The organism is Gynurincola endophyticus, from assembly GCF_003991195.1.
Lineage (GTDB): Bacteria > Bacteroidota > Bacteroidia > Chitinophagales > Chitinophagaceae > Gynurincola > Gynurincola endophyticus.
Genome location: NZ_RCWL01000007.1, coordinates 115,344 through 173,014, shown reverse-complemented (window position 1 = coordinate 173,014; position 57,671 = coordinate 115,344). Strand labels below are relative to the sequence as shown.

The 57,671-nt window shown below is 37.9% G+C and carries 51 protein-coding genes and 3 tRNA genes (1 of these 54 only partly in view); 24 read left to right on the top strand and 30 right to left on the bottom strand.

The features are described 5' to 3' along the window. Both porU2 and D9O48_RS13775 read right to left on the bottom strand, forming a co-directional pair. On the bottom strand, positions 1-2,190 hold the 5' end (the start) of the coding sequence (gene porU2 / locus D9O48_RS13780; protein ID WP_126973563.1) for a putative type IX secretion system sortase PorU2. 2,922 nt of this gene lie to the left of the window's left edge; the window shows 2,190 of its 5,112 coding nt (coding positions 1-2,190); the start codon lies at positions 2,188-2,190; its stop codon lies beyond the left edge, outside the window. Between the two features lie 5 nt (positions 2,191-2,195). Next, positions 2,196-3,296, bottom strand: a complete 1,101-nt coding sequence (locus D9O48_RS13775) for a putative type IX sorting system protein PorV2 (protein ID WP_126973562.1) — start codon at positions 3,294-3,296, stop codon at positions 2,196-2,198. A 154-nt stretch (positions 3,297-3,450) separates the two neighbouring features. Between D9O48_RS13775 and tyrS the strand changes: the two genes are divergently transcribed. From tyrS to D9O48_RS13725, 10 genes are all read left to right on the top strand, one after another. Next, the gene (gene tyrS / locus D9O48_RS13770) at positions 3,451-4,728 is read left to right on the top strand and encodes a tyrosine--tRNA ligase (protein WP_126973561.1); all 1,278 of its coding nucleotides are present in this window, start codon (positions 3,451-3,453) and stop codon (positions 4,726-4,728) included. Between the two features lie 132 nt (positions 4,729-4,860). Beyond that, positions 4,861-4,931: transfer RNA gene (locus D9O48_RS13765), tRNA-Gln, on the top strand. A gap of 55 nt (positions 4,932-4,986) precedes the next feature. Further along, a tRNA-Gln gene (locus D9O48_RS13760) sits at positions 4,987-5,057 on the top strand. A gap of 55 nt (positions 5,058-5,112) precedes the next feature. After that, positions 5,113-5,183 (top strand) — tRNA-Gln (locus D9O48_RS13755). A 302-nt stretch (positions 5,184-5,485) separates the two neighbouring features. After that, positions 5,486-6,169: a bacteriocin fulvocin C-related protein gene (locus D9O48_RS13750; RefSeq protein WP_126973560.1), complete on the top strand. Its 684-nt coding sequence runs from the start codon at positions 5,486-5,488 to the stop codon at positions 6,167-6,169. A gap of 36 nt (positions 6,170-6,205) precedes the next feature. Then, entirely contained in the window at positions 6,206-7,087 is an 882-nt protein-coding gene (locus D9O48_RS13745; RefSeq protein ID WP_126973559.1) for a TlpA family protein disulfide reductase, read from the top strand. Beyond that, positions 7,080-7,469, top strand: a complete 390-nt coding sequence (locus D9O48_RS13740) for a DUF1573 domain-containing protein (protein ID WP_126973558.1) — start codon at positions 7,080-7,082, stop codon at positions 7,467-7,469. Before D9O48_RS13745 ends, D9O48_RS13740 begins: the two co-directional genes overlap by 8 nt. Before the next feature lie 939 nt (positions 7,470-8,408). After that, complete coding sequence (locus D9O48_RS13735) at positions 8,409-8,975, top strand: RNA polymerase sigma factor (RefSeq protein WP_126973557.1); 567 nt, start codon at positions 8,409-8,411, stop codon at positions 8,973-8,975. Positions 8,976-9,036: 61 nt separating this feature from the next. Beyond that, positions 9,037-9,360: a hypothetical protein gene (locus tag D9O48_RS13730; protein WP_126973556.1), complete on the top strand. Its 324-nt coding sequence runs from the start codon at positions 9,037-9,039 to the stop codon at positions 9,358-9,360. A gap of 89 nt (positions 9,361-9,449) precedes the next feature. Then, entirely contained in the window at positions 9,450-9,935 is a 486-nt protein-coding gene (locus D9O48_RS13725) for a Spy/CpxP family protein refolding chaperone (RefSeq protein WP_148114548.1), read from the top strand. Here D9O48_RS13725 and D9O48_RS13720 read toward each other — a convergent pair. The 8 genes from D9O48_RS13720 to D9O48_RS13685 all read right to left on the bottom strand — a co-directional run bounded on the left by D9O48_RS13720 (position 9,932) and on the right by D9O48_RS13685 (position 18,553). Further along, positions 9,932-11,146: a glycosyltransferase gene (locus tag D9O48_RS13720; RefSeq protein ID WP_126973554.1), complete on the bottom strand. Its 1,215-nt coding sequence runs from the start codon at positions 11,144-11,146 to the stop codon at positions 9,932-9,934. The two genes, D9O48_RS13725 and D9O48_RS13720, sit on opposite strands and share 4 nt — an antisense overlap. Before the next feature lie 18 nt (positions 11,147-11,164). After that, a complete protein-coding gene (gene rfbD / locus D9O48_RS13715; RefSeq protein WP_199750579.1) occupies positions 11,165-12,046 on the bottom strand; it encodes a dTDP-4-dehydrorhamnose reductase in 882 nt (293 codons plus the stop codon). 9 nt (positions 12,047-12,055) lie between these two features. Beyond that, on the bottom strand, positions 12,056-12,634 hold the full coding sequence (rfbC, locus tag D9O48_RS13710; RefSeq protein WP_126973553.1) for a dTDP-4-dehydrorhamnose 3,5-epimerase: 579 nt from the start codon (positions 12,632-12,634) through the stop codon (positions 12,056-12,058). 10 nt (positions 12,635-12,644) lie between these two features. After that, on the bottom strand, positions 12,645-13,709 hold the full coding sequence (gene rfbB / locus D9O48_RS13705; RefSeq protein WP_233589247.1) for a dTDP-glucose 4,6-dehydratase: 1,065 nt from the start codon (positions 13,707-13,709) through the stop codon (positions 12,645-12,647). Continuing rightward, on the bottom strand, positions 13,709-14,986 hold the full coding sequence (locus tag D9O48_RS13700) for a nucleotide sugar dehydrogenase (RefSeq protein ID WP_126973552.1): 1,278 nt from the start codon (positions 14,984-14,986) through the stop codon (positions 13,709-13,711). Before D9O48_RS13700 ends, rfbB begins: the two co-directional genes overlap by 1 nt. Before the next feature lie 80 nt (positions 14,987-15,066). Then, positions 15,067-16,047 carry a UDP-glucuronic acid decarboxylase family protein gene (locus D9O48_RS13695; RefSeq protein ID WP_126973551.1) on the bottom strand — a complete coding sequence of 327 codons (981 nt, stop codon included), beginning with the start codon at positions 16,045-16,047 and terminating at the stop codon, positions 15,067-15,069. A 7-nt stretch (positions 16,048-16,054) separates the two neighbouring features. Continuing rightward, a complete protein-coding gene (locus D9O48_RS13690) occupies positions 16,055-17,377 on the bottom strand; it encodes a UDP-glucose dehydrogenase family protein (RefSeq protein ID WP_126973550.1) in 1,323 nt (440 codons plus the stop codon). 45 nt (positions 17,378-17,422) lie between these two features. Further along, positions 17,423-18,553, bottom strand: a complete 1,131-nt coding sequence (locus D9O48_RS13685) for a DegT/DnrJ/EryC1/StrS family aminotransferase (RefSeq protein WP_126973549.1) — start codon at positions 18,551-18,553, stop codon at positions 17,423-17,425. Between the two features lie 126 nt (positions 18,554-18,679). Here D9O48_RS13685 and D9O48_RS13680 point away from each other — a divergent pair, with 126 nt between their 5' ends. Then, positions 18,680-19,960, top strand: coding sequence for a 3-deoxy-D-manno-octulosonic acid transferase (locus D9O48_RS13680; protein WP_126973548.1), 1,281 nt, complete (start codon positions 18,680-18,682; stop codon positions 19,958-19,960). On the opposite strand, the gene D9O48_RS13675 is transcribed toward D9O48_RS13680, so the two are convergent. After that, entirely contained in the window at positions 19,917-20,654 is a 738-nt protein-coding gene (locus D9O48_RS13675; RefSeq protein ID WP_126973547.1) for a hypothetical protein, read from the bottom strand. The genes D9O48_RS13680 and D9O48_RS13675 overlap by 44 nt on opposite strands. A gap of 63 nt (positions 20,655-20,717) precedes the next feature. Here D9O48_RS13675 and D9O48_RS13670 point away from each other — a divergent pair, with 63 nt between their 5' ends. From D9O48_RS13670 to D9O48_RS13650, 5 genes are all read left to right on the top strand, one after another. Continuing rightward, the gene (locus D9O48_RS13670) at positions 20,718-21,287 is read left to right on the top strand and encodes a thymidine kinase (RefSeq protein ID WP_126973546.1); all 570 of its coding nucleotides are present in this window, start codon (positions 20,718-20,720) and stop codon (positions 21,285-21,287) included. Between the two features lie 3 nt (positions 21,288-21,290). Next, positions 21,291-21,941, top strand: a complete 651-nt coding sequence (locus D9O48_RS13665) for a heme exporter protein CcmB (protein WP_126973545.1) — start codon at positions 21,291-21,293, stop codon at positions 21,939-21,941. Between the two features lie 224 nt (positions 21,942-22,165). Next, the gene (gene ccsA, locus D9O48_RS13660; protein WP_126973544.1) at positions 22,166-22,846 is read left to right on the top strand and encodes a cytochrome c biogenesis protein; all 681 of its coding nucleotides are present in this window, start codon (positions 22,166-22,168) and stop codon (positions 22,844-22,846) included. Between the two features lie 9 nt (positions 22,847-22,855). After that, positions 22,856-23,059, top strand: coding sequence for a CcmD family protein (locus tag D9O48_RS13655; protein ID WP_126973543.1), 204 nt, complete (start codon positions 22,856-22,858; stop codon positions 23,057-23,059). Positions 23,060-23,226: 167 nt separating this feature from the next. Continuing rightward, on the top strand, positions 23,227-24,636 hold the full coding sequence (locus D9O48_RS13650) for a Glu/Leu/Phe/Val family dehydrogenase (RefSeq protein ID WP_126973542.1): 1,410 nt from the start codon (positions 23,227-23,229) through the stop codon (positions 24,634-24,636). 188 nt (positions 24,637-24,824) lie between these two features. Here D9O48_RS13650 and D9O48_RS13645 read toward each other — a convergent pair whose 3' ends face one another. Together D9O48_RS13645 and D9O48_RS13640 are read right to left on the bottom strand one after the other, a co-directional pair. Next, a complete protein-coding gene (locus D9O48_RS13645) occupies positions 24,825-25,250 on the bottom strand; it encodes a response regulator (RefSeq protein ID WP_126973541.1) in 426 nt (141 codons plus the stop codon). A 94-nt stretch (positions 25,251-25,344) separates the two neighbouring features. Further along, positions 25,345-25,779 carry a type I restriction enzyme HsdR N-terminal domain-containing protein gene (locus tag D9O48_RS13640; protein WP_126973540.1) on the bottom strand — a complete coding sequence of 145 codons (435 nt, stop codon included), beginning with the start codon at positions 25,777-25,779 and terminating at the stop codon, positions 25,345-25,347. A 61-nt stretch (positions 25,780-25,840) separates the two neighbouring features. Here D9O48_RS13640 and D9O48_RS13635 point away from each other — a divergent pair, with 61 nt between their 5' ends. The 3 genes from D9O48_RS13635 (at position 25,841) to D9O48_RS13625 (ending at position 29,410) form a co-directional block, all read left to right on the top strand. Beyond that, complete coding sequence (locus tag D9O48_RS13635) at positions 25,841-26,611, top strand: AMP nucleosidase (RefSeq protein WP_126973539.1); 771 nt, start codon at positions 25,841-25,843, stop codon at positions 26,609-26,611. A 270-nt stretch (positions 26,612-26,881) separates the two neighbouring features. Continuing rightward, positions 26,882-27,931, top strand: a complete 1,050-nt coding sequence (gene queA / locus D9O48_RS13630; RefSeq protein ID WP_126973538.1) for a tRNA preQ1(34) S-adenosylmethionine ribosyltransferase-isomerase QueA — start codon at positions 26,882-26,884, stop codon at positions 27,929-27,931. 357 nt (positions 27,932-28,288) lie between these two features. Continuing rightward, entirely contained in the window at positions 28,289-29,410 is a 1,122-nt protein-coding gene (locus tag D9O48_RS13625) for a glycosyltransferase (protein WP_126973537.1), read from the top strand. Here D9O48_RS13625 and D9O48_RS13620 read toward each other — a convergent pair whose 3' ends face one another. Further along, on the bottom strand, positions 29,411-29,875 hold the full coding sequence (locus tag D9O48_RS13620) for a hypothetical protein (RefSeq protein WP_126973536.1): 465 nt from the start codon (positions 29,873-29,875) through the stop codon (positions 29,411-29,413). A gap of 133 nt (positions 29,876-30,008) precedes the next feature. Here D9O48_RS13620 and D9O48_RS13615 point away from each other — a divergent pair, with 133 nt between their 5' ends. Beyond that, positions 30,009-30,914: an alpha/beta hydrolase gene (locus tag D9O48_RS13615; RefSeq protein ID WP_126973535.1), complete on the top strand. Its 906-nt coding sequence runs from the start codon at positions 30,009-30,011 to the stop codon at positions 30,912-30,914. Between the two features lie 2 nt (positions 30,915-30,916). Here D9O48_RS13615 and D9O48_RS13610 read toward each other — a convergent pair whose 3' ends face one another. From D9O48_RS13610 to D9O48_RS13590, 5 genes are all read right to left on the bottom strand, one after another. Continuing rightward, on the bottom strand, positions 30,917-32,176 hold the full coding sequence (locus D9O48_RS13610; RefSeq protein WP_158624898.1) for a carboxypeptidase-like regulatory domain-containing protein: 1,260 nt from the start codon (positions 32,174-32,176) through the stop codon (positions 30,917-30,919). Between the two features lie 396 nt (positions 32,177-32,572). Continuing rightward, complete coding sequence (locus tag D9O48_RS13605; protein ID WP_233589252.1) at positions 32,573-33,886, bottom strand: aspartate kinase; 1,314 nt, start codon at positions 33,884-33,886, stop codon at positions 32,573-32,575. A 114-nt stretch (positions 33,887-34,000) separates the two neighbouring features. Beyond that, positions 34,001-35,080 (bottom strand): Ldh family oxidoreductase, encoded by a 1,080-nt coding sequence (locus tag D9O48_RS13600; RefSeq protein ID WP_126973532.1) that lies wholly within the window; start codon positions 35,078-35,080, stop codon positions 34,001-34,003. 124 nt (positions 35,081-35,204) lie between these two features. Further along, entirely contained in the window at positions 35,205-36,068 is an 864-nt protein-coding gene (locus D9O48_RS13595) for a sugar phosphate isomerase/epimerase family protein (protein WP_126973531.1), read from the bottom strand. 362 nt (positions 36,069-36,430) lie between these two features. Beyond that, the gene (locus D9O48_RS13590; RefSeq protein WP_126973530.1) at positions 36,431-36,886 is read right to left on the bottom strand and encodes a single-stranded DNA-binding protein; all 456 of its coding nucleotides are present in this window, start codon (positions 36,884-36,886) and stop codon (positions 36,431-36,433) included. A 155-nt stretch (positions 36,887-37,041) separates the two neighbouring features. Between D9O48_RS13590 and mnmA the strand changes: the two genes are divergently transcribed. Continuing rightward, positions 37,042-38,154, top strand: coding sequence for a tRNA 2-thiouridine(34) synthase MnmA (mnmA, locus tag D9O48_RS13585; RefSeq protein ID WP_126973529.1), 1,113 nt, complete (start codon positions 37,042-37,044; stop codon positions 38,152-38,154). A 128-nt stretch (positions 38,155-38,282) separates the two neighbouring features. On the opposite strand, the gene D9O48_RS13580 is transcribed toward mnmA, so the two are convergent. The 5 genes from D9O48_RS13580 to D9O48_RS13560 form a co-directional block, all read right to left on the bottom strand. Then, positions 38,283-39,053 (bottom strand): LytR/AlgR family response regulator transcription factor, encoded by a 771-nt coding sequence (locus D9O48_RS13580; RefSeq protein WP_126973528.1) that lies wholly within the window; start codon positions 39,051-39,053, stop codon positions 38,283-38,285. 6 nt (positions 39,054-39,059) lie between these two features. Beyond that, a complete protein-coding gene (locus tag D9O48_RS13575; RefSeq protein ID WP_126973527.1) occupies positions 39,060-40,088 on the bottom strand; it encodes a sensor histidine kinase in 1,029 nt (342 codons plus the stop codon). 114 nt (positions 40,089-40,202) lie between these two features. After that, the gene (locus D9O48_RS13570; RefSeq protein WP_126973526.1) at positions 40,203-40,940 is read right to left on the bottom strand and encodes a hypothetical protein; all 738 of its coding nucleotides are present in this window, start codon (positions 40,938-40,940) and stop codon (positions 40,203-40,205) included. 485 nt (positions 40,941-41,425) lie between these two features. Continuing rightward, positions 41,426-42,508, bottom strand: a complete 1,083-nt coding sequence (locus D9O48_RS13565; protein WP_126973525.1) for a baeRF3 domain-containing protein — start codon at positions 42,506-42,508, stop codon at positions 41,426-41,428. 447 nt (positions 42,509-42,955) lie between these two features. Beyond that, complete coding sequence (locus D9O48_RS13560; RefSeq protein ID WP_126973524.1) at positions 42,956-44,407, bottom strand: glycosyltransferase; 1,452 nt, start codon at positions 44,405-44,407, stop codon at positions 42,956-42,958. Positions 44,408-45,078: 671 nt separating this feature from the next. Here D9O48_RS13560 and D9O48_RS13555 point away from each other — a divergent pair. The 3 genes from D9O48_RS13555 (at position 45,079) to D9O48_RS13545 (ending at position 48,208) form a co-directional block, all read left to right on the top strand. Beyond that, positions 45,079-46,320, top strand: a complete 1,242-nt coding sequence (locus tag D9O48_RS13555; RefSeq protein WP_126973523.1) for a DEAD/DEAH box helicase — start codon at positions 45,079-45,081, stop codon at positions 46,318-46,320. Between the two features lie 373 nt (positions 46,321-46,693). Beyond that, positions 46,694-47,143, top strand: coding sequence for a cold-shock protein (locus D9O48_RS13550; protein WP_126973522.1), 450 nt, complete (start codon positions 46,694-46,696; stop codon positions 47,141-47,143). 36 nt (positions 47,144-47,179) lie between these two features. Then, the gene (locus tag D9O48_RS13545; protein WP_126973521.1) at positions 47,180-48,208 is read left to right on the top strand and encodes a fatty acid desaturase; all 1,029 of its coding nucleotides are present in this window, start codon (positions 47,180-47,182) and stop codon (positions 48,206-48,208) included. Positions 48,209-48,346: 138 nt separating this feature from the next. Here the strand turns inward: D9O48_RS13545 and D9O48_RS13540 are convergent, their stop codons facing one another. The 6 genes from D9O48_RS13540 to D9O48_RS13515 form a co-directional block, all read right to left on the bottom strand. Continuing rightward, on the bottom strand, positions 48,347-49,150 hold the full coding sequence (locus D9O48_RS13540; protein WP_126973520.1) for a glycoside hydrolase family 16 protein: 804 nt from the start codon (positions 49,148-49,150) through the stop codon (positions 48,347-48,349). Positions 49,151-49,229: 79 nt separating this feature from the next. Further along, the gene (locus tag D9O48_RS13535; RefSeq protein WP_126973519.1) at positions 49,230-50,756 is read right to left on the bottom strand and encodes a SusD/RagB family nutrient-binding outer membrane lipoprotein; all 1,527 of its coding nucleotides are present in this window, start codon (positions 50,754-50,756) and stop codon (positions 49,230-49,232) included. A gap of 24 nt (positions 50,757-50,780) precedes the next feature. Continuing rightward, positions 50,781-54,230: a SusC/RagA family TonB-linked outer membrane protein gene (locus D9O48_RS13530; protein WP_233589246.1), complete on the bottom strand. Its 3,450-nt coding sequence runs from the start codon at positions 54,228-54,230 to the stop codon at positions 50,781-50,783. A 168-nt stretch (positions 54,231-54,398) separates the two neighbouring features. After that, positions 54,399-55,484 carry a FecR family protein gene (locus D9O48_RS13525; RefSeq protein WP_126973518.1) on the bottom strand — a complete coding sequence of 362 codons (1,086 nt, stop codon included), beginning with the start codon at positions 55,482-55,484 and terminating at the stop codon, positions 54,399-54,401. A 66-nt stretch (positions 55,485-55,550) separates the two neighbouring features. Beyond that, the gene (locus D9O48_RS13520) at positions 55,551-56,150 is read right to left on the bottom strand and encodes an RNA polymerase sigma-70 factor (protein WP_158624897.1); all 600 of its coding nucleotides are present in this window, start codon (positions 56,148-56,150) and stop codon (positions 55,551-55,553) included. Positions 56,151-56,832: 682 nt separating this feature from the next. Further along, positions 56,833-57,663 carry a CPBP family intramembrane glutamic endopeptidase gene (locus D9O48_RS13515; RefSeq protein ID WP_199750578.1) on the bottom strand — a complete coding sequence of 277 codons (831 nt, stop codon included), beginning with the start codon at positions 57,661-57,663 and terminating at the stop codon, positions 56,833-56,835. Positions 57,664-57,671 lie beyond the last annotated feature (8 nt).

The window sequence follows — 57,671 nt, the reverse complement described above, 5'->3', positions numbered from 1 at the left end:
AACGTTCAGGTAAGAAACGACTCCGTAGTGGGTGCTGGCAATAAACCCGATCGCCCCCCTGTCTTTTGCCAAAACAAAACTCTCTGTCAGGGTTTCATTAATTGTCATTCTGGCTGGATAATAGGTAAAGAAGTTACCTGCATTACATCCATTTACCAGAAAGAGCGGATATTTACCGTTGGTATTACTATAATTCTCCGGTGATTCAATATTAAACTCAAGCGTGGTAGCCGAAGAGTGGCCAAAGTAAGATAATACATTAATCCCTTCTGCAAATAACTGTGTAATTCTTTCCGAGTTCAACAGATCTCCACCACTGGCTGATGTTTTACAGAACAGGTGCACATTTCCTCCGAACGCCGGCCCGTTTAAGGAGAAGCCATAATGCGTCATGTAATTACACAACTGATTGCCCAGAAACTCTGAACTCGAACCGGTTACATTTACGATATTTTTCATCCATGCTTTATCAGCGATCGTATTCAGCGCTGTCAATTTCAGGTTCTCGTGTTGCTTAACCTTTTCTAAATATTGTTCAATTTCGTAGGCGTGTACTACCGACAATCTTCCTATAGGTACTACAGGAGTAGCATCCTTTAAATTTGTAGAACTAAATAAGTTATCAGATCCCGGATTACCGAAAGTCGGTACCAGATTTAATAATTCCACATCTGTACGATTCTGATTCGACCGATAAGAACGGTATTCAATTCCACGACCTATGATAAAAAAATTCTTTGGTTTGGATACAAAAGTATTCTGTGCAAACTGCACGAAATTTCTGATAGCTGTAGGGTGTTTTTTAATTCCGTAACCAAATTGATCAATCAGTTGTTCCTGTTCTACATAAATTGCCTGAAAACCTCCACCTGCACCGGAAGATCTGTAGTTAGCATAATCAGCAATCGGATTGTTTCCGTTACTTCCGTTATATAATATCTTATTACTGATAATAATATAGTTTCCCTGTCTTGCCGCCTCACTATAATTTATAAACGTTACCGGTGTAAAATGATTCACCGTACGTGTATTTGCAACCTGTTGGTTTACTAAAACAAAATCTCTGGTTTTTGTATCGCCGGGTAAGGCAAATTTAACAACAGAAGCTGTTGCTATATTACCTACATATCTTTTTCCATTGGTAATATCATATAATACCGGTGCTACATTTGCATGTGTGAAGTTAGTGATCTCCAGATAATACCCTTCATTTTTGGGAGCCAAGGAAAATTCAAAGTTTCTAAGACCATTAAAGTTAAAATCACGATCATAAGTTAACTCTACGTGTGATACTACAATTCTATCTGAATTGATCGTACTATTATTCTTAAAAACGACCGCTAAGTTATTATTGCCTGTAATTAATGTCGGTTCAATTTCCAGGCTTGTTTTATAATCACCGAAATTGGCAATGGTAGTATTTAAAACAACGTCAGTACCGGCCGTTACTTCTACTGAACGCGTATTCGGTGCGGAACCGGCCAGGCCGAAAGTTAAAACAGGTCTGTTCGTTGTATTTACAAAACGTAGGTTAGTAAAATTATATGTGCGGGTAGCCACTGCTGTTGAAGGGGTCATATTAGCACTACTCCAGAATTCTCCCCTGTCATAACTTGAAGAGTACACATATTCACCCAGGTTTTCTGCATTTCCCTGATGTAACTGAGCTTTGTAATAATTTCCGGCGGTGTATCTGAAATAAGTTTCTGCAGGCAAAACGTTCGCGGCGATATTGTTCACTTCCGTTGTATAAATTTTTCCGGTAGCATTTGCGTTATAACTTAAAAAATAAGTAGCGCTATCGGTAATAATACTCACTTTATCGGTATGCTGAAAATTTGCTTCAACATATAGAGCAGCATCCGTGATACCATCATTCTTCTTACCCCAGAATTCCAGATAACCTGCTGTGGGAAGCACTCCACTGCTCACAGATGGATAAAAAGGAACGATCTGACCATTTCTCCATAATTGAAAATGTTCTACAGGAACATTGCCCCAACCCAGTTCATCCAGTTTTTCTTTAGATATTCTGAAAAGACTATCGTTTGCAATTTTGAACTTATAATATGGCTGGGAATAATCAATCCACTCATTCCTGTATACCTGTGCACTTAAATCTTTCTGAAAAAAAGATATAAGTATTATAAAAAGAAGTTTTGGAATAGCTTTATTGTTCGTTTTAGTCACAACTATTAATTTTTCTTTTTCAAATCAAGTTTCAAAGAAAACACGTGCGTATATAGAGGGTTTGATTGATTCGCCAGATTGGTAAAAGCGTAATCAATTTGTACATTTGATATTTTAAATCCTGCTCCTACTGCCGGTTGATAGATCCATACTTTTTCGGTATTGGTATCGTCATTATCATCTAATGCTTTCTGAAAATTATTAATACCGGCTCTAACAAAGAAAGCGTCTTTCCATCCGAGTTCTACTCCGATCCGCGGATCCACACTGGCGAAGTCTGAGGCGATAACCGTATTTCTTCTACCATCAAAACTCACATCCACATTCAGTTCGGTAAGAAGACTTAAGTTTTCACCCAATCCGAATTCATAAGCACCTCCTAAAATTAATCTTGGAGCTGTTAACTCTGTTGATTTTACCGGCACTTCATTATTAGTGACATAAAAAACCTCACGCATTCTTTCGGTTAAACTAAATGACCATGCATTAAAGGTGGTAGTGACATCTCTGGCAACAGCACCTATTCTCCATTTTTTTCCAATCAACTGAACACCGGCATCAAATCCGAATCCCCATGCTTTTGCAAACTGACCGGCTGAGCGATGAATAATTTTTGCATTTCCTCCATAACGGAAGATTTTGTTTTCGTTGATCTTTTTTTCCTGGGAATAAGAGAAAAGAAATGCGTAATCAGCAGAGGAGAATGTTTGTATATTACTGAAGTTTATAGTACCGTCGGCTTCTACCAGAAAGATTGTATTAGGAATATCATCAACTGCAAAACGTAATAAACTCAGTCCGATTACACGATTTTTTTTAGTAGAAGGAATAACTATACTTGCAAAATCATATTTACCAATGCCGGCAAAATATTCTGCGTGCATCAGGTTCAGTTGTGGCTGATCTTTGACTGCAGATAAACCGGCAGGGTTCCAATATCCTGCGGTTCCATCCGACACACTGGCGACTTGGGCCCCAGCCATCGATAAACCTCTTGCTCCGGCACCTATATTTAGAAATTCATTTGAATAAGCTCTAAACTGGGCATTCACAGTTTGGATTCCGATTACTAAGACGAAGAGCAAAGCTCCCTTTTTGAAGGTCATTTTAGAATACAAGATTTTGAATTTGTTGCAAAATGATTCATTTAATTGAAAAAACCAGTAATTTGAAACGGTTTTGTTTAATAAAATATTGCTCTTAGCAAAGAGCATTTATTACCTTTGCCCGGTAATTTAAGACTAAAGATAATCACTTACTATGAACTTGATTGAAGAACTGCGTTGGAGGGGCATGATCCAAGATATTATGCCTGGTACAGAAGAACAGCTTAACAAAGAAATGACCACGGCTTATATCGGCTTCGACCCTACAGCCGATTCTCTTCATATAGGAAGTTTGGTTCCGATTTTATTATTAGTTCATTTTCAACGTGCTGGACATCAACCCTTAGCACTCGTTGGTGGTGCAACAGGTATGATTGGTGATCCAACAGGAAAAAGTCAGGAACGTAACCTATTAACTGAACAACAGTTACAGGTCAACGTTGAAGGCATCAAAAAGCAACTGAGCAAGTTTTTAAATTTCGACTCTTCCCTTCCTAATCCGGCAGAACTGGTTAATAACTATGACTGGTTTAAAGATATCAGCTTTATCAATTTTCTGCGCGATGCAGGTAAACATATTACGGTGAACTATATGATGTCGAAAGACAGTGTGCGCAAACGTATTGAAGGTGAAACCGGCATCAGTTATACAGAGTTTGCTTATCAGTTAATGCAGGGATATGACTTTTATCACCTCTACCAAACCAAAAATTGTAAAATGCAAATGGGTGGTTCAGATCAGTGGGGCAATATCACTACCGGTACTGAATTCATTCGCCGTAAAATGGGCGGAACTGCCTTTGCCTTTACTTGTCCGTTGATTACCAAAGCAGACGGTGGTAAATTCGGTAAAACAGAAGGCGGTAATGTTTGGTTAGATGATACCAAAACCACTCCTTTTCAGTTTTATCAATTCTGGCTGAACGCCTCCGACACAGATGCTGAAAAATGGATTAAAATCTTCACTTTCTTACCAAAAGAAGAAATAGAACAATTACTGGCCGATCATGCACAGGATCCGGGTGCCCGTAAACTGCAAAAGAAACTGGCGCAGGAATTAACCACTTTTGTGCATAGTGCAGCAGCTTATGAAGCAGCTATAGAAACCACCCAAAAACTTTTCTCACAACAAAATGCGCCGGCAGAATCACTATCCATCGATGATCTTGAGAATATGCAGGGAGTCGAAAAATTTGAAATTGAGGCGTCGAAATTAAGCCAGCCGGTAGATATTGTTACCTTTTTAGCTGAAATAGGCATTTTCACCAGTAAAGGGGAAGCCCGTAAAATGGTTCAAAACGGAGGTATCAGCATTAATCGTAAAAAAATTGAGCAGATCAGTGATACCGTAGATCGGCAACAGCTGCTGCATCAACAATATCTGTTAATTCAAAAAGGAAAAAAGAACCACTATTTAGTGAAAGTAAAATAGGTGTAAATCAATAGCAGTCTTGTTTCCAATTTTAATTCGCTCACATTGAAAGAATTAGAAAAAAGATTTTTTAAGAAATTTTTGGTGGAAATAAAATCAACTATTATTTTTGCACTCCATTCAACGAAAGGATGCCCGATAGTATAATGGTAGTACGACAGATTTTGGTTCTGTTTGTCTTGGTTCGAATCCAGGTCGGGCAACATTCAGAGGTCGATTTTATCGACCTCTTTTAATTTTATGAACACTTCGTTCTTTTGCCCGATAGTATAATGGTAGTACGACAGATTTTGGTTCTGTTTGTCTTGGTTCGAATCCAGGTCGGGCAACATTCAGAGGTCGATTTTATCGACCTCTTTTAATTTTATGAACACTTCGTTCTTTTGCCCGATAGTATAATGGTAGTACGACAGATTTTGGTTCTGTTTGTCTTGGTTCGAATCCAGGTCGGGCAACCTCCATCGTTTTCAGCTATTAAATATCATTAATTGAGGCAAACTCTAAAAGCCGATATAACTTAAAGCACAGCTCTATAACCTTTCATTTCATCAGCAATTAAAACATCTATGATTTGCATAGCTGACTTATATCTCTCTGAACGAATCACATCTACAGGTAAGAATTTCTTTTAACAGCTGAAAATTTTTAACAAATCACTGATTCTATATCGTTAGTGCACATGCAATTATATCTATAAATAATTAATATTCAATTAATAGAATACACTAATTTATATTTATTAAAATTTATCAATCATATGAAAGTTTCATCATTTCTCTATTCAATTTTTATTTTGTTTGCATTAAGTGCATGCACAACAAATAAAGAAACGTTCGACAATATTTTACATGATTCAAATTTCAGAAAATTCGAATCAATTGCAAAAATGGAACATAGAAATGAGAAAAAAATCGCTTTCTTAATGATGTCACCCGAAGAAAAAGCTTTTGTGTGGCAGGCCAATTTGAAATTAGCCATAGAGAACAATCAATTTGATAAAAATCAAATTGAACTAATTCATGAGGCAATAAATTTTATTAATGCACATGCTTTTGAAACGGAAGGGTCCTTAGTAAATAATAAGAATTTTCACATTTGGAAGTATAAAGTTACACAGTCATTTACACCAATTCAACTTAGTGAAATATTCAATAATATTTCAAATCAACCAATAGTTATTTTAGAAAAAAATATAAATGTTAAAAAGAATGACAATAATACGAAAGAATATCTAGCTGTAGCCATTAAGCCGGATTGCTCATGTAGCCAGAGTTCAGATTTTTGTAGTAGATACAATTCACAAAACCCAGATTTACCCCCCATTATATTTTCTTGTCAGAGTGCGGCAGGTTGTAATGAACACAGTAGTGGTTGCGGATGGCTGTGGTCGCAGCAATGTGACGGTATTTGTGAAGCAGGAGTGATTGCACCAGTAGACTAATTCTGCCACCTATTCTTGTATTGCAGAATCCAAAAAATGAATATATATATAAAGAATATAGTAACGGTTATTATAACAATTATAGCAGCACTTTGTCTTTTCATTTTGTGCAGCTATACATCAACATTCAAATTATTTTGGCTAACTCCTTTGGCATTTATGCTGATTTACTTTTCTGTTGGTTTATTCATGAGATATTTTTCTTTTGAAAAAAAAATATTTTGGACATTCATATTTACAACATTTTTATTAGGCGCTTCAGTAATAATATTCGGATGGCAGTTACTCTTTATTAATGGGATAAATATGATTTTCTTAGCGATCTCATATTATACAGGATATAAAACTTACGATTTAAAACCTTTCTACAAGTTTGCATCCATTACTATTTTAGGGGTCTTTTTTTACACCACGCTTTTTTTAATACGACCGGTCTTCATCTTTAAAAGCCTTGATAAAAGTATTCTTACAAATATACATGTAAACGATTTAATAAGTAATACTAAAGTAATTGACAACAACGGCTCTTACAAACCTATTGATTTCATTAAGGGTAACGTATATCTGATTGAATTTTACTTCAAGAATTGCGCTCCCTGTAAAATAAAGAATCCGATTATAATGGATTTAAAAGAAAAAATTAATCACCCAAACTTTTATATCATCTACATTCAATCAGGATTAGCAGACGATTTCAGTACTTACATTGAAACCTGTAAAGAAGAAGGCTCTTTAAATAGATTTTACGATAAAAACGACTCCATAGCCAACAGATTAAAAGTAAATGGCTACCCTACTGAATTCATTATTGACAAAAATGGATTCATAAGATATACATTAAACGGATTTAGTGATAACATTAAGGAAGTTTATTTAGCAGAAAACATTTTTAAAATCAAAACCTTGTTGGATGAATAGGTTCTTTTTTTTATTTTTTATGGCAACAGCCTTTTTAAGTTGCAAAAACTCAGAACAAGAGCATAAATCAAATGCAATTTTTTCCACTAAAAATGACTCTGTAAATATTGGTGCCATTCATCAAAATGATACAGCTTATTTAAGCTTTACTGTATACAATCCAGGCAGTGATACCCTGAAAATTCTGAACATAGGTACAGAATGTGGATGTACTGTTGCTGAAGTTAGTAAAAAAAATATAATTCCTGGAGACTCTGCACTATTAAGTGTTACCTATTCATCTACATCAGATATTGGAATAATTGTAAAAACAATCGTAGTAGAGTGCAATACTACTGATCCTTACCACCTCCTGTATCTGACTGCAGACGTGAAAAAGTAAAATACCTTTACCTGAAACTGTTATTCAAAATAACAATGATACTTATTGACATAAATTATCATTGTTCTGATATTGCTATTTAAATTATATAGTAATGCATTTACGTGATTAATGTTCTAAAAATCAATATTATTCAAATTATTTATTATTATAATTTCCTGATAAAATCAGGAATTCTTTTGCTGAAATAACAACAATTTTTTAACCCTTTGCACACCACTGGCTTTAAAACATAATTATCTGAAGCCTGTAACCAGTTAGCATCAACAGTAGAAAAATTCAATTCAAAACTTTACAAATATCGATTGCAATCATTCTGATAAAGATTCACAGATTTATACCCCTTATAGCTGCACAACAAACAATTTTATTATAAAATCTGTATGGCAAATAAAACAGAATTATTTTTTTTAATTAATAGTAAGGAGTGTCTATTAATTCTGAAAACATAAACATCTAAATTTTCATCAAAAATCTCCGGCAGTATTTTTATGAAGCAAAGCGTTAATTGTTTAAGCTGTAGAGTTATCAAGATAAACCGTGGTATGACAATCTAGCCTTATCCCCTCGTTTTCTGAATACATGCAGCACTTATCTTCAAAAACTGAATAAACCGGATTAACTGCTTTTAAACCATGAAGTGGCAGTTGAAACGAGTAGGGAATAATGTAAGAAATCTCTTTTTGAGAAAATAGTTTTTTTGAAGGCAACCAAGTTACCGACAAACTCATCAATATAAGAAGGAATTTTTTTGAATACCAGAAAAGGTAGCAGGTAGTGGCCGAAGCACTGTAAAGTGGATTGATAAGTGGGCGAAAAGATGTCTTTGGTCGATAAAAAATCAGGATTACTCTAAGATTTTAAGAAAAGAGGAGAACTTATTTTTTTTTACCTAATTTCAGGAGGGTTTCGTTTCAGAAGATTTAAGCCAACACTAACTTGACAGAGAGTAATATTATACAACAACTGCAAGAGGGTAATCCGACTGCCTTCAAGGAGCTGGTAGCCACCTATCAGGACCTGGTGTACAACACAGCCTTGGGCTTTGTACAGAACGAGGCCGATGCAGAGGATATTTCTCAGGATGTTTTTATACAGGTTTACAAATCTATCGGCCAATTTAAAGGAGAATCGAAGCTATCCACCTGGTTATACCGCATTACCAGTACCAAGTCGTTGGATTTTTTACGAAACAAAAAAAGAAAAAAAAGGTTCGCCCTGATCAGTTCACTATTCGGCGAAAACAATGAATTGATCCACGATCCGGTTGACTTTTATCATCCCGGAGTGGCTTATGACAAAAAAGAGCAGGCGGCAGCCGTGTTCCAAATTGTCAAGAAACTACCTGATAATCAAAAAACTGCGTTTATTTTACATCATACAGAAGAATTATCCTACCAGGAAATAGCTCAAATCATGCAGCTATCCGTGTCGGCAGTAGAATCTCTCCTTTTCCGGGCCCGGCAAAATCTTAAAAAAACATTAAACAAAAACAATATTCGTTAGCCGCGCAAGTTTTTATTTCCACATGACGTCTTATAAGTAGGAATTACCTAATTTCAAGCCAATGGAAAAAAATTACAACATAGAAGATGAGTATTTAGACAGCCTGAAAGGGATGCAAAGAGCATCTGCCCCGGCTTTCTTTTATACTCGCCTGATGGCTAAAATCGAAAAAGAGCGTCAACAGTCGCCTGTCATTCGATTTTTAACCAATCCGGCTGTGGCTATGTCAGTAGTAGCTTTGGTGTTGACGTTAAATGTTATGACCATTGTCCGAATGACCGACACTGAAAGTTCAACATCAGATATCCAGGAAATAGCTACCGTCATTGCCAACGAATATAATGTAAGTAGTTATTCTGTATACGATGAAATTCCAAGTCAATAATGAAAGAAAGTAACAGACAGAAGATATTGATTTTTGCTATTATCGCTTTAGTAATTACCAATATTACCTCTTTAAGTTTCATGTGGTCCATGAAAAAAACTGAAGAAAAGCCCCATTATCATAATGGAGGTGAAAACAGAGGTGGTATGGGTAAGTTTGTAGTGCGTGAACTAGGCTTTGATTCAGTTCAGCAGAAAGCTTATTATGAATTAAGAGACAAGTTTGTGAAGCAACAGTTTATCTTAATGGATTCTGTAAAAACCCTCAGACGCAACTTTTTTAATGAGTTGAAAAATGACCATATTGATTCTGCCCAGATCAGCCAACTGGCTGCAAATATAGGTTTGGTACAGGCCAGATTAGACAGAAGAACTTTTAATCATTTCCGTCAGGTAAAAAATATCTGTACGCCTGAACAGGCAGCTAAGTATGATACCATTACGCAGGAAATTATTAACAGAATGGTAGATCCGCGCCGAATGCCGAATAATAACAGCAAAAACGGCCGTCCTGGTGATACATCCAAAAATGAGAAAAGAAATTATCCGATTGAGAATCATATTCCTAAGCCTTAAACCGGTTTTACCCTGTTTAAGATATTCCAAAACTGTTCAACACGGGCAGTCCAGGTATTCTGGGCTGCTTTTTTTGTGCGTGCAATTACTCTTTCCTCATTATTCTCGCGGATAGCCTGATCAATCGTTGTTAAGAAAGATTCATGATCATCTACCACATATGCAACATCATTGAAGCTATAAATATCTTCAGAAAAGTGAGTAGCAATAATCGGTTTACCCGCAGCCAGGTATTCATTAATTTTAAGAGGATAAATACTTTTCGTTAATGTATTCTTTTTGAACGGTATGATCACACAATCAAATCGTTGTAAAAAAGGTGGTAACTGATCTATTTTCCGGGAACCTATAAAGCGAACATTCGGTAAGCTTTTCAGCCCATACTCATCTACTTCAGACCCCTGAATGGGTCCTACAAAAACCAACGTTTTATCGGTATGAGTTTCAGCGATTTTTCTGAGTAGCTCAAAGTCTGAGCGATATTCAATACTTCCCGTATACCCGATGATTGGTGTAGTAATATCTTTTATTTCTTCAGGAATCGGTAAAGTTTCATTCACCGCTTTGGAAAAAACGTCGATATCTGCAGCATTCGGGTGAAAGAATACATTTTTATTAAAAGGAGATTTTAACCGTGTAAGCTCTTTCGATGTACATAAAGTGATATCAAAGTTTCTGATAATCTCTTCTTCCAGTCTGGTACCATGACGATTCGAGTATCCTACCTGTGAGATATCATCCATTGACTGATACACCGAACATAAAGGTTTTATATCCGCCGGAAGCGAACGCACAAAATAGGGATCAAAGAAGTTGATATAAACGTAGTTGGTGAGTTTAAAATCTTTAATGGTTCTTCTGATAGCATCTAAAACAACTTTATCATTCTTTTTACTCAAAGTTTCATAGAGGCTTCCTTTGGGTAAAAAATTAATCGGCAAAGTCAGTTTCGGGGTTACAATCGTAATATTAGCCGGTAATGTTTCAGGATTAGTATAAATGTTTTTTCCTTTCAGCAACGCAGCTTTGCGGTTCTGAATTGCAGGAGAATTTTTCTCTTTATAATAGTCCTTCCACGAATATGGATGTTCTACATAAAATACACGGTGATTTTTAGCAAACTCTTTTGCCAACGCCAAAGCTGGCGAAGAAATGAAAGAATCCCAACGCGATAAGGTAAAACAAATAATATCACAATTTTTGTAACTCATAATCGTAGATTTTGCCGGTTACTTTGTAAGTAAGCGCAGGCATTTTTCTAAACTTTGTTTCCATTCAGGTACTTGTACCTGATATACTTCCTGAATTTTGGTAGTATCTAACAGTGAGAAAGCGGGTCTTCTGGCCGGAGTAGGATACGCTGCGGTAGGTATACCTTCAACGGTTGTTTTGGCTTCAATAATAGCAGCAATAGCTTTTGCAAAATCAAACCAGCTGATTTTACCGGTGTTGGAATAATGATAAATGCCCGGTTTCCAGTAATGTGATTGAAAGGCGCTATCATTAATAATTTTCTGAATAGCAGCTGCGAGATCTACAGCATATGTAGGAGCGCCGATCTGATCATTCACCACATTCAGGTGATCGCGTTCATTCATCAGCCGAACCATTGTTTTAACGAAGTTGTTTCCGAAAATAGAATATACCCAGGCCGTACGAATGATAATAACGTCGGGGTTTGCTTCGCGGGCAGCATGTTCACCTGCCAGTTTACTGGCGCCGTATACACTGATAGGACCAGTTGGGGCGTCTTCTTTTAAAGGTTCGGATGAGGTGCCGTCAAAAACATAATCGGTAGAAATATGGATGAGTTTGGTATTGTACTCTGCACAGATTTTTGCGAGTAAACCAACTGCTGTAGCATTGATTCTGTAGGCATTTTCCTGATCGGATTCAGCTTTATCAACGGCGGTGTAAGCCGCAGTATTAATACAGAATTTAGGTTTGTTAACAGAGAACCAATTACGTAAAACCTCTTCATTATCGATTGGCAGATTGGTTCTGTTTTCAAAAAACAACTGGAGGTCTTCCCAGGGCGCAAGCAAAGAACTCAATGCTTGTGCCACCTGACCGTTACCTCCGGTTATTAATATATTTTGGATAAGGCTCAAAATGGAAAATTATATATTTTTGAAAAGATCCTTTAAGTAAACAAAGTCATATTTCGCATCAGCGAGCTGAGGTAATATCACATCTTTTTCAGAAACAATCATTTTATCAGCCGGCACTTTCCAATCAATGTTGAGTGACGGGTCATTATAAATAATTCCACCTTCACTTTCCTTATTATAGAACTGGTCACATTTGTACATCACCACTGCTTTTTCACTTAATACGGAAAATCCGTGTGCAAAACCTTTAGGAACATACAATTGCTTTTTGTTGTGAGCTGATAGTTCGACACAAAAACTTTGTTTATAAGTAGGAGAATCTTTTCTCAGATCAACGGCAACATCATATATAACGCCTTCCAGTACGCGCACCAGTTTAGACTGGGCGTATTCACCACGCTGATAATGCAATCCCCTTACTACTCCGTAAGTAGATTCAGATTGATTATCCTGCACAAACACGGCACTGATGCCGGCATCTAAAAATGTTTTATAATTATATGATTCAAAAAAAGCTCCTCTACTGTCACCAAAAACAGCAGGTTCAAATATTTTTAGATCAGGGATATCTGTATTAATGAAAGGCATCGTTCAACTTTTATCTGTCTGAATATTGTTTCTGGTAATAAGATTGATAATCACCAGAAGTTACATTTTTGATCCAATCTTCGTTTGATAGATACCAATCAACAGTTTTACGCAGTCCTTCTTCAAACTGAAGAGAAGGTTGCCATCCTAATTCTTTATTCAGTTTAGTAGCATCAATTGCATACCTCATATCGTGACCTGGACGATCGGTAACGAACTGAATAAGTTTTGCACTGGTACCAGCGGCACGGTTCAGTTTCTCATCCATTACTGCACATAATAAATGTACCAGGTCGATATTTTTCCATTCATTGAAACCGCCGATATTATAAGTATCGCCATTACTGCCTTTATGAAAAATAATATCAATAGCACGGGCGTGGTCTTCAACAAACAACCAGTCGCGGATATTATCACCTTTACCATAAACCGGTAGCGGCTTACTATGAACAATGTTATTGATCATTAGCGGAATCAGCTTCTCAGGAAAATGATAAGAACCATAATTATTAGAGCAATTACTTACTACCACCGGTAATCCGTAGGTATGATGATAAGCTCTTACAAAATGATCAGACGATGCTTTAGAAGCAGAGTAAGGAGAGCGTGGGTCATAAGCAGTGGTTTCGGTAAAGAAACCTTCCTGTCCTAAAGAACCATACACTTCATCGGTTGAAACATGATAGAATCTTTTACCATTATAATCGTTCTTCCAAAAATTCTTTGCAACATTTAAAAGATTAACGGTTCCGAGTACATTTGTTTTTACAAATGCCAGCGGATCAAGAATAGAACGATCTACATGTGATTCTGCAGCCAGGTGAATAACACCGTCGAACTGATATTTTTCGAACAGTTCTTTTACGAGATTTTCGTCTTGAATATCGCCTTTTTCGAAGCGGTAATTGGCTGACGATTCTATATCTTTCAAATTATTTAAATTACCTGCATAAGTTAATGCGTCATAATTAACGATTAAATAATCAGGGTAATTATTAACAAACAAACGAACTACATGGGAGCCGATAAATCCGGCTCCACCTGTAATCATTATTTTTTTTGAAAAGTTTTGCATTATAAACTCCAATATTTTCTTGTAGGAATTTTGTTTTTGAATATACCTTTCAAATCAGCGATCAATGCATGAGGATGTGTAATATCCTCAAAATCTTTCTGCGATAATTCGGTATATGGTTTGTGCGGAACAGTAATAATTACTGCATCATACTTTTTATTTGTTTTTTCAGACAGCTGCAGTCCGTATTCTTCCAATACTTCTTCAGCCTCCGCATATGGATCTTCAAGATCTACTTTAATATTAAAAGCGATTAACTCCTTTACAGTTTCAACAATTTTAGAGTTACGAATATCGCTGACATTTTCTTTAAATGTTAATCCTTTTACCAGAACTTTTGGTTCGTTCGAGTTACGCAGTACGTGGGTAATGATTTTTCTGGCAACATATTTTGCCATATCATCATTGATGAATCTGCTGGCAGAGATTACTTTTGATTCATAACCTAAGGCAGAAGATTTATAGGTCAGATAATAAGGATCTACACCGATACAATGCCCTCCTACCAAACCGGGTTGAAACTTCAGAAAGTTCCATTTGGTGCCGGCGGCTTCCAGTACTTCGAAAGTATTGATACCTATTTTATCAAAAATAATAGAGAGTTCATTCATTAACGCAATGTTCAGGTCGCGTTGTGTATTTTCAACAATTTTACTCGCTTCAGCCACTTTAATACAAGAAGCTCTGTGTACGCCTGCTTTAACAACAGTTTCGTAAACCTGCGCAATTACATCCAAAGCTTCTTTATCAGACCCTGAAACAACTTTTACCACGTTTGATAAAGTATGTACTTTATCGCCCGGGTTAATACGTTCTGGTGAATAGCCCAGCTTAAAATCGCCCAACTTTAATCCTGAAATGCTTTCTAATATTGGTAAACAATCATCTTCTGTACATCCGGGATAAGTGGTAGATTCATATACTACGTAGTCACCTTTTTTTAAAACTTTTCCGATTGTTTCGGAAGCTTTTTCTAACGGGGTTAAATCAGGAACATTGTATTTATCTACGGGGGTCGGTACTGCAACTATAAAAAAGTTAGCTTGCTTTAACTCATCAAGATCAGCAGTGAAACTGATATCACATCCGTCAAACGCATCTGACTCTAATTCATTACTAGGATCTTTTTTATTACGCATCATGTCGATACGTTTCTGATTAATATCAAAGCCGATTACGCTAAAATGCTTTGCAAATTCCAGCGCTATCGGTAATCCTACATATCCTAATCCGATTACAGCAAGTTTTTTTTCTTTTTTCTGAAGTGATAAATACATGATTGATGTACAACTTTTATAGAATATTGATTAACATGATTGATCAGCCTGTCGGGGCTGATCAATCATGTTATATTTCTTTAGTAACTTTTAAATTCTTTCGGTTGCTTGAACCATTCTTCCTGAGGAAGATTTTTAAAGTATTCATAAGTCCGCTTCAATCCTTCGGCACGGTCAACTTTCGGTTCCCATCCAAGTATTTCTTTTGCACGGGTAATATCCGGGCGGCGTTGCTTAGGATCGTCTTTCGGTAATTCTTTATAAATAATTTTCTGGCTGGTTCCGGTTAAAGCAATTACTTCTTCAGCAAACTCTTTTAAAGTTATTTCAGAAGGATTACCTACGTTTACCGGATAGATATAATCACTCATCAGCAGTCTGTAGATTCCATCAATCAGATCAGAAACATAACAGAAACTTCTGGTTTGTGACCCGTCTCCAAATACAGTCAGATCTTCACCTCTTAAAGCTTGTCCGATAAATGCCGGTAATGCTCTCCCGTCGTTCAATCGCATTCTCGGGCCGTAAGTATTAAAGATTCTCACGATTCTTGTTTCTACGGCATGGAAAGTATGGTAAGCCATGGTAATGGCTTCCTGGAAACGTTTTGCTTCGTCATATACTCCTCTCGGACCGATCGGGTTTACATTTCCCCAATAGTCTTCATTCTGAGGATGTACATTCGGATCTCCGTAAACTTCAGAAGTTGAAGCAACGAGGATACGGGCTTTTTTTGCACGTGCCAGTCCCAAACAGTTATGCGTTCCTAATGATCCTACTTTTAATGTTTGAATAGGAATTTTCAGGTAATCGATCGGACTAGCCGGAGAAGCAAAATGCAAAATATAATCTAATTCACCCGGTACGTGAATAAACTTACTCACGTCATGATGATAATATTCGAATTGTTCCAGCTTAAACAGGTGTTCAATATTTTTAAGATCTCCTGTGATCAGGTTATCCATTGCAATTACATGAAATCCTTCTGCAATAAACTTGTCACAAAGATGTGAACCTAAAAATCCTGCAGCACCGGTTATAAGAACTCTTTTACGACTCATAGTTTAATTATTTTTTTGAAGGATCAGCAATAGCTCTACCGATACTAACATAATAGAATCCAAGATCTCTGATAGCATCTGTTTCGAATAAGTTACGGCCGTCAAAAATCACTTTAGATTTTAGCGCTTTCACCATTTTCAAAAAGTCAGGGGTTCTGAATTCATTCCATTCTGTAGCAATAATTAATGCATCAGCGCCATCTAAACAATCATATTGATTAGCAGCATAAGTGATTTTATCCCCTAATAGACCTTTTACATTATTCATAGCTTCCGGGTCGAACACTACTACTTTGGCACCTGCATTGATTAACTCATCGATGATATATAAAGCCGGAGCTTCGCGGATATCATCAGTATTAGGTTTAAATGCCAGTCCCCACAAAGCAAAAGTTTTTCCTTTCAGATTGCCTTTGAAATATTCGTTTATTTTTGGTAACAGGTGTAATTTCTGACGTTCATTTACATCCATTACAGCATTCAGTATTTTGAAATCATAACTCACTTCTGTAGAAGATTTCACCAATGCCTGTACATCTTTAGGGAAACAGCTACCACCGTATCCGATACCAGGGAATAAGAATCTTTTACCGATTCTGTCATCGCTACCTACTCCTTTACGAACCATATCAACATCAGCTCCCAGACGCTCACACAGCTGGGCGATTTCATTCATGAAAGAGATTTTGGTTGCAAGGAAAGAGTTCGCTGCATATTTAGTTAATTCTGCAGAACGAACATCCATATAGATAATCGGGTTACCAGAACGAACGAATGGAGCATATAATTCACCCATTAATTTTGCAGCTCTTTCCGTAGCAGCACCGATTACAACGCGGTCGGGTTTCATGAAGTCATCAACAGCAACACCTTCACGTAAAAATTCAGGATTTGAAACCACATCGAATTCGCCTTTAAAGTTTTTAGCAACAGCTGCATGAACTTTTTCAGCGGTTCCTACAGGAACAGTACTTTTATCAACAATAACTTTATAGTCAGTAAGAATTTTTCCTAAATCTTCAGCTACCCCTAAAACGTATTTTAAATCGGCAGAACCGTCTTCGCCCGGAGGAGTTGGTAATGCAAGGAAAATAATAGCAGCATCTTTTACACCGGCAGCTAAATCAGTGGTAAAACGTAAACGGTCTTCTTTCAGATTTCGCAAGAATAGCTTCTCAAGACCTGGTTCATAAATGGTGATTTGACCGTTTGTTAATTTATTTACTTTATTCTGATCAATATCAACACAAACAACTTCATTACCTGTTTCTGCGAAACAAGTACCGGTTACTAGACCAACATATCCAGTACCAACGACTGCAATTTTCATAAATGAATCTATTTTTTTTGGGTTAAGGTCAAGGTTATTAAGGGCTTATTTTTTTATAAAATCAATTACAGATTCGGTAATAAACGCTAATTGTTCCTGATCCAATTCGGTATGCATTGGCAATGACAAACATCTTTGCGTTAACCAATCTGTGACAGGTAATTCATATTCACTTCCACCAAAAGATTCGAACATTTTTTGACGGTGTGCAGGTACTGGATAATAAATCATTGAAGGGATATTTCTGGATGCCAGGTGCTCATTCAGGGCATTCCGATCTACTCCTTCCAATAAGATGGTATATTGATGAAACACATGATCGCTGTAATTTGCGCGTACAGGAGTGGTGACAGACGACAGACCGGCAAAGGCCTTGTCGTAAAAATCAGCTGCTGCCTGACGTGCTTTTATATAGTCATCCAGACGCGGTAATTTTACATTTAAAACCGCAGCCTGTACGCTATCCAAGCGGCTGTTGCAACCCACTACATCATGATAATAGCGTTTACTCTGGCCGTGATTTGCAATCATTTTTATCTTGTCAGCTAACGTATCATCGTTGGTGAATATTGCACCACCATCGCCATAACAGCCTAAATTTTTAGACGGAAAGAAAGATGTTGCACCAATATGACCGATGGTACCGGCCTTTTTAGTTTCACCGTTTGCAAAGGTAAAGGAAGAACCGATTGCCTGTGCATTATCTTCTATTACATACAATCCGTGAGCTGAAGCAATTTTCATAATCGCTTCCATATTAGCTGCCTGACCATATAAATGTACAGGAACGATTGCTTTCGTTTTTGGAGTAATAGCTTTTTCTATTGCCGAAGGCTCAATACAGAATGTTTCCGGATCCACATCTACAAAAACCGGTTTCAGCTTGAGTAAAGCAATCACTTCAGTAGTGGCAATAAAAGTAAAAGAAGGAGTAATTACCTCGTCGCCCGGTTCTAAACCCAAAGCCATCAAGGCAATTTGCAAAGCATCTGTGCCATTTGCACAAGGAATCACATGTTTAACAGATAAATATTGAGAAAGAGATTGTGTAAAATCCTGAACAGCTTTACCATTAATAAATCCGGCACTTTGCAAAACCTCATCAATCGCCGCTTTCACCTCGTTCTGGATATGATTATACTGTTGCTTTAAATCAACCATTTGTATTGGCCGCATAAGTAATTCAATTTGTGTTTAAAAGGGGCACAAACCTACTGTAAAAAACTGGTTTCTACAATCCTGTATAAGTGGTAGGTTTCTAAAGATTTAAATTTACTTTTGCTAAGTTAAAACTTTTCGACTTTGCATTTATTTATATATAATTTATTTTGTAAACTATATCTTATAGGCATTCATATAGTTGCGCTTTGGAACCGTAAAGCTGCCGCCTGGAAAAAGGGCAGGCAAAACTGGCCTTCGCGGCTTGAAAACATTTCGTTAAAATCTGCTGACAGCTTCACCATCTGGATGCATTGTGCTTCTTTAGGTGAATTTGAACAGGGGCGACCGGTTTTAGAGGCCTTTAAAGACCGATACCCTTCAGCAAAAATTGTACTTACCTTCTTTTCTCCTTCCGGCTATGAAATCCGCAAAAACTACTCCGGAGCCGATCTGGTAATATACTTGCCGATGGATAGCAAAAAAAATGCCCAAAAGTTCATTGAATTAATTAATCCTCAATTGGTTTTGTGGGTTAAATACGAATATTGGTACCACTATCTTACACAACTCAGGAAAAGGAATATTCCGGTTCTGATGGTTTCGGGAATTTACCGCAAGAGCCAGGCATTTTTTAAACCATGGGGACGTTTACACCGCTATATGCTGGACGCTTTTACCCATTTTTTTGTACAAAACGAATCTTCCGCTTCATTATTACGAAGTATCAATATTCGTGAAGAAAAAATTACCATCACCAATGACACCCGGTTTGACAGAGTAACCGCCATTGCCAGAGAAGCCAAAAATTTTCCTGCTGTTCAATCATTTTGCAATGGTTATCAGGTTATTGTAGCCGGCAGTACCTGGGAAGCCGACGAGGAAATACTAAGTCATTATATTAATGTTAATAATTCGATCCGGTTCATTATTGCTGCCCACGAGATAGATGAAGAACATTTGAAAGACATTGAACAGTTGTTCAAAAATACGATCCGTTATTCTGAATTAATTAAAAATCCGGCCCAATCAATTACTGCACATACCCTCATTATAGATAATATTGGTATGCTGGCGTCGTTATATCAATATGCATCTATTACTTATATAGGAGGCGGATTCAATAAATCGGGTATTCATAATACACTGGAAGCGGCAGTTTATGGCAAGCCGGTCGTATTCGGACCTGTTTATGAAAAGTTCGCCGAAGCAAAAGCAATGGTAGAGCGGCAGATCGCCTATTCGGTAAGTACGGCACTGGAACTGGAAGAAGTATTGAATCTTTTATTTAAAGAGGAGGCTTTATACAAAAAAACCTGCCGTGAAGCAGGTGAATATGTTCAATCGCAAACCGGGGCAACTGCGAAAATCATGCATTTTATTACTGAAAACGCCTTTTCACTAACAGGTAAAACTCCTGGGTAACAGGCTTTCCTTCGTCCCATCCTTGTTTTACTTTCAGTTCGCGTTCTATCCAATATGCTGCTTCTGCATATATTTTAAAGGAGTTGATCGTTTTAAGACTTCTTTCAAACATTGCTTCATCTCCTCTAAACAGTTCATTAATAAAGGTGTATCGCTCATTAATACCGATTGCCTTTTTAAGATCTTTTACGGGAGCTGTTGAATTGAGTTTCAGGCCCAGTTCCATCTGATCAGATTTCAACCGATCGTTTAATGAAGCGGAAGTGCCGGTGGAACCGATTATTTCATTGAGTTCTTTAATCACTTGCTGGTGAGCAAGTGTCGGTACTTCTACCAACGGATTGATGGTGTCGAGCGCATTGGCAACAGTTTCTTCCGTTTCGTCTTGTTCTTCCTGCACAAACTGCTCTATCACAGACGGAACTTCTACCGATACAGGCGGGGGAGTGAACGGTACCTCTTCCTTAGGTTTTTCTACTATCTCGGGTTGCGTAGGTACATAGACAGGTGCAGCGGCCGGCATTACCACAGCAATACGCGACTTTGACTCAACCTGACTATTTTCAAATTGACTGGCTGTTTTGCGAACTAATTCTGCCTCTATCAGTTTTATTGTAACTAATAATTGAGCAGGATCGGCATTTTGTCCGAATTGTTCGTTTAATTTGCCGATTAATTGTTGTAAACGCTCCATAACAATTTTGAGATATAAATTAATTATTTCCGTAAAGTTAACAATTATTATACCTATTTGTAGATGTTTATTGAACCCAATATATCAGGAATTAAGAGAGGTTATATAGAAGTCATTTGCGGTTCTATGTTTTCTGGTAAAACCGAAGAGCTGATCAGACGATTAAAAAGGGCTAAAATTGCTAACCTTCAGGTAGAGATTTTTAAACCGACCATTGATACCCGCTATGATGAAATGAACATTGTGAGCCATGATGAAACCAGCATCCCTTCTACCCCGGTAGAAAACTCGCAAACCATTTTACTGATGGCCAGCCATGTAGACGTAGTAGGCATAGATGAAGCACAATTCTTCGACGACCAATTACCGGATGTTTGTGATCAACTGGCATTAAAAGGCATCAGGGTAATTGTTGCCGGTCTGGATATGGATTATCTGAAACGCCCTTTCGGACAAATGCCTAATTTACTTGCCCGGGCAGATTTTATCACCAAACTGCATGCGATTTGCGTACAATGCGGTGACATTGCCAACTTCTCTTATCGCAGAAGCGCTGCCAACAATGATGCTCAGATATTATTGGGTGAAAAAGATATTTACGAACCAAGATGCAGAAAGTGCTACCATAGCTAAGAAATGAAACATATTCTTACACTGATACGAAAAGATTTTTTACTGGAAATACGCCAGCAATACTCTCTGTACGGCGTATTATTGTATGTAGTATCTACCATTTTTGTTTTAAAAATGGCTATCGACCAGCCTGAAGAAAAAGTATGGAACGGTTTGTACTGGATGATACAGATCTTCATTTGTGTAAATGCCGTTGCCAAAAGTTTTTTACAGGAGAGTAATGGCAGAATGTATTATTTCTACACAATAGCCGGCCCAAGACACTTTATTATTGCAAAACTGATCTTTAATATATTACTGATGATGACAATGAGCTCAGTGAGTTTATTGTTATTCTTTGTTTTGTTCGGCTTACCCATTGAATCACCTTTTATTTTTTGGGGTATTGCATTGATCGGTGGTGCCAGTTTGAGCCTGGTATTCACTTTTTTAGCGGCAATAGCGGCACGGGCTCAGCAAAATGCGGCATTGATGGCCATCATGGGATTTCCCTTAATCATTCCGCAACTGCAATTACTCATGCGGATCAGCAATATTGCATTCAGCGATATAATACAAAGTGGCTTAAGCACGTTGATAGCATTGCTAATAGGATTTAATTTATTGATATTGGCTTTAGCCGTAATATTATTTCCATTTTTATGGAAAGACTAAAAAAATTGTAGAAAACGGGGGAAACCCGAAGTTCTTTAAATTGCATTTAAAAGAAAACATCAAACCATTAATAATTACTAATAAAGCAACTATTAATAGTTCCAAAACATTAACGTTGCTTTAAATAATTTAATGATTGAAATTTTTGATTTACTAGGTGTTACCCTAATTTTGCTCACTTTAAATCAGCTTACCAAAGCTGATTCAACATCCAACAACCGATTATGCGCCGAAACTGGTGGAAAATATTATGTGTGTTGCTTTTACTGTACACTTTCATTGGAGGCTTTTTAGTGAAACTTCCCTATGAAACAGCGTACCTGACCAGCAACTTGTATGAGACAATGAGAAACTTCTTTTTCCATGTTCCGATGTGGTTTGGGCAAATGATTCTCCTTTTTGTGTCTTTGGTTTATGCTGTTATTAACCTGTCGAAGAATACCATTGAAAGTGATATTAAAGCGCAGGCTTTTGCACAGACAGGTACAATTTTCGGTGCATTGGGTTTGCTCACGGGTTCTATATGGGCTAAACATACCTGGGGCAGCTGGTGGAATAACGATCCCAAGCAGTTAGGTGTAGCCATAGCCATGATGATTTATCTGGCATACTTCATTCTGAGAAGTGCTGTGACCGATATTGATAAAAGAGCCAGAATATCGGCCGTTTACAACGTCTTTGCATTCTTTATCTATATTCCTTTAATTATGATCTTACCCCGGATGGTTGAATCTTTACACCCTGGTGGACAAGGATCGGAAGGTAATCCCGGTTTAAGTGGTTCAAGCTTAGATCCCTCCCTGAGAGTCATTTTCTGGCCCGCAGTATTAGGATGGACTTTATTAGGTACATGGATTACCACCTTATGGATACGGATAAGAAAAATTGAAGAAAAATCATATTAAATTCATTTTATGAAAAAAGTGTTCAGCTCGCTGTTAGCCTGTATGTTTTTTTTGTACAGCTTTGCACAAGAAAACACCCCTGCTAATACGCCGACCGGCATGAATGCAAATGGTAAAATCTACGTGGTACTGGCAGTAGTGCTCACCGTTTTAGTAGGTTTATTATTGTATGTCATCCGTATAGATCGCAAGATTAGTAAACTAGAAAAATAAGTTCTTTATATCTTTGATCAGCCAATGGACAATTCGGTGTGTAGCCGGTTAAAATATCTTCAACCCTTACACTGTTCCAGCCTTTGAATAGAATCAATTTTTAAATGCTGTTATTGTTATTGACTTTTCAGTTTGTAATAACGATTCACCATTAAAATGCTTTTTACATGTCAGATTACAGTTTCTTTGACGCAGTTCAAATGAGTTTTGATAAAGCTGCCAAATACACTAAATGGGATCCAGGTGTTCTGGAACAGATAAAACAATGTAACGCCGTTTACAGAATGCATTTTCCTGTAAAAATTGGCGACAAAATAGAGGTAATTAAAGCTTACCGTGTTCAGCACTCGCATCACAAACTTCCTTGTAAAGGAGGTATCAGATATGCCACTTCTGTTAACTTAGACGAAGTAATGGCATTAGCAGCATTAATGACCTTTAAATGTGCTATTGTAAACGTTCCTTTCGGTGGTGCTAAAGGAGGTATTTCTATCGATCCCCGTAAGTATAGCGCATATGATTTAGAAAAAATCACCCGCCGTTATACTTCTGAACTGATTAAGAAAAACTTTATCGGACCAGGTTTAGACGTTCCTGCACCCGACTACGGTTCAGGTGAAAGAGAAATGGCATGGATCGTGGATACTTACACTTCTATGCGCCCTGGCGAAATTGACGGCCTGGGTTGCGTTACCGGTAAACCGGTTACCCAAGGTGGTGTTCGTGGTAGAAAAGAAGCCACCGGCTTAGGCGTATTTTACGGATTACGTGAGATCTTAAATATGGAAGACCTGACAGCGAAAGTTGGTCTGACCACTGGTGTGGAAGGCAAACGTGTAGTGGTACAAGGTTTAGGTAACGTAGGTTACCATTCAGCAAAATTCTTCCAGGATGCTGGTGCTATTGTTGTTGGTTTAGCAGAGTACGAAGGTTCTATCTGGAGCGATCAGGGTTTAGACGTTGATGCAGTAGTAGCGCACAGAAAAGCAACCGGCTCTATTCTCAACTTCCCTGGTGCGAATAACTTTGCGGTTAACACCGAGGCATTGGAAATGGATTGTGATGTTCTGATTCCTGCAGCATTAGAAAACGTGATCAATGCGGAAAATGCTCCAAGAATCAAAGCTAAAATCATCGGTGAAGCTGCAAACGGTCCTTTAACTCCTGAAGCAGATGAAATCCTTACCAAAAACGGCAGATTAGTTGTTCCTGATATGTACTTAAACGCAGGTGGTGTAACAGTTTCTTACTTCGAGTGGTTAAAGAATTTAAGCCACGTTCGTTACGGAAGAATGGAAAAACGCTTCACTGAAAATCAAAATACACAGATCTTAGGGCAGATCGAAAACCTTACCGGTAAAAAAGCTGATAACAAAGTGCGTGAAACAATTATGCACGGACCGGATGAGGTAGACATCGTTCGTTCAGGCCTTGAAGAAACAATGATCACCGCTACCCGCGAGATCGTTGAAGCCTGGAAAAATAACCCCGAAGTTCCTGATATGCGTACAGCAGCTTACTTAGTGGCTATTAATAAAGTAGCTACCAGTTATGCTGAATTAGGCATCTTCCCTTAACTGATCAATCTATTGATAGAAAAAGCCTCCGTTACAACGGAGGCTTTTTTATGCGTACGACTGAGGTAAGCGACGTATCAACAGCCGGTGATACTATAAATGTTTATGCCGAACCTGCTTATTTTTACAAAACAGTAACAAAACGCGCTTGCGGATACAAACGTTCGGCATTTTCTGCTGACCAGGCTCTAATGCGGATGATACCGCACCCCCTGTTCGCACTCTTCGGCATAATACAAAACACATAAGAACACTTCTTTAAAATCCTTGTAATAAACAGGTTTTTTGTATACTCCGTTAGCACCCAGATCAAAGGCTGATTGACACAAAGCATCATCCATTACTGTTGTAAACAGCAGAATCGATAGTGATTCATAGCGGCCATCCTTCCTGAGTTTTGCCAGTATCTCCAACCCAGATAACCGAGGCATATTCTGGTCTAAAATCAACAGATCAGGTGTAATACCTTGTTTTAAAAGATTAAATAATTCATCAGAAGATTCTAAAATATGTAAGTCAATATCAGCTAGGGCATGTGACTGATAGATATGTAAAAGAAGATCACGATCATCCTGATCATCATCCACCACTAGAACCATTGGCTTCCTGTACATAGAGTTGTGTTTTGTGAGTATGGCACGATTGATTAGGTGGTCAAATTAGACCAATTTCAAACGCCATTTCGCGCAAACGTTTGCGCTTTTCTCACTAAAAACAAGGTATTTCAGCGATCTCTACCAGATTGGTTTCAGTTTTCTTAAAAGCATATGTTTCTAGCCCGTTGGTAATCACAATGTAAGGAACGGGGATGGATAAGTTATATCTCAGTGCCTGTTGTAAAACTTCACTTGTTAATTTTATGTTACTTGCTTTACACTCTACGAGCAAAAACGGCTTCTGTGCGTTATTGTAAAGCAGGATATCGAACCGCTTCTTTAACTCACCCAGTTGAAGTGCTTTTTCAACTGCGATTAAAGATTTCGGATACAGCAGGGTTTGATGAATGTATTGCAGAAAGTTTTGACGCACCCACTCCTCAGGTGTCAGTAACACCCACCGCTTACGAAAAGGATCAAAGATATAGTTCAACCCTTCAGCAGACCTGGAACGGAAAGAATAGCTGGGATAGTCAATTGAAATCATTATTTTTATCAAATTCTTGTTGCACAAATCTATAGCAAACACTATAAAATCAAAAGAATATATGAAATCAAAAGCAGAAATCGTCGATAACTGGTTGCCCCGTTATACAGGAGAGAAGTTAATTAACTTCGGAGAATACATCCTTTTAACGAACTTTTCCAATTATGTGAAGATATTTGCTGAGATGCATGGTGTAGAAATTGCAGGACTTGACAGACCTATGCAATGTGCTACTGCAGAAGGAATCACCATTATCAATTTTGGAATGGGTAGCCCCAGTGCAGCAACTGTGATGGACCTGCTTTCGGCCATCAACCCGAAAGCGGTATTATTTTTAGGAAAATGTGGCGGTTTGAAAAAGAGAAACAATATCGGCGACCTGATTTTACCGATTGCTGGTATTCGTGGAGAAGGAACCTCAAACGATTATTTTCCACCGGAAGTACCTGCCCTACCCGCTTTCGCCCTGCAAAAAGCCGTTTCAACCACTATCCGCGATTATGGAGTAGATTACTGGACGGGTACAGTGTATACCACCAACAGACGCGTATGGGAACACGACGAAGATTTTAAGTTATACCTTCAAAAAATCAGAGCTTACGCAGTAGACATGGAAACCGCTACCATCTTTTCTGTGGGTTTCGCCAATAAAATTCCTACCGGTGCATTGTTACTGGTGAGCGACCAACCTATGATTCCTGAGGGCGTAAAAACAGAAGAAAGTGACAAAAAAGTTACCGCCGTATTTGTTGAACGACATATTAAAATCGGAATTGATTCGTTAAAGCAACTGATGAACGATGGTTTAACCATTCGCCACCTGAAGTTTTAATACCAGGGCTGGCATCATTATTATAAAATATACTAAAAATACCGGATAATTCCAAATATCTTATCTAATTGTAAACCAACAAGATAAGACTCAGACAGCTTGCCGGGTATATTTATTTGTATTATTCTATTAATTCATTTAATTTTGCACGCTTGATTCATTCAAGTCCACACTATTATCAATCCTGGTGCCGTAAGACCTGGTTATTTGATAAAGTCTCCCCTCACCGTGTTTGATAGTTGTGGAAAGTGAAAATTGAAAAAACAAACAATGAAACTTTCTCAGTTTAGATTCGACTTACCACTCAATTTAATCGCCCAACACCCTACAAAAAAACGTGAGGATTCCAGATTAATGGTAGTTAACCGGAAAACCGGCAACATCGAAAACAAATCTTTTAAAGATATTTTAGATTATTTCGATGACAAAGACGTATTTGTAGTTAACAACACAAAGGTGTTTCCTGCCAGAATGTATGGCAGAAAGGAAAAAACGGGTGCTAAAATCGAAGTTTTCCTACTTAGAGAACTGAATAAACCTAACCGTTTATGGGATGTGATCGTTGATCCTGCCCGTAAAATCCGTGTAGGTAATAAACTCTACTTCGGCGAAAATGATGAATTAGTTGCTGAAGTAATCGACAATACCACGTCAAGAGGAAGAACCATTCGCTTTTTGTGGGATAAATCTGACGACGAGTTTCGTGCTATGCTTGAGTTTTTAGGAGAAACGCCTTTACCTAAATATATCAAACGCAAACCTGAACCTGAAGATAAAGAACGTTTCCAAACGGTTTATGCTAAACACGAAGGCGCTGTAGCAGCTCCGACCGCAGGTTTACACTTCAGTCGTGAATTGATTAAACGCCTCGAAATTCAAGGAGTAAGATTTGCAGAAGTGACTTTACATACCGGTTTAGGAACTTTCCGCCCCATCGAAGTTGAAGATCTTAGCAAACATAAAATGGATGCTGAATATTACAACATCGATGATACTGCTTGTAAAATCGTTAATAAAGCGATCGAAAACGGTAATAGAATCTGCTCCGTAGGTACTACTACCATGCGTGCGATCGAATCATCTTATACTGCCGAAAAATTATTGAAACCAAGTGAAGGCTGGACTAATATTTTCATCCACCCTCCTTACGAGTTCAATATTGCTGATTCTTTGATTACCAATTTCCATTTACCCAAAACCAGTCTGTTGATCATGACTTGTGCTTTTGCGGGATACGATCTGGCAATGGAAGCTTACAAAAAAGCAATTAAAGACAAATACCGCTTCTTCAGTTATGGTGATGCGATGCTGGTTTTATAAGTATAAAGTAAAATATTTACCATTAAGAAATTAAGCCGGCTATGGTTAGTAAGGGAATTCAGATGGAGAAATCTTCTTCTGAATTCCCTTAATTTCTCCTATGTTTGAAATGTTAATGGGAAACATGAAGAGAATGAAGGTATGAAGGTAAAGCAGCGCGGAAGACAGCACTTCATTGGCTTTTCAACTTCATTTTCTTCATGTTTATGATGGTGATTATAAGATAGAATGAGCCAAAGCGAAGCGGAAAGATCTTCTTAATTTCTTAATGGTGAAAATTGCCTTTAACCACGTTTTCAATTGTAAGCAGTACTTACTCCTTAATGGTAAAAGAAAAATCTTTTTTTATATTGCAGCATGAACCAGCCTATTAAAATTCTTGAAACCATTCGTCAGGGTCAGATTGGTGGCGGAGAAAGCCATTTATTGAGTTTAGTGGAAAACCTTGACCGGTCGGTTTATGAACCGGTGGTACTCTCGCATACTGAAGGTCCGATGGTTGACCAGTTAAAAGCAGCCGGTATTAAAACTTATGTGATTCCTACCACCAAACCATTCGATATGGGGGTATGGAAAAAAGTACAGCACCTGATCAAATCGGAAAATATCCGTCTGGTTCATGCACACGGTACCCGTGCTTTCTCGAATTGTTTTTGGGCTGCCAAACAACTTAAACTACCTGTAGTATATACCATTCACGGCTGGTCGTTTCACGACGATCAGAACTTTCTGGTAAAAAAAATCAGAACTTATTCTGAAGGCTTCCTGACCCGTCAGGCAAATGTGAACATTTCTGTTTCCGCATCTAATCAGGCTACCGGAAAAAATGCCATTAAAGGATTTAATTCAATCGTCATTAATAACGGAATTAATCAGGATAAATACAATCCCCGTAACTCCTATCCCGATTTAAGAAAGGAATGGGGTATCCCCGATGATCATGTAGTGGTTTTATTTGTAGCCAGATTCATTCATCAAAAACAACCCTGGCAGTTGATCAAATCATTTGCTCTGGCTTTAAAAAAGCACCCTAAAATGCGTCTGGTAATGGTGGGAGATGGTGATCAGAAGCCTAAAGCACTGGAAATAGTCAAAGAGTTGGGTATTCAGGAGGCAGTTGTTTTCCAATCATTCCGTCAGGATGTTCCGGCGGTACTGGCAAATGCCGACATCTTTGTTTTACCTTCTTTGTGGGAAGGATTACCGATTGCTCTGCTCGAAGCCATGGCAATGGGAAAAGCTGTTATCGGTACGTATGTTGACGGTACGAAAGAAGTATTGCAGGATCAGCAAAACGGAGTACTTGTTTCAATGAACAATATCGACTCAACACTCGCTGATGCTATTGTTGACCTGGCGCAGCATCCGCAAAAAAGAAGCGGATTAGGTAACCGTGCCATACAAACCATCTCTGATACGTATAGTGCAGCTACCATGACCCGCCAGGTAGAAAATATATATAGAGGACTTATTATCTGATTATCGTCTGAAGGTAAAAATATAAGTACCCCCAACGTCATAAATGTATCCTTTAAAAGTATTGGTACCGGTGAAACGGATATCGTCAAAAATGATGCGTATCCTTTCTCTGGTGTCGTAATCAACCGCATAAATAGTTAACTCTCTCCAGTACTCACTGTTACAAACTGAGTTACCCCAGTCATCGATATAACATTCATCAGACAAAAATTTTCTGATTTGCCAATCGCCTTCAAAGAATCCACCGTAACGATCCTGATAAACCATACCTCCGTCACTGTAGAAAGTATAATCTCCTCTAAGGATAGTAATCGATGAACGAGGGAAGCCAACCTCATTAACTCTATCTAATCTCCAGGTTCCTCCTTCTAAGCGATCTTCATAAGGTCTCAGTATATCTTTACTACAACCTGTTAAAAAGATGAGTGAAGATAATAAAGCGATAAGGGTAAATTTGTTTCTCATAATGACCTCCTTCTTTATTAGTATGACTGTAAGAAACCAAAAAGGTTACATTGAAAAAATGAACATTCGCGCATTTAACGTAATTTTCATAAAAAAACTGTGATTTCCTAAACCCCTTTAACAATTCACGTACATGAAACAACTTATAGGCCTGTTACTTTTCAGCATACCTTTTACAGTAACTGCACAAACTACTATTTCTCTATATCCGAAAGAAATTCCCAACAACAAAAAACATCAGGTTAAAGAGATAGAAACCATCAATAATCAGGGCTGGGTCAGTTATGAAAAAGTATCGGTTCCCAATCTTGTACTTCATAAACCTACCCAACCCAACGGAACTGTAATGATCATTGCGCCCGGCGGAGGATATAAACACCTTGCCTACACGAAAGAAGGCACACTGGTAGCAAAAGCCCTTAACGAATACGGCATTACCTGTCTGGTATTGAAATATCGTCATCCGCTAGACAGTACTATGTTTAATAAGAACATCGGACCAATACAGGATTTACAACAGGCAATTTTATATGTTCGTACGCATGCGAAAGAGTTAGGTATTAATCCGGTTAAAGTAGGTGTGATGGGATTCAGTGCCGGAGGGCATCTGGCATCAACTGCAGTTACACATTTTGAAACGAATTACCTGCCGGAGCAAACGACGATATCTTTACGTCCTGATTTCGGGGCATTGATTTATCCGGTGATAAATTTAAGTAATGAATATCAGCATGCCGGTTCCAGAACTTTTTTACTGGGAGAAACACCTTCAGACTCTTTGATAAAAGCATTTTCAAACGATCTGCGTATTACTCCTAATACCCCTCCTACTTTTTTGATGCATGCAATAGATGATAAAACGGTAAAGGTTGAAAACAGTATACGTTTTCAAAGGGCATTACGTGAACAAAAAATACCGAATGATATTTTCATTTATAAAACGGGCGGGCACGGCTTTGCTTTAAACAATACTACTGATAATACACCATGGCTTCCCAAACTGATTGAGTTCATGAAGCAGCAGGGCTTTTTACAATAATTTTATTTTCCGGGGTTTTTAACTTTCATAAATTCATCCGGATCATAATCTAATGGTAATAAAGTGGCTACTTTTTCGCTCCAGGCCCAATAGCCTGAACAAACCACATTCTGCGGAGGATAGAAGTTGCCGTGACGATTTACAGAAACCGGCGTTTTTTCGTCGAGGAATATAACTGAAGTCGGATTAAATGCTTTTCTATTCTCTCTGGTGTGATGAATAAATTCAATATCCTCTAATTTCTTTTTATAACGGATATGCAAATAATCGTTGAAAAATAATTCTTTTTCAGACAGTGTATGGTCAATGATAAAGTTCTCCGGATTGATCGGATCTTTTTGTAAATAATCTACGTATTCAGACTGACGCATGATTCCTGAATAATAGTTTAAAGAGTCATTATCTACTTCAACATTTACTAATCCGAAGCTATCAATATTGGCTTTTATTTCCTGGTAAATGGCTGCCACACGCTCGCGTTCTATATTTTTTCCTTTTTTCAGAATCCGCACTTCGTAACCGTTCTGTTCCGATTTTCTGTCGTAAAGCGATTTAAAGAAATGCACCATTGATCCTTCATATACGGCAGTTCGGTTATAAGCCCATCTTCTGGGAACACGACGCCGATCATCAGCCATGTCTTCAAAAAGAGTAAATCCATAGTAAAGCAGTTTACGCTCTTTGGTACTATACTGAAAATGTTCTAACTGATATTGTATAGTATATCCTAAAGCTCTGTTTTCAATAATAATCGGGCCTTCTGAGAAAGCTTCGAGAATCTGCTCTTTTCTATAATAACGGAATTTTATACTCTCCTTATTTTTAATAACGGTTTGTTTAGAGTAGAGTGAGGTACCGATAAATGTTTCGGTAAAAAACAGGCCCCATTTAGCCCAGGTATCTTCTTCATAAGGCCGTATAATTACCTGTTCCAACTCTGTTACCTTTAGATCAAGCTCAATATTGAGCGTTAAAGGCAGTTCGGTAACATTGAACGGTCTTACATATGATTGAAAGCTTACGTTAGTAACCACCAGATCGAATTTTCCGTTGGGGATATTCAGCAGTGTAAACTCGCCTTCATTGTTAGAAATTGTACCGCGTGATGTACCTGAAATAAAAACGCTGGCACCGGCTACAGGAGCTTTGGTTTCTTTATTAATTACTTTTCCGCTAATAGTATTATTCTGAGCTAATGAGGTATTTATTAGTCCTATGAAAAGTAAGCACCAGTAAAATCTAATGGAGTACAATCGTTCCAAAATATTTTATTTTTATCAATGGAATTAGGTTCGCTGAATTTACAAAATAATCTTGCAAAGAGAGAGATTTTCACTTCCCGGTAACATGATTTTTTGTTAGGAAGTTTGACGTAGGATGTGGATTTTGAACATTAAAGCAGTCAATGAGATCTGAAGTTTAGCTGCTCTAAAGAATCTGTTTTGTGGTATTCTGTCACAAATATGCACTAAAAAAATAAAATAAAGAAGCGGTTCAACCTTAAATATAGGTATTGAAAGGTTATTACCAACAGATTTTGTTGTAACTATATAACACCCAGTCTTCAAGGTATTCAAAATCCTTATTATAACAAACGGGCTATCCGCTTTGAATGAACGAATAGCCCGTTGATAACAGGTATCTGAAAGACCGGCAGCTTATTCCAGGCCGAATAATCCTTTGTTCAGAATCTGTAATGTTTCGATTTTATGTTGCGACGGTACCAACAAGCTGATATTATGCTCGCTACCGCCATAACTGATCATACTGATATTAATTTTGTTGAGCGAGTGGAACAAGTTATCAAGAACCTCCGGAGTGGCGGCAATTTTATTACCTACTACAGAAATGATCGTTTGGTTTTTGGTAACAGTGATGGTTCCGAAAGGTTCCAGTTCTCTTACTATTTCAGTTAAATGATCGGCCTGATCGATGGTTACCGAAACGGCTACCTCTGAAGTGGTGATCATATCGATCGGCGTTTTATATTTCTCAAAAACTTCAAAAATCTTACGCAAGAACCCGTAGGCCAGCAGCATTCTTGAGCTTTTGATATTTATAGCGATAATATCGTCTTTTGCAGCGATTGCTTTTACACCATTAGACCCCGCCTCTTTACGGATAGTGGTTCCTTTTGCATCGGGCTGCATAGTATTTAAAAGCTTTACCGGTACGCCGGTTTGTTTTGCAGGCCAGATACAGGTAGGGTGTAAAATTTTAGCTCCGAAATAAGCCAGCTCGGCAGCTTCATCAAAGCTTAACTGCTCAATCGGAATAGTCTTATTCACCACACGCGGGTCGTTGTTATGCATACCATCAATGTCTGTCCAGATTTCGCATACTGATCCCTGAATAGCGGCTGCTACCAGTGAGGCAGTATAATCACTTCCTCCCCTTTTAAGGTTATCCACTTCACCTCTGGAGTTTTTACAGATATATCCCTGCGTAACAAACAATTTAATGCCGGTATGTTTAGCCAATAACGGATTCAGTTTAGCAGCAATATCTTCTACATGCGGTTCATCATTCGCATCAATACTCATGAATTCAAGTGCCGGCAAAAACAAATGTTCAATTCCTTTCTCTGTGAGATAAATAGAAAAAAGTTTTGTTGACAACAATTCACCCTGTGCAAGGATATCTTTGCTTAATGCTTCTGAAAAAGATATTTTCAATATAATATTCAGGAACTCAAAATGTTCAGCGATAATTTTTCTGGCGTCTTCCTGTGCGGCAGGAGTAGTTACTAATTCACCTATGAAGTTTTGGTAATGTTTATCAAGTGTATCTATTTCGGTTTTCGCAGCCTCACGGTCGCTGGCGGCCAGCGCATTTCCGATTTTTACTAAAGCATTGGTTGTTCCACTTAACGCACTTAACACAACAATCACAGGTTCATCCTGTTGTGTAACCAATTTCGCTACCTGGTGCATGCGTTCAGGCCTGCCTACCGAGGTACCGCCAAATTTCATCACTTTCATATATTTCTCCTGGGAGCGTTTTTAAGTCTTAATAAATAGTTGCAAAACGGCAGCAAAGATAATATGCGTTTTTCTGCTGTTAAAAATTTTCTAAAGAAATATTTTTTAGTTAAAAGGAATTTCAAACTTCCCGGCTATTTCTTTCAAATCTTTTACCACAGCGGCCAGGAGTGGAATGCCGTTTTTCATTCTTTCTGCAGTCATTTCACGTTCAGGGTCGCCCGGAATCAGTACTTTCTGACGCGGGTCAACCGGTTTTGAGCTACGAAAACGCTGAATCCATTGGTCCATATTCGCTTTAAATTCATCTGCGGAACGAAATGCATCTACACGCATTGCACCGAAGAAATGACCGATTCCTCTTCCTGGCATTCCTACCGGCATAGGAACATACGCCGGAAACGGAGGTACCCATGGTCCGTAATTCGCTCCGCTCAGAATAGCAGAAAATATATCCACCACAGCTCCTAATGCATATCCTTTATGAGAACCGTGTTCGCGATCGCCGCCTAAAGGCAGTAATGCACCTCCGGTTTTTAATTCATGAGGATTGGTAGACGGTTGTCCGTCTTTATCTTGTATCCACCCCAAAGGTGCTTCCTGATCTTTTCTTTGCAGAATTTCAAGTTTTCCGTTTGCTGCCGTTGTGGTTGCCAGGTCTGCAACAAATGCCGGTTCATTGCCCGCTGGGATGGCTACGCAGATCGGATTAGTTCCCAACAGTCGTTCATTTGAAAAGGTAGGGGCTACTAACGGACTGGCATTTGTCATCGCAATGCCGATCATATCATTTTCGAGTGCCATCATTGCATGATATCCGGCAATACCGAAGTGATTACTATTTTGTACACTTACCCATCCGGTACCAACATTTTTTGCTTTTTCGATAGCAATGTTCATGGCGTAGGGAGCCACTACCAATCCCAACCCGCTATCGCCATCTACTACGGCTGTTGAAGGCGTTTCATGAATCACTTTTAAATGTGGAGCAGCATTGGCCCGTTTTGCTTCCCATAAACGAATATACCCTGATAAGCGGGCAATACCGTGTGAATCTACCCCGCGGATATCTGCGGATAATAATACCTGACAGGCTGTAGTAGCGTGTTGTTCTGAGAATCCCATTTTTATAAAAACCTGATGGGTCAGGTTGTATAATTGCTGATAAGAATATACTGTTTCCATTCAACAAAAGTAAGAATAGTTTAAAAGAGTTAAGAATGAAGAGTTAAGAGTTATGAGTTAAAAGTCAGGAGTGATACACTGTTCAAACAAAAAAGCTGCTCTGAGAGAGCAGCTTTGAAAGTATTTATTTAGACAATTCGTCAAATAGTTTTTTAGTAGCAATCACATCTTCAAGATTATGCCACCAGTTATTTTCTCTTTCGATACTGAACTGGCCTTTAAAGCCCTGGCGTTTTAACTCTGCAAAAACCTCTTTCATCGGAATTACACCGGTACCCACCACAACATCTTCAGCTTTTGTATTACCCGATTCGCTCACATCTTTAAGGTGTACTCCCAAAATTCTTCCTTCCAGCTTTTGTAAGCATTCTACCACATTCAATCCGTTTCTTGCCCAGTGGCCGATATCTGCACAGGCATACAGGTGGTTACGCCCCTGCATTGCATTGATTACACTGTCTGGGTGTGCATATTCATTAGGATAAGGGTGATCATGAATAGCCACAGGAATTCCATATTCACCGGCTAATAAGTTCACCGTATCCAGATGGGCTTTGATTGGTTCGGCTGTGATATAAGAAACACCGATTTTTTTAGCCAGTTCAAATGTTTTTATCCATTCAGCTCCATTGGCCGGAACAACTACCCCAAAGGCATTGATTTTAATATTTTTCTCTTTTAAAAGTTGATTGAGTTTTTCCAGTTGAGCATCGGTGATGTCTACACCGAATTTCACTTCCGTTTCACCGAATCCAAATGGCTGGCCTAAATAAGCCTCTACATATCTGATAGCGGCACTATCCACTTTTAAAAGTGCTGTTTGCATATCAAAATGGTTGAATGTCCAAAGCTGAACACCCAATTTCCAATCAGGAGTGGTGCCGGTTTCAACCGCAGTTTTTTCTTCTTTAGAAGGTTGTTCTCCACAACTAACAATCGTTGTAATCATTGCCAGTGCTGCTATAAATGATTTCCATTTGATTTTCATAATTATAAAACGTTTGGTCTAAATTAATCATTAATTTTTTGAATACATGATAGTTTTTTGACCGATATTAACCATAATCACTGAATTGCTTAATGTTCTTAATGTGAACATGAGATCTTTCAGTTATTAAGCATTCAGGAATTAAGCTGCTACTGCGCTTTGACTCTTTCTAGCTGCAGACTTCAATTTAAACATGAAGGGAATGAAGCGCTGTTGCTAACCCTCATTACCTTCATGTTTCCCATTGAGATTACAAAATATTCAACATTAAGAATTTAAAAGAATTAAGCAGCCGCTGCTACGCTTTAACTACACTCACCGCAACGGAATAAAAAATCCTCCTTTGAGGGGAGGATTATTATTTAGAAAGGTAAATCGTCAAAACTGTCGTTCATTGGAGGAGGAGCAGATTGCTGTTGAGGCATTGGGGCCGACTGATATCCGCCGCCACCGCCATAGTTTTGAGCCGGGGCTTCGCCAGCACCGCCGCCAGCATTATCACCTCTGCTTCCCAATAACTGAACTGAAGTAACTCTTAATGTTAAAGAAGCTCCTGTAGAACCGTCATTTTTAGGATAAGTTCTTACTTCCGGCTGGCCTTCAACATACACCTGAGTACCTCTGCGCAGATATGGTGCAATGGCAGTTCTGTCGGTCCAGTAAGCACACTCTACCCAAATTGTTCTGTCTTGTACCTGCCCTTGAGCATTCTTAAAACGTTCAGTATGAGCCACACTGAAATTAATCACACTTCTTCCGTTCACATTATTGGTAACACAGTCTTTACCAAGATTACCAATGACTTGTAATTTTATCATGCCGAATATTTTTCACAATTTTTTGAAATTCCTACTAAAATACGTTTTTTCAAAAGGAGTGCAAAGAAAGTTCATTTCTTAGATTTCTGCGAATTTAATTATCCGGGGGCCACGAACTATTTGTATCTTTGCTTGTTAATTTCAAAAAGTCAAAAATGAGTCGTAAAGGAAAAGTATTGGTAGCCATGAGTGGTGGGATTGATAGCACAGTCGCGGCCCTCATGCTTCACCACGAAGGATACGAAGTAATCGGAATTACCATGAAAACATGGGACTATGCAGCCTCCGGGGGCGGCAAGAAGGAAACCGGTTGCTGTAATGTTGACTCTTTTAATGACGCTCGTATGGCAGCCGTTCAACACGGTTTTCCACATTTTATATTAGATATTCGCGAAGAATTCGGTGATGCCGTGATTGATAATTTCGTAGAAGAATATATGGCGGGGCGCACACCCAACCCTTGTGTTATGTGCAATACCCATATTAAATGGAGAGCTTTGCTTAAAAGAGCCAATGCACTGGATTGTGAATTCATCGCCACCGGTCATTATGCAAATATTCACCAGCATACCAATGGCAGATTTTATCTCAGCAAAGGAATAGATGAACTGAAAGACCAGAGTTACGTGCTTTGGGGAATTCAGCAGGATCTGATGAGCAGAACCATTTTACCTTTAGGTAAATACAGAAAAACTGAAATCCGTCAGATGGCACTTGATTTCGGTTATCCGGAACTGGCCAAAAAAGCGGAAAGCTATGAGATCTGTTTCGTGCCCGATAATGATTACCGCGGTTTCTTAAAAAGAAGAGTGGACGGTTTAGAGCAACAGGTTGCCGGAGGTAATTTCGTAGACAAAAACGGTAAAATATTAGGAAAACACAAAGGTTATCCTTTTTATACCATCGGGCAACGCAAAGGTTTAGATATTACATTTGGTAAACCGGTATATGTTACCAACATTTTACCCGAATCAAATACCGTTGTGTTAGGAGATGAAATAGACCTGAACCAACAGGAAATGGTGGTATCTAAAATCAATTGGGTTAAATATAACGGAATTGAAGACGGACATGAAGCTATAACGAAAATCAGATATAAAGACAGAGGCACTACTTCTAATCTTTACAATCATGAAAATGGCATATTGGTTCGTTTTTATGATGACGCAAAAGGAATTGCTCCCGGCCAAAGCGCCGTTTTCTATGAAGGCAATGACCTCATAGGTGGTGGAATTATTCAACGTAATCAGCCTTTTCTTTTTCAATAAATTCTGATCCTGAAACATAGGAGGAATTAAGCACTTAATTCCTCCTATGTTTGACAGGTGAAATTTCGCCGCTGATTTGCGCAGATAATTTAATTTATAGTATGAATAGTGCAACTCTTAATTATTAATTATTCTTCCACCCACTCTCTAAACGATGCGGTACTACTCTGGCTTGTTGCCAGTAACTGTTGGTATCCTTTCATTTTGATTGCCACCACATTCTTAGAAGCCCGTTCAACACGTTCTATATATTCCTTATTGATCATCTCACTTCGGTTAATCCGGAAAAAAACTTTCGGGTCAATCAACTCTTCCAGCTCTTTCAACGTTGGCTGGGTCAGTAAATGTTTTTTTCCGTTATTATCATAAGCTGTTACCGTTGCAGCCTGCGCTTCGAAATAAACGATCTCCAGGATATCCAGGAAGTACATTCCTTTCGCAGCGTTAATAGATAAACGTTTCTTAAATTCTTTGGGTTTAAAATTTTGAGCATCAATAAAAGCCGACACTTTTTTTATCAGATTTTCTTTTTCGGTAAAATTCCTTAGCCTTTTAAATTTATCCCAGGCTTTCATGAAACGTTCAATAGAAAACGGCTTTAGCAGATATTCAATACCATTTGCTTCAAATGCGTCCATTAAGAACTGACTATATGCTGTGGTAAAAATGATCGGACTTGAAACTGTTACCTGCTTAAAGATATCAAATGCATTTCCGTCTTGCAGTTCTATATCACAAAAGATGAGATCAATGTTTGTGGTTTCTTTCAAAAAAATAACCGCCTCCTCAATTGTTGTCATTTCAGCTAATATATTCAACGGTTCGTTTAACTCTTCCAGAAATCGTTTGAGTTTTCTCCGCGCCGGAGCTTCATCTTCAATAATGAGTATATTGATCATTAGATGCTATTTTAAAATCAAAGGTAATGTAACAATAAACTTTTTTTGTTGCTCTTCGATTTGTACAGATTCGTTTGACAATAGCTTATATTGCTTTTCAAGATTTTTCAGCGACCTGCCACCATATTTTTTCTGAACAGGTTTAGGTAACAAGGTATTGCTCACCATTATTCTTTCATTGATATCAATTTGTATCAGAACAGGATTATTTTCTTTTCCCAGATTATGATCAACAACATTCTCTAATAGTAATTGAAGCGATAAAGGAGGAATTAAATAATTTTCAAAAGCTCCCTCTGATATCTCCAACCGGTAAGCATTTCCATATTTATGCTGAATCATCCGAAAATAACTTTTTGCGAAAATCAATTCATCTGACAAGTTTACTAATGCCTTTTCGGAGGTTTCCAACACATACCGGTATAATTCAGAAAAGTCGTTTAAAAATGCAGATGCTACTTTCTTATCTTCCTCAATTAACTGATCAAGTACATTCAGGTTATTAAATAAAAAGTGTGGATTCAATTGAGCTTTGAGTTGCGTTATCTTACTTTCTGATAACGCAGCATTGAATTCATTTATTTTTTTTGTATCTGCCTTATTCTTTTTCCAAAGATAATACGCTATAAAAAAACTACCGTAAATGCAGGTGTCCAGCAAATGGTCAAAGTTATTGAAGAGTACCTGTCGCAGACTGTAATTTCTATCGATCGTACCAAAAACCCATGAAATCAGAAACGAAAGCAGATTAATAAACGCGAGATAAACAATCATTGCAGAAACATACACTTTCAGGATATTAAAAAAATTCAGCTTCTGCTGCCGTTTTTCGTAAAATCCAATCCTCCTTCTGATAATAAGAAAAAGAACACAAACATCCACAAAAGTAAAAAGAGCAGCTTCCGGGGTAAATACATAAATATCTATAATTCTTCTCGAAAGCAAACGGTATTGTAACGATTGCACATATGAAAAGAGCAATACAAATCCCAAAAAATACCTGTTCAACCAGATTTTGTTGAATAGCTTATTCATGTATCCGCTTTTAGTGAATATTTTTGTAAATAACCGGTATCCGGGAACAGCAATCAGTACTAAAACACCGATTACTGTTTAGCCGGATACCTGTTTAAATAGCGTATAGTTTAATTATTCAGGAAAAGAGCTAACGATTTTTCCATTTCCATCATAAAATACAAGTTTAGCGTTATTATTTTTATCAACATAAAACATTGCTCTTGTTTTACCCTGATTATCGAATAAGAACAAGCCATTGTTTTCAGAAGGTGTTTGTCCGAGTTTAATGCGCTGTACGCCGCCAATCAGCCCTTTTTGTTCGTATTCCTTATATTTCTCACGTGCTTTTGCAGGATCAGTTTTAGCTATTTCATCAATTTCTCTGAAAATTTCATCCATCCCTTGTTGTGTAGCATTGAGAGGGCCGTCATTAAAAACCAGTGAGCTGGCAATCGTTCTTTTGTCGCCTTTTTTATAATCCTGCATTAACAACTGCATTACCTGGTCGCCGTCATACTGATCATAGGTTAAAGACATTCCGGCACTATGCCCGTCGGCTCTTTTAGAACCATCATAAATAAACCCACCGCATTCCATACCTTCTTCGTTGAAGAACAACATACCTGAACGTTTTTTTCTGTCAACATTAGTCGGTCTTCCGTTAATCGTATCCTTCCCATTCGGAAAACGGTCAACGTTTGTAATAACCATTTTAACAGTGCCATCTGCCTCCACAATGTTGATTCGTTGTACATCTATTTCATCGAAGCTTACTTTCTGAGTTTGCTTAAAAGCTACTGAAGTAATCGTAACAACCAATACGGCTGTTGTAATAGCAAATGTTCTTAAAAAAACTAATTCTTTGTTCATATTGTTATTATTTGTTTTTGATTGATAACAATACAAATCTAGCATGCAGGTGAATGTAAGAAAGGTTCATTCTAATGAACAAGGGAAAGAATCGAATGAAGAAAGGAAAACACCAATGAATGGATTGACGGGGCAAAGAGAAGTATTCTAAAACAGAAAGGTCTATTCTAATAAGATACATCTTTTATACGACAGTACCAAATTACGTTTTAAGGCAATAAGAATAGGAATAGCTTCCAAAAAGCTCTTACGGCGGTTGAAAAATTTTACAACTTACAAGCCCTGACGAGTTTCAATTTGGATAGTAAAAGAATTAAATAAGCATTGAGTGTTTAAAAAACAAGCTTGCATTGGAGGATAGTAGTAGGTTCAGCTTACATAAATAAAAATAATGAAGAGTCAGGAGACTTAACAAACCGGATCAAACAGACTGTTCTTTTCGTATTTGCTGCTCCCAACTCTTACTTAAAATTTATAATATTTCTTTAGTAGCGAACTTTCAAGGCAATTTGCCCTAAATTATTCAGAGACTCTTGAGATGTAAATACAACGCGGCCGTTTTTTGATAAAGTTTCCCAGGCGATGCTGCTCACAATATCATCAACCGCTTCAGGGGTAGCAGGATCGTCTATATAATCGAATGTACGGTCACCGGTCATCATCGCCGGCTGTGTATAGTTCATATTAACTACCAGTAAATCAGCGCGTCCATCAATAGAAGCCTGATAAATTTCCTGTAAATCGGTCACTACTTTACCCTGACTGATTGCTGCCTGTACTTCTTCGATAGCAGCGGTTCTACGTTTGAATTGCAGGTCTTTGATAAATTCCCAGGCTTGTGTTGCCAATTGATGTACGCTGGCATTATTATAATCTTTAGAAACATTACCGAGATAAATACCTGGTTTATTAGCCACTTCCATTAAATGTCTGTAATTTTCTTCTGTACAGATCACCACACAGCCGAGATCTGTACCATTGTGAATTTTCACAAAAGCCTGATCAACTTTATTAATGTATTCACGGATCATGTTGTCGACCTGTTTACCGTCACTTGCTTTTTCTGCATTCGGTAAAAAGTAAGGCGTAGCGGGGTAAGGAAATTCACCTTCTTTGATTTCTTCAACAATACGATCATTCACTGCATCATAGAGCTGCACTCCGCTTTGCGATAATACCATAATATAATACTCTTCTACTCTGTTCGAAGATTTAATCAGCGAACGTACTGCAAACCGGTCATCCACCTGTACTGAATTATGTGCAACCGGCCACATTGATTTAATAATTTCTTTAGTATCATTCGATAGAAAAATATGTAAGCTATCAAGATTATAATTCACGTCAATAGTATCTTCCACTGCGTATAATTTATCCAGCAATCCTTTCACTTCTCTTTTACCGTATAGCTCCAGTATTCTGTTTTCGGCATCTTTCACTAAATTCTTTAATAGAATTTTATCCTGCTCACTATCCGGATGTGTTCTGTGTGTATTCAAAGAAATGGTTACACACGGATGATTTACTTCCTGTCCCAGTGATATTAATTTTTGTTCAATTGTCTTCATGATAGTTATGCTCTTTTAATGTTCGATAATAAAATTCCAAATTTTCATTTTGCAACAGCCTGACAGGCCATTACCACTTTATTGATAACAGAAGAAAATAATCTAATCGTTTGTGTTGACAATAATGCCACACATCTATTTAAGCTACTTCAGGATATATACACATTGGGGGTAAAGATCATTCAACGGAATGATCAGGGAGCAACCAAAAGGTTGTAGGGTAAATATATGAAATTTCGTTTAAATAACACAGTAACCTACGGCTGGCAAACATTAAAATACAATGAGAATTCGCGGGTCATTTAGCGCAGAAAGAGCACACAAATAATAAGTTACATTATTATTACAATAATCAATTATTCTATCGTTGTTTAAACACATCTACATGCTGATAAAAAAACGACCGGCGTGATGCCGGTCGTTTTAAACTATATTCTAAAAACCATTTTATTTTGTTTCCGGTAAATTCCGGGTGAGCCAACCACTTCTGCCTGCTGTTGCGATAGCATAGGGAGTAATCCAGAATAAACTGAATGCATAAAAAATACTGTAAGGGTATGCCCAGAAACATTCTGCCAAACTATATGATTTAGCATAGAAGAAAGCCTGCACGCTGGAAAATACAAGAATACTCAGTAAAACGGAGCTGACAAATATAATCGGATGCGTGGTGATAAAAACAAACATCAGAATCGTCATCGGAATAGATAACATTACCTTTAACCACTGATTCAATAATAATATTCTGGTGCCGGCTTTACTACCTTCCCGGAAGTTTTTAAAAGCAAACTTACTCATCATAATATTCTCACGTACATTACTTCTTTCCCAACGAATAAACATTTTATACAGGTTTTTATATTTTTCAGGCGTTTTAGTATACACGTAAGCATTTTTCTGAAATAATACATGATAACCTTGTTTGAGAATCATGTTAGTCATTGCACGGTCTTCACCAATATCCGAAGGCTGTCCCATAAAAGTTTGATCAACCCATTCAGAAAGACAATTCATCACAGCATCGCGGCGATACGCTGCTAAAGCGCCTGGCGTACATAATACCGACCCCATCATACTTTGAGCAGAACGAACGAACTCGAAACTGAATACGAAACTTACATTCAGCATTCTCGGAATAATTGCGTTGGTTTTATTTAACACACGTACGTTTCCTGCTACTGCCCCACATTGATCGTTCAGAACGAACGGACTTACCAGATTACGCAATGTATCTTTTCTAACAACAGAATCACTATCAACCGTTACAAAAATATCACCGGTACCTAATTGGAAACCGCGATATAAAGCCTGTCGTTTTCCTTTATTTTCTGGTTGCTGATAGATGGATAACTGATCACCTAAAACGGCTTTCGCTTTTTTCATCCAGTACCAGGTATCATCCTGACTACCGTCATCAATAGCAATCAATTGTAATTTTTCTTTAGGATAATTACTTTCGGCTAAACTCATTAATGTTTCCCAAACTAATTCTCCTTCATTATAAGCGGGTACAATTACAGTACATATTGGTAATTTTTCGAGTGAAACAGATTTAGTAGCCTTGTATCTGAAATACAAAACAAACATGAATACCAGAAAACAAACTTTAACTGCTAAAAGCGCTAATGTAAAAACAATGAACACCGTTCCCCAGAAAGTAGCAAGTCTTTCAGCGCGTAATTGTTCAAAATACGGTGATAAATAATAAGCAGCGAAAACACTACTCAATAACAAGATGAAAGTTCCTGCCAATACCCAATACTCTGAAGTTTTAAGATTCGTATCAACAGTTTCTCTAACTCGCTCTTCTGTATTTTTTGGCTTCACCGAAGCGTAAGAAGAACGAGGCGAATTCGGCAAAACGGGTGCCTCTGTTTTATCGTTGCTAACATCTATCATGGTCTAAACTTTTCGAATTTTCAATGAGGTTATGGATAAAAAATGTAGTATTGAATACTACATCTTTTATTTTGAGCTCATAAGGCAAAGCCTATGCCATAATAAAAATCAGCTGTAAATAAAATATTAAAATAGCATTATAATCAAAAACACATGCTCATAGATAACTGATATGCAATTATATACACGCATCATTAGAAACAGATTATAAACAAAAAATGAGAATGATAAAATAATACAGCATTATTTTGCATCACACAATGCTTATAAAACAAATTACTATAACCTTTCATTAACTGAATGTTATTTTTCTAAATCAAAAAAAAACGATGGTGTGGGCAAATATTTTTTGCATTGATAAAATCGTATATCGTATACACTATAACGTTATTAAATAAAAAAAATCGTAAGCCCTTCATATCGCCCAAAAAAACATTTTCAATCTTCTATACGAAAATCAGCCTTATTGCTACAACAAGCAAGTTATCAATCTGATTATTAACTCATTATGATAGAACTTCATTATTCACTTAAAAGTTGTATCTTTGCATTCTTATATGTTAGATCCCACCTATTTGCTCTCTCCTCAAATACAGTGTCAGGTTATAACGTAGGGCGAGTAAAGTATCTTCAGGATAGCCTTACTACATTATTTATTAAAAAATATTCAATTGTCATTTAAAAATTTAATGTTGGCAGAACCCTTATTAAGGGTGCTCAACGAAATCAGCTATAATACTCCCACTCCGATTCAGGAAAAAACCATTCCGGTGTTGTTACAAAAAAGAGATGTATTAGGCTGTGCACAAACAGGAACAGGAAAAACTGCGGCCTATTCACTTCCGCTGTTACATTTGTTAAACGAAAAACATGTTCCCAATAAAAAACCTGCTGTAAGAGCGTTAATCTTAACACCTACGCGCGAATTAGCCATTCAGGTATCAGACAGTATTGCTTTATATACACGTTATCTTCCTTTACAACATCTGGCACTTTATGGTGGTGTTCCGAAATTTAACCAGATTAGAAAATTACGCCAGGGTGTTGACGTGCTCATTGCAACGCCGGGTCGTTTACTGGATATGATGCAGGAAAAACATGTTTCATTAAATCAGGTAGAGTTTTTTGTATTAGATGAAGCCGATCACATGCTGGATCTTGGATTTATTCATGATGTAAGAAGAGTTATTTCAAAACTTCCATCTAAACGACAAACAATTTTATTATCGGCAACAATGCCTGCTAATGTAAAGCAACTGGCAGCAGGGTTACTGAATAATCCTGAAAAAATTGAAATTGCAAAGGTTGAACCAAAAGAAGAATTAATTGAGCAGGCGCTTTATTATGTAGATAAACCGAATAAACGTCATTTGTTATTGCACATTCTCAAAACGGAAGCAATTGATACAGCGATTGTTTTCTCGAGAACAAAACACGGGGCTGATAAAATTGCGAAATTCATTAACAATTCCGGTATCAAAGCCGAAGCCATTCACGGTAATAAATCGCAAAATTCAAGACAAAGCACCCTTGAAAATTTCATTAATAAGACAACCAGAATTTTAGTAGCAACTGATATTGCAGCACGCGGAATTGACATTAAAGGTGTTAGTCATGTAATAAATTTCGACCTTCCTGAATCAGCCGAAACTTACGTACATCGTATAGGCAGAACCGGTAGAGCTGGTGTAAAAGGTATTGCAATTTCATTTTGTGAAGATGAAGAACGTTCTTATTTAAGAGATATTCAAAAGTTAATCGCGAAAACAATTCCGATTGTTAAAAACCATCCGTACGATGTTCCGTATAAATATGGTAATGAAACCACTGAAAAGAAGGAAGTTGCCTCTTTCACTCCTTTCAGAAACGGAGGTTCGCGTAGAAAAAGAACTTTTACACAAGCTTCTTTCTAAAGTTAATCCACCGGCTATAATGAATAAACTCATCGAGTTTGCCGGAAACATATAAAACGAAACAAAGGAAAGTCAGATGAACAACATGACCTAAAGCACTGACTTTCCTTCTGTTATACACATCAGTACCATTTTTGCAGCCCCGCTTTTGTCTATAAAATATCTGTTAACTTTTTTGCCATTTAGGCAAACATCTGTTAAATAATTTCATTATATCAAAGAGAAATCTTAGATTTATTCAAATCGCTACTGCACTTAGTACTATTTTTTATGCTGCTCAGCAATCTGCATTTTAACTTATCCTACTAGATGCCCGAAATAAAGAGTACTTCATTAAAGATGATCGTATTCATTGTGAACAAAAAAATTAATAATGGCTAAATCAAAAGAAACCTTTCAAAAGAGAGAAAAAGAAAAAAAGAGAATTAAAATTAAGCAAGAGAAACAACAAAAAAGAGAAGAAAGAAAAACCTCTAAAAAAGAGGGTGATTCCTTCGACAGTATGATTGCTTATGTTGATGAAAACGGGAATATCACAGATACTCCACCAGACTTTTCGAGAAGGAAAGAGATTAATGTAGAAGACATAGTAATCGGAGTACCTAAACAAGAGGAAATTACAGATGATATCCGCCAGGGGGTAGTAAGTTTCTTTAATAAAGCAAAAGGGTTCGGTTTTATTATTGAAACCGGAAAAAGTGAAAAATACTTTTTCCATGTGAATGACTTGTCTGAGTTAATAGACGAGGGCGACAAAGTGGATTTTCAGATAGAACGTGGTCCGAGAGGATTAAACGCAACAGCAATCACGAGGCAAAAATAACCTGCCTCATTTTTTTATAAAATAATACTTATTCTAATGGCCTTTATCGATCATATTCTTCAGGAACCCTCTTATGGATGGACTACTCCGGAAGGAACTTTAAAAGTTCCGACTAAAGGCCAGCTATGGAAAGAAGCTTTCTCGCGGATTAATATATTCCGTTGCAAAAAGAACTGGATATCTCTCATGAGCTGGTTAATGGTTCTATGCATGGTACCGTTCCTGTATTTATTCATCTTTCACCATTTTTCATGGTTGTTACTGATTGTATTAATCGCTTATAGTTTAATATACATGGGTACACACGGTACTATATGGTTCCATAGATTCTGTACGCACAGAGCTTATAAATTCAGTAATCCTGCTTGGCGTGTCATAACACAGAACCTTGCCATCAAAACCTTTCCTGAGGAGATTTATGTAGTATCACACCATGTACATCATGCAAAATCTGATATGCCCGGAGATCCATATAATCCCGGTGGTGGATTTTTATATTGTATGCTATCTGATGTAAATCATCAAAGCATCAATAAAAATCTCGACGAGCGCGACTATACAAAAGCATCCCGGTTAATGCAGCATACAGGCATCGTATCGAACTCTTATACGCAGTATAAGAGATGGGGTTCTATTACACATCCGGGGTATGCAACTCTTTTATGGTTATTAAACTGGGGATTTTGGTTTGCGATATTATATATGATCGGTGGAATGGCAATGGTTTCTGCCATTTTCACAGCAGCAATGATGTGGTTTATACTGGTGAGGGCATTTAACTATACCGGTCATGGAAAAGGAGAAGCAAAACATATTGACGGAATTGATTTTGACCGGAGCAATTTATCCATCAACCAAACAAGACCAGGGCTCTTTACCGGTGAGTGGCACAATAATCACCATCTCTATCCGGGAAGTGCCAGAGCTGGCTTTTTGCCTTATCAGTTAGACCTGGCCTGGATATACATCTTCTGTATGCATAAGATTGGAATAGTTTCTTCCTATCATGATTCTAAAAAAGAATTTATGAGAAAGTATCAGGAAAACAGAAAAAACCAGCTGTAACAATATATTTAATTCATACTGTATCAGTTCAGAGCTTTTGAGGTATTAAAAGACTGGTAGCAGATGAGCCATCAATAAAAAAGCCGGTGTAAATACACCGGCCAGAGGTTGCTTCTTACCTTATTTGAATTGACGTAACTATTTTGAATTTTCCTTCTGATAAACACGTACATAATCAACTTCCATTGTAGCCGGGAAAACAGTTTCATCTACACCCATTTTTCCACCCCAGTTGCCACCAACAGCAAGATTCAGGATGAAATAAAAGGGCTGATCAAACGGCCATTCTTTTTCAGAAAGGTGTTCATTGATAACTGTATTATATACTTGTCCATCTACAAAAAATTCAATTTTTTCAGGAGTCCATTCGATTCCATAAATATGAAAATCAGTATATGGATCAGCCAGGAAAATAGCTTTTGTTTTTTCTGTTTTTTTGATATGATTATAAGAATCTGAGTGAATCGTGCCATAGATACTGTCTTTTTCATATCCTACGTGTTCCATGATATCGATTTCACCACTGAGGGGCCATCCTTTTTCGTGAATATTGTCGCCCAGCATCCATATAGCAGGCCACAATCCTCTTCCGGCAGGAAGTTTAGCACGGATTTCCATTCTACCGTATGTAAAACTGGCTTTGTTATGTGTAATTAATCTGGCAGAAGTATAACCTTTTCCTTCAATGGAATCTTGTTTAGCAACAATTTTCAGTATTCCGTTTTCTACAAATGCATTTCCGGCTTCTTTTTCAGTATAGAATTGTAGTTCATTATTTCCCCATCCATACACATTTCCTTTCGTTTCAAAACTCCATTTGGTAGAATCTGGTAACCCGTTTACATCAAATTCATCAGCCCAGGTCAATTTCCATTCTTCTTTATCATCACAAGAAACCATTGCTGTCATCAACAAGAACAAAGAAAGTTTTATATATCTCATCCAATAATGTTTTTAAATACAATAAAAAGAATAAAACCGGTATCCACAAGAGCGGATGACCGGTTTTATATATTTTAACTTATTTTAACAACCACATCAGTTGATTCACTTCATCAATACCACCGTATTGGCGTTCTAAAGCCTGTACCAGGTTAGTATGATTTTGAGTTACTTCAACACCAGGATACATCCAACGAACCGGAATAGCCTCTCTCTTATTTTCATTCATAGAAGTGGCAGGATCAATTGGAAATTCAGGATATCCCGTACGACGATACTCATAATAAGACTGAATCGGATCCTGCATGAAATTCAGGAAGTATTTCTGTATCCAGATTTGCTTTAACTGATCAGCAGCTGTTGCTTTGAAGGCAGCTTCACCGCTAAAGTAATTGGTGATATAGTTCTGATCAATTGGCATACCATGTGCATAAGAAGCTGTTGTTTCCATCAGATGTTTTAATGCAGCTGCGGTACCTGTTTCATAATAACTCTGCGGTGTGCCGGTGCTAATCCAACCGAGAATACGAGCTTCAGCAAGTATTAATTGTTGTTCTGCATAAGTCATCAGCATACGCGGATCACTGCTAACATTGTTCAGATATCTTAAATTAATGATTGAGTAAGCCCCTGTAAGGTGCGCAGCAGTTACCGCATCATAGTTATCCTCCACATCAGCTCCAACATACGCATCAGGATCTGTTTGTAGCTTTCCGCCCAGTATCTGAGCAGCAGCAGGTTCTGCATAATAGAACATGCGGCGGTCGTTGTATTTTTTCAACTCATTAATCAATAATGAACTAACAATAGTACGGCTGGTAATTACATTATTCGTACTAAATACAGGGTGCATATTAATAGCATTGTAATTCAATCCTAAGAATCCTGTTGTTTCAGTCATTAAGAAACCTCCCTGTACAACATCAGCAAACTCTTGTGCGATATTGATACTGGTATTACCTGCTTTGTTACTTAGAGAAAGTAATACTTTCAAACGGAAAGCATTTACTGCTCTGCGCCATTTATCAGGATTACCGGCATATGGCGTAGGGTCACCTGAGAATGTAGTTCCTGCAGCAAATAACTGATCAGCTTCTCTTAATTCTGCCAAAATACCACGGAAAACTTCTTCCTGAGTATCATAAGGTATATTGATCACACCTTCTTCACCTTTACCGGTTTGAGAATAAGGGATATCCCCTACTTTCATTGTGATCTGATAAAACATATAAGCGCGGCTGAATTTCGCTAAACCTTTGTATGAATTCTCTGAAGGAGTACCTGTAGCATACATCACCATTTTCTCAACATTCGGTAACAAGGTCATGTTACTGAAATCTGTTGTTCCCAGATAGTTATATTGAGACGACATGATATTTTGGTTTGCATAAGCTACATACTTTGCTACACCGTTATCAGATATGTAAGCCATCGCGTCACGGCCTGAAAATTTCAAATTTTTCAGAATTACGTTAGTGGCCAGCATAGTGGCATTCACGTTTACCGTAGCGTCAGGATTCGTATTAATTTCACTAAACTTATTGCAGCCGGAGCCCAGCATTACATAACAAGCTGCCGTCACTGCGAATATTATATTACGTTTCATTGTTCTAAAGATTTTATGTGTTTACTAGAAATCCAGTCTGATGTTAAACCCGATATATCTTAAAGAAGGGTCTGTAAAGTTTTCAGTACCTCCATCGATATCAGAGTATTTAAACTGTTTTGCCCAGTAGATAAGGTTCTGTCCTACAACAGAAGCCGACACATTTTTAAAAGGTAATTTATTCGTTAATGATGCAGGGAACATATAGGTTAATGAAACTTCTCTTAACTTAAAGAAAGTAGTAGAATAAAGATCTACCGGAGAAGGGTTTCCACCCCATGCTGTTCCTTTATGTAGTCCTTCCAGATAAGATTTATAAGTTGTATAAACGTCATTTTTTGCAAAAACGCGGGTATCGTTTACCACCTGATTATTTGCATCATAGGTAATTGCACCAGATACTACTTTTACACCTTCAGCCAGATAATTTCTGGTACCAGGGTTTGTTGCATCCTGGTAACGGGCTTCTGTCAGAGAGTTCGGGTGATTACCTGATCTCCACATATACATCTCTGTAACTGACTGAGCCAGGCCGCCTACACGTCCGTCAACAGAAGCAGCAAATACAAAGTTTTTATAAGCGACAGAAGTATTAATACCCCATGTCCAGTCCGGATCTGAATATCCTGCTAAAGACAAGATTGGTTTATAAGTAGGAATACCATTATTCATTACAACATTTCCATCACGGTCTGTCTGATATTCATTATACACATAATGATCGGTACGCTTACCGGTAGCTACCCATTCTCTGCCCTGTACAGCATATTTCGGGTCGATTTTGGTATAGTAGCTCGCGAATTTAGACCAGTTCAAACCGATATCCCAACGAACATCTTTTGTTTTAACAGGTGTTACATTCATTGAAATCTCCCAACCACGGCGCGTTGTTTCGTCATCAGTGTTAGTATAAACGTTGCTAAAACCAGAACCATGACTGATAGATGTCATTCTTAGAGGTTTCGCAAATGTTTTGGTATAATAAGTAACATCAAACATTAATCTGCTGCCGAATAATCCGATTTGCGTACCAAACTCTGTTGAAGTAGACTCAAAAGAGAATACATCACTCGGGCGAATTGCCGTAGGATAAGTAGCCGTAGGTAAACCAGCCCATTGGTTAGTAGCAATAGAGTAAACATTATTGATTTCATAAATATTCGGACTACCTTTCGACATTGTCCAGTTACCACGAACCTTCCAGATTGATAACCATGGTTGAACCGGTAATAAATCAGATAATACCAAACTACCCGATAGTGACGGATAGAAATAAGAACGTGTTGATTGCGGCAAAGAAGAAGTCCAGTCATTTCTGAAAGTACCTTCGAGGAAAGCCAGATTACGCCAGCTGATGCCTACTCTACCGAATACGCTATTGGTTTGTTTTCTCCATACACCTGATAATACTGCAGCCGGATTCATTGAAGCTCTTAAAGAATAATAGCCTGGAACAGAAAGTCCGCCTTGTGTACGTGCTTCCATTGACTCATCTTCTCTATAATAAACAGATCCACCTACAAAACCGTCGAAGCGGAAATCATTGTATGCAAAATCTCCCATTAACATAGCTTCGGTGTTGGTGCTGAATCCGCGGCTGATACCCATATTGTATGAGCCTCTTAATGATTCGCCCCAGATTTCAGTACCGTTGTTCATTACTTTAGAGTTACCGCCTCCCTGGAATGAACCCTGGGAAATTCTAACTTCCTGTTTGCTGCTATAAGTATCATAACCGGTACGAACAGTGGCTTTCAGCCCTTTCATGAAGTCATAGTTCATAGTCAACTGACCGTTGAAGATATCTTTATTATAAGGGCGTATACGCTCATATCTGTCAAAGTACGGGTTATTATTACCTGCAGTATAACTACTGTTTTGTTGTTCGTTCGGAACCAACCAGTAATCTTTATAATCTAAGATATTCCAATCAGGAGAACCCCATATTAAAAGACTATACATCGGATCATATCCGGTATAACCTCCGAAACCTAAGTTAGGAGACTGGTGTTTGTTATAAGAGATAGAAGTAGATAAAGAGAATTTATCCAAGCGGATATCTCCACCTACACTGTAAGTAACTTTATCGAATTTAGAATTAGGATAAGTTCCTTTGTTATTTACCCATGTGGCTGATGCACGGAAACCACCCAACTCACCTCTCTGAGCAATACTCAGGTTATTATTGATAATATGCCCCTGCTCTAAAAAGTTTTTAAAGTTATTAGCACCTCTTGGCAGATAAGCCATTGGCTGCATTGATTTGCTGATCGGATCCCATTGAATCACTTCCTGTCCTTCTAAAGGAAGCCCCCATGAACCGTCACCACTACGAACATAAGTATTGGTAGCTGTATTTACCACACGTCCGTACTGGCCTTGCATTTCAGGAATAGCGAGGTATCCGGCTTCAAACATATTACTGCTATTGAAAGAAACAGATAAACCTTTACCGCTTGCTCCTTTATGCGTACTGATCATGATTGCACCGCTACCTCCGCGCTCACCATATAAGGCAGAAGCAGTAGCACCTTTCAGAAAGTTGATTGATTCAATATCATCCTGAGGAACATCACGCAGCGTCATGTTACCATACGGAACTCCGTCAATTACGATCAATGGAGTTTCACCACGCATGGTTAATTCAGGCGCCTGTGCAAATTCAGAGCTGTTTTTTACGATCATACCGGAAACTTTACCGGTAAGAGAAGTGGCTACATCTACCCCTTTTACAGTTTGTAATGTAGAACCATCCACCGCCTGTGTAGCATATCCCAGCGCTCTTTCTTTTCTGCGCACGCCTAAAGCGGTTACTACAACATTTTCGAGTTCCGTTATTTTTTTCTTCAATACAACGAGGTTATTCTCCGCACTTGTGGCTTTTAATTCATAAGCCTCGTGACCCACACTCGTAAATACCAATGTCACCTGATCATTGGGTACAACAATAGAAAAACGTCCGTTTGCATCTGTTGTTACTACTACGTTGGATGCTTTAATCGAAACAGTAGCTCCTGCTACCGGTTCACCCGTTTCATCAATCACACGGCCGCTAATTGTTTTATCATTTCTGATAATGCTGTTTTCAAGTACAGTATTATTAGCTGTTACCGGAGACCTGAAGAGAACGATTTTATCATCTACCACTTCATAGCTGATTTGCAATGTGGCAAGAATTTCATCCAGAAATACACCAATTGACTGATTACGTGCGGTTAAACTAAACTGACGATTCGCATCAATGGCATTTACACTATAAGAAAAAGGAACTTTGGTTTGGGTTTGGATGGCTCCGATCACCGAACTCAAAGGTTTATTTTTAATATCCAGCGTAAATTTTCTTGTTAGAACTTCCTGTCCGTTGACTTCATTTGCATACAGAGAACTTATTGTTATCAATACCAGTGCTATTTGAGCAATTGTTATTCTCATGGCAAAGCATATTGAAGCAACCAGTTGTTGCTTATTTTTCATATATTTAAACTGTTTTTGTTTTGAGAATAGAATAAAAACGCAGTGAAGCTGAAAGGCTTCTCAGAGCCGAACTGTGCGCCAACACATTCGGCTCTTCTTCATTTATACAATATCATGGGGGGCATCTTTTTTTCATACAGCAATAGTGGGGTTGGTGAGTTAATTCATTTAATGACACCCATTGCCTTTCATCAGAATTTCAGTTCCCTTCAATTCGTACGAAGACTGTGTCGTTAAACATATAATTTTCAGTTGTGTAAATAAATCGTTGTCAGACAGATCACCGGTAAATAAACAGTCCCCAAGGGCTACATTTTCCAGATTGATTTCAATACCATAGGCGGTTTCTAACTCACGAAAAATGTCGGATAGTTTCTGGTGTTCGTATTTGAAACTGATTTGCTTTACAGCTTCTACAGGAGTTTCACTTTCTTTTACTACTACTTGCGGGCTGGCTACCAACGTAGCAAATAATACTCTTTTACCCGTTTCATAAATAGCTTTCTGATTGGGAGTCAGAATCACCGCAGGAACATCTTCCGACGGTTTATTCAGTGCACGAATATTTTCAGACACTTGTACACGTCCGGTTTTAACCGCTACTTCTTCCACACCTGTCTGAGGGTCCATGCGAATCAGGAAACTGGTTCCCAATACACGGGTGGTAATATGGCGGCTATGTACAAGGAAAGGTTTTGTAACGTCGGGAGATACTTCAAAAAAGGCATCTCCTTCCATGTAAACTTCTCTGAGTGTATCAGAGAACTGAGAAGGATAATATAAAGAAGCACCCGGATGTAAAGTAACACGGCTTCCGTCGTTCATTACCAGCAACTGCAACGTGTCACTTTCATTCAACTGGCGAAACTGCATCTGCTCTACCTGAGCAGCAAAATAGTTTTGTTCTTCTTTATTATTGAGTAGCAAAAATAATCCGGCCGTCAGGGCTAAAACTACTGCGGCGGCAGTCGATAATCGGAAAAACAGGCGGCGGGATGGTTTTTCGGGAATAGTTTCAATGAAGTTACCAGATGACTGAAGAATGGTTTGAATAATTTCTTCAGAAGCACGACCGGGCATGCCGGCATTTTCAGTAATCGGTGTATTTTGGAGGCTCGTCAGAATATGAGCATCCAATTTATCATCATAATCACTGGTTATCAATAAATTAAAAAATTGCTCCTTTTCTTCAGGAGTAATTTTTTCAGATAGATATCTATCTAATAAATAGTCAAACTGCTCGTTAGAATTCATATACGAATGATAATAGTCAAGGCCTTTGGTAATAAGACAATCAACTAAGTCACCCGGAGTACAGGTCTAAAAAAAATTTTTTAACAAAAGCAGGGTGAGTGGTATTTCAATACCCCGTCCTGACATCCAGTTTCTGATATGCTGCAATGCCCGTGACATATGGGTTTTCACGGTAAGAGGAGAAATTTGTAACTTTTTACCGATTTCGGCATAAGTCAGTTTTTCATGCCGCGCCAGTTCAAACACCTGGCGTTGCTGTAATGGCAGTTCTTCAATAGCTTCTCTTAAAAGACCGCTGTATTCCCGGTCATTCAGCGCATTGAGTGTTGTTTGTTCTGATTGTGGAGTATGATTCGTAAAATGTCGTTTGGCTTTCCATTCAACAGCACTTCTTTTTAAACGATTCAGGATATTATTTTTGGCAATAGTATACAGCCATGCTTCTAAAGATGACAATTGAGGGAGGTCGTTCCGCTCAAGCCACAACTTCATGAAGACATCCTGAACTACTTCCTGCCCTACCTCTGATGATTTTAAATAACGCACAGCAGTCTGATAGATACGATCATAGTATTGATTGTATATCAGCTTGAATGCGTGTTCACTATCATCCTTCAGTTGTAAGAGAAGCTCTTTATCGCCGTATATAGAGTTGCCTGATCCCAATGAAAGAAGGATTAAACAACGAAATTAAAGGTTTTTAAGAGAAAAAGAAACGATACGACAAGCTTCGAATGTTATAATAATATTATTTCAACAAGAATAGTTTTCTTCTATCCTTTTGTATTCGAAAACTTTAGAATGCTTAACAATTCTACAAAGAGGAAGACGGTGGGGCTGCTGATTTGGAAAAACGGGCTTTTTTTCGTATCTTATAAGACAGACCCTGTGATTATTATGGGAAGACAATCCGGGTAGATCATCTTCCCTTTCAGACTGATAGGATATTAAATATAAAAGGAGTAGAATCTTTATTTATCTTCTTTTTCTTACGATAAGAATAGTTGCTCCTGCCAGTGCTATCAATGCCGGAAAAATCATTCGTAATACAATTTTCCGGTTAATCAAGGTGCATATCATCAACATAAACACAGTAGTTGTTTTATATAAGTTTTTCAAAAAAATAAATACGTCACCAGACCTTGTAGGAGTAGTATTAAAAGCAAATCGATAACAACAGGTAAGAACTTTTATTATTTTAACTTGTTACGCTTTTAAAAATTCAAAGTTTGTTTGATCTTTAAAACGATGTATGCTTTTTTATAATTAATAAATTGAAGTAAAGCAACAGCTTGCCATTAGCAGTCATCCTGACTGCAATTCCTGCATAGGATTTAGCATAGTTTTTCTACTGATTTTTTTTCCATTTTTGCAGAATCATTATCCATATCATTACAGAAACCCCTAAGATGATTAGTTTTTGAGTTCCGTTGAGCCCGTTTTTGATAAATGAATTAAACATCATTAACTGAATGATCAAATGAAAACAGGCACAGGCTAAAATTGATTTTGTAGCAATGGCTACCTGCCCGATTCCCCAGCTTGCTAAAATCATCATTGCCCAGAAAATCAGGTTTTCACTTACAGATATATTGGTTAAAAAAGACAAATGCCAGCAGTACCAGATAGTGCCTATCGTCAGATAACGTTTCCAGGGTTGGATAAACTTTAATTCTTCCTGCAGATATCCACGCCAGCCGAACTCTTCCATTATGCAATAAAGCAAACTTGCCACTACAGCCATCAGGCCGTAAAGATTTACATTCAGTTCATAGTTATTACCTACACCAATAATAGTCAGCAATACTACCGGGATAACCGCCATTACTAACACTTTCATTTTTGAAGCGCCCCAGAAAGACATTTCAATGGTACGTTTTCTTTTGAGGAGGGGGATAGCAACCAATGCTCCTGCCAGTACACCGCTACCTTCCAGTAAAGCGGCGAAGAAAACATATAACCAGGCCGGCATTGCTTCCAACTGCGGGCGTATACTGAATACATCAAAACGGAAAAGATTAGACACCGTAACAGCGATCAGTAAAAAAATAAAAAGGCGTTTAAATCCAATACTTTTTTCTTTCATACACAAAATTATATAAGTAGCTGGTTTACAAATTAAAGAATAAAAGAGAAAATGTGAAGCGGTTACCTGTTTCAACAATTTTTTTATACTCATGATAAAGT

What these genes read in the sequence shown, in the direction of transcription:
- D9O48_RS13595 (WP_126973531.1), bottom strand. Translation starts at nt 36,068, where the DNA reads ATGAAAATCAAATGGAAATCATTTATAGCAGCACTGGCAATGATTACA.
- D9O48_RS13625 (WP_126973537.1), top strand. Translation starts at nt 28,289, where the DNA reads ATGAACCAGCCTATTAAAATTCTTGAAACCATTCGTCAGGGTCAGATT.
- D9O48_RS13690 (WP_126973550.1), bottom strand. Translation starts at nt 17,377, where the DNA reads ATGAAAATTGCAGTCGTTGGTACTGGATATGTTGGTCTAGTAACCGGT.
- D9O48_RS13750 (WP_126973560.1), top strand. Translation starts at nt 5,486, where the DNA reads ATGAAAGTTTCATCATTTCTCTATTCAATTTTTATTTTGTTTGCATTA.
- D9O48_RS13685 (WP_126973549.1), bottom strand. Translation starts at nt 18,553, where the DNA reads ATGCGGCCAATACAAATGGTTGATTTAAAGCAACAGTATAATCATATC.
- D9O48_RS13515 (WP_199750578.1), bottom strand. Translation starts at nt 57,663, where the DNA reads ATGAGTATAAAAAAATTGTTGAAACAGGTAACCGCTTCACATTTTCTC.
- rfbB (WP_233589247.1), bottom strand. Translation starts at nt 13,709, where the DNA reads ATGCAAAACTTTTCAAAAAAAATAATGATTACAGGTGGAGCCGGATTT.
- D9O48_RS13620 (WP_126973536.1), bottom strand. Translation starts at nt 29,875, where the DNA reads ATGAGAAACAAATTTACCCTTATCGCTTTATTATCTTCACTCATCTTT.
- D9O48_RS13535 (WP_126973519.1), bottom strand. Translation starts at nt 50,756, where the DNA reads ATGAAACGTAATATAATATTCGCAGTGACGGCAGCTTGTTATGTAATG.
- tyrS (WP_126973561.1), top strand. Translation starts at nt 3,451, where the DNA reads ATGAACTTGATTGAAGAACTGCGTTGGAGGGGCATGATCCAAGATATT.
- D9O48_RS13600 (WP_126973532.1), bottom strand. Translation starts at nt 35,080, where the DNA reads ATGGAAACAGTATATTCTTATCAGCAATTATACAACCTGACCCATCAG.
- D9O48_RS13570 (WP_126973526.1), bottom strand. Translation starts at nt 40,940, where the DNA reads ATGAACAAAGAATTAGTTTTTTTAAGAACATTTGCTATTACAACAGCC.
- D9O48_RS13635 (WP_126973539.1), top strand. Translation starts at nt 25,841, where the DNA reads ATGAAATCAAAAGCAGAAATCGTCGATAACTGGTTGCCCCGTTATACA.
- D9O48_RS13640 (WP_126973540.1), bottom strand. Translation starts at nt 25,779, where the DNA reads ATGATTTCAATTGACTATCCCAGCTATTCTTTCCGTTCCAGGTCTGCT.
- D9O48_RS13650 (WP_126973542.1), top strand. Translation starts at nt 23,227, where the DNA reads ATGTCAGATTACAGTTTCTTTGACGCAGTTCAAATGAGTTTTGATAAA.
- D9O48_RS13740 (WP_126973558.1), top strand. Translation starts at nt 7,080, where the DNA reads ATGAATAGGTTCTTTTTTTTATTTTTTATGGCAACAGCCTTTTTAAGT.
- D9O48_RS13675 (WP_126973547.1), bottom strand. Translation starts at nt 20,654, where the DNA reads ATGGAGCGTTTACAACAATTAATCGGCAAATTAAACGAACAATTCGGA.
- rfbC (WP_126973553.1), bottom strand. Translation starts at nt 12,634, where the DNA reads ATGCCTTTCATTAATACAGATATCCCTGATCTAAAAATATTTGAACCT.
- D9O48_RS13590 (WP_126973530.1), bottom strand. Translation starts at nt 36,886, where the DNA reads ATGATAAAATTACAAGTCATTGGTAATCTTGGTAAAGACTGTGTTACC.
- D9O48_RS13665 (WP_126973545.1), top strand. Translation starts at nt 21,291, where the DNA reads ATGAAACATATTCTTACACTGATACGAAAAGATTTTTTACTGGAAATA.
- D9O48_RS13530 (WP_233589246.1), bottom strand. Translation starts at nt 54,230, where the DNA reads ATGAAAAATAAGCAACAACTGGTTGCTTCAATATGCTTTGCCATGAGA.
- D9O48_RS13580 (WP_126973528.1), bottom strand. Translation starts at nt 39,053, where the DNA reads ATGATCAATATACTCATTATTGAAGATGAAGCTCCGGCGCGGAGAAAA.
- D9O48_RS13525 (WP_126973518.1), bottom strand. Translation starts at nt 55,484, where the DNA reads ATGAATTCTAACGAGCAGTTTGACTATTTATTAGATAGATATCTATCT.
- D9O48_RS13575 (WP_126973527.1), bottom strand. Translation starts at nt 40,088, where the DNA reads ATGAATAAGCTATTCAACAAAATCTGGTTGAACAGGTATTTTTTGGGA.
- D9O48_RS13655 (WP_126973543.1), top strand. Translation starts at nt 22,856, where the DNA reads ATGAAAAAAGTGTTCAGCTCGCTGTTAGCCTGTATGTTTTTTTTGTAC.
- D9O48_RS13615 (WP_126973535.1), top strand. Translation starts at nt 30,009, where the DNA reads ATGAAACAACTTATAGGCCTGTTACTTTTCAGCATACCTTTTACAGTA.
- queA (WP_126973538.1), top strand. Translation starts at nt 26,882, where the DNA reads ATGAAACTTTCTCAGTTTAGATTCGACTTACCACTCAATTTAATCGCC.
- mnmA (WP_126973529.1), top strand. Translation starts at nt 37,042, where the DNA reads ATGAGTCGTAAAGGAAAAGTATTGGTAGCCATGAGTGGTGGGATTGAT.
- D9O48_RS13730 (WP_126973556.1), top strand. Translation starts at nt 9,037, where the DNA reads ATGGAAAAAAATTACAACATAGAAGATGAGTATTTAGACAGCCTGAAA.
- D9O48_RS13700 (WP_126973552.1), bottom strand. Translation starts at nt 14,986, where the DNA reads ATGTATTTATCACTTCAGAAAAAAGAAAAAAAACTTGCTGTAATCGGA.
- D9O48_RS13645 (WP_126973541.1), bottom strand. Translation starts at nt 25,250, where the DNA reads ATGTACAGGAAGCCAATGGTTCTAGTGGTGGATGATGATCAGGATGAT.
- D9O48_RS13540 (WP_126973520.1), bottom strand. Translation starts at nt 49,150, where the DNA reads ATGAGATATATAAAACTTTCTTTGTTCTTGTTGATGACAGCAATGGTT.
- D9O48_RS13725 (WP_148114548.1), top strand. Translation starts at nt 9,450, where the DNA reads ATGAAAAAAACTGAAGAAAAGCCCCATTATCATAATGGAGGTGAAAAC.
- D9O48_RS13695 (WP_126973551.1), bottom strand. Translation starts at nt 16,047, where the DNA reads ATGAGTCGTAAAAGAGTTCTTATAACCGGTGCTGCAGGATTTTTAGGT.
- D9O48_RS13720 (WP_126973554.1), bottom strand. Translation starts at nt 11,146, where the DNA reads ATGAGTTACAAAAATTGTGATATTATTTGTTTTACCTTATCGCGTTGG.
- ccsA (WP_126973544.1), top strand. Translation starts at nt 22,166, where the DNA reads ATGCGCCGAAACTGGTGGAAAATATTATGTGTGTTGCTTTTACTGTAC.
- D9O48_RS13550 (WP_126973522.1), top strand. Translation starts at nt 46,694, where the DNA reads ATGGCTAAATCAAAAGAAACCTTTCAAAAGAGAGAAAAAGAAAAAAAG.
- D9O48_RS13560 (WP_126973524.1), bottom strand. Translation starts at nt 44,407, where the DNA reads ATGATAGATGTTAGCAACGATAAAACAGAGGCACCCGTTTTGCCGAAT.
- D9O48_RS13670 (WP_126973546.1), top strand. Translation starts at nt 20,718, where the DNA reads ATGTTTATTGAACCCAATATATCAGGAATTAAGAGAGGTTATATAGAA.
- D9O48_RS13775 (WP_126973562.1), bottom strand. Translation starts at nt 3,296, where the DNA reads ATGACCTTCAAAAAGGGAGCTTTGCTCTTCGTCTTAGTAATCGGAATC.
- D9O48_RS13545 (WP_126973521.1), top strand. Translation starts at nt 47,180, where the DNA reads ATGGCCTTTATCGATCATATTCTTCAGGAACCCTCTTATGGATGGACT.
- D9O48_RS13565 (WP_126973525.1), bottom strand. Translation starts at nt 42,508, where the DNA reads ATGAAGACAATTGAACAAAAATTAATATCACTGGGACAGGAAGTAAAT.
- D9O48_RS13605 (WP_233589252.1), bottom strand. Translation starts at nt 33,886, where the DNA reads ATGAAATTTGGCGGTACCTCGGTAGGCAGGCCTGAACGCATGCACCAG.
- D9O48_RS13745 (WP_126973559.1), top strand. Translation starts at nt 6,206, where the DNA reads ATGAATATATATATAAAGAATATAGTAACGGTTATTATAACAATTATA.